The following is a 55,937-nucleotide window of genomic DNA, read 5'->3' on the forward strand; positions in this document are numbered from 1 at the left end:
TGTCAAACAGGCCTTCATTGCCCAGGCCCGCCCATCGCTGGATGTCATACAAAGGCACGTGTTCATGCTCACGTAGCCTCGCATTCTGCGCCTGTAGCTGGTCGAGCCACTCACACACTTTCTGCTCAGGCTTGAGACCGGCAATGACCGGGAGCGTATTGATGAACAAGCCCAGTTGCTGTTCGACATTTTTCAGATCGGCTGGGCGTCCGGATACGGTTGCACCAAAGGTCACACAGTCGTTTCCGGTGTAGCGGTGTAACAGGAGTAGCCATGCAGCCTGTGCCAGCGTATTGAACGTGACACGTTGCTGACGGGCAAAATCATGTAATGCCTGGGTCTTCAGAGCGTCCAGGCTATCAAGATGCTCGCCATAGCCTGTCAAGGGTTGCAGGTTATCTTGCGAAACGGCCTGAGCCAGCCGGGTCGGCGACTTCAGGCGACTGGATTGTTCGCGCCAGAACACTTCACCTTGCTCACTGTCCTGACATTGCAACCAGTCGATATAGTCGCGATAACGACTGGCTGGACGAGGAACGGTTTCACCGGCGTAAACCTGCAACACCTCACCGAGCAGCTGCGAGTTGCTCCACCCATCCATCAGAATGTGATGACTGGTGTAGATCAAATGATGGCTGTCTTCGCCGGTCTGGATCAGTGTCAAACGCAACAGCGGGTCCTGCAGCAAATCGAAGCCTTTCTGACGATCCGCCTGCGCATGATGTTCCAATTCGTGCTGCACGTTTTCATGTGCACGCCAGTCCAGCAGGATGTAAGGCACTTGGACCCGCTTGCGGATGACCTGTAAAGGCCGCTCAAGCAATGAAACAAAATTCGCTCGCAACACTTCATGTCGATCAACGGCAACCTGCCAGGCCTGCTGGAATCGAGCGACATCCAGCCCTTGTATGTCGACGCGAAACTGATTGATATAGTCGCCGTCTTCGTGCGCATAGAGGCTGTGAAAAAGCATGCCTTGTTGCATCGGCGACAGCGGGTAAATGTCCTCTATCTCTGACGCCGGAACAGGCAGGCTATCCAAAAGTGCCTGGTCAAGGCCCGACAACGGTACGTCAGAGGGCGTCATGCCCGAGACCTGTTCGTCGGTGCAATGCTTGATCAACTGCTGAAGTTCTTCAGTCAGCTCATCCGCCAGACGTTGAATGGTGGCCTGATTAAACATCTCCCGACTGAAACTCCAGCCCAGGCTAAGTTGAGAGTCGTACACCTGGCCATTGATAGAGAGCCAGTTTCCCAAAGGCGCCTCTTGGCTCGTGGGTAGACCTGAACGCTCTACGGCGGGTATCAATCGGGCGCGGGACGTTTCAGCACCTGGCGTCTGCCCGGAAAAACCGCCATCGAACTGTCCCAGGTAATTGAACGTAATCCGTGGTTCTACCAGCGTTGCCAATGCCTGGCATGCCGCTTGATCCCCCAGGTAACGCAGCGCGCCAAATCCGACGCCCTTGAAGGGCACCGCGCGTAGTTGCTCTTTGATTTGCTTGATTGAATGATCCAGTCGAGGCGACGTACTCAACTTCACCGGAAACATCGTGGTCAACCATCCGACCGTACGCGTCAGATCGATATCATCAAACAATGATTCACGGCCATGCCCTTCCAGCTGGATCAATACATCGTCACATTGTGTCCAGCGGGCAATGACGCGAGCCAATGCCGTTAGCAACAGATCGTTGACTTGCGTGCGATAGGCGGCCGGCGCCTGCTGCAATAACTGGCGTGTTTGAATTTGATCAAGGTGCGTATACACCGTCGAGATATAGGTGCCCTGCAAAGAACCTTGCGGGTTATCGCACGGCAACTCCGTGTGGACGCCCTTGTACTGGTCTTGCCAATACGCAAGTTCAGCCTGCACCGCTTCGCTTCGTGCATACTGCTGCAAATGCCTGGCCCAAGCCTGTGTCGAACTGGTCTTGGCCGGCAGGCTGATCACATGACCCGCGTGCTGCTGGTCGTAGGCCGTTTGCAAATCTTCCAGCAAGATCCTCCATGACACGCCATCCACCGCAAGGTGATGAATCGCCAATAACAACCGCTGACTGCCATCGGGAAAGGTGGCCAGTACGGCGCGCAACAATTTCCCTCTTTGCAAATCCAGGCTGCGCTGGGCCTTTGTGCACAAAGCGTCGAGCGATGATTCGTCTTGCACTGGCGACTGCCAGAGAATCGCTACCGATTGCTCGGCAGGATCACCGTACTGCGCAACCCAGCCTGCGCCTTCATCACCAGAAAAGCCCAGGCGTAGTGCATCATGATGCGCAACCAGAACCTGCAAGGCCCTCTCCAGAACATCACCGTCAAGGTTATGCATCGGCTTGAGCAGGACTGACTGATTCCAATGATGACGCTCTGGAATCTGCTGATTGAAAAAGTGCTGGTGAATAGGTAGCAGCACCACTTCGCCACTGGCCAGTCCCTGCTCAATCTGCAACCCACTCGACTCGCCCCGTTTCGCCACCGAAGCCAGCCCTTGAACGGTCTGATACTGAAACAGATCCTTCGGTGTAAAACGGATACCTGCCTGCCGGGCAAGGCTTACGACCTGCATGGAAATGATCGAGTCGCCGCCCAGCTCAAAGAAATTATCGGTCAGGCCTACTTTTTCCAGCTTCAACACCTGCATCCAGATCGTTGCGATTTGCTGCTCAAGTTCTGTTTGCGGCTCCACATACACCTGTTGCTGCTGGCTGGCATCAGGCTTGGGCAAGGCCTTGCGGTCCAGCTTACCGTTTGGGCTCAGTGGCAGCTTGTCCAGAACCAGCAGGTGCGAGGGCACCATATAATCCGGCAGCGTAGTTTTCAGATATTCGCGCAGGCTGGCTCGAAGCGCGTTCAGTTTTTCTGGATCACTGGTCGTCTCAGCCACTACCAGATAGGCCGCCAACTGTTTGCCACCCGGCCCTTCGACATCAATGACCACCGCTTCGCGGATCGCCGCATGCTCTTGAAGCCTGGCTTCTATTTCGCCCAACTCGATACGCAGGCCGCGGATCTTCACCTGATGGTCAGTGCGGCCCAGATAATCGATCACTCCGTCAGCGCGATAGCTCGCCAGGTCACCGGTGCGGTACAACCGGCCACCGCCCTGTTCGCGACCGTCGAACGGATCCGGTACAAAACGCTCCGCCGTCAGCGCAGCGCGTCGATGATAACCACGCGCCAGCCCTACACCGCCCAGGTACAGCTCACCTACGCAGCCTTGCGTCGCTGGCAGCAGGCTCGGCACAAGAATGTGAGTCTTGAGGTTGTCGATCGGCCGGCCGATCGGTACACCAGCGCCTTCCTCTGGACCGCAGCGCCAATGGGTCACATCAATAGCCGCTTCGGTAGGGCCATAGAGGTTGAACACCCCGGCCTGAGGCAATCGCTGCAGCGATTTGCGCGCCAATTCGCCAGACAGTGCCTCGCCGCTGCACACAATACGCCTGATACTCAGACAGCTCTCGACGTCTTCGCTGGCCATGAATACCTGCAGCATCGACGGCACGAAGTGCAGCGTCGTGACGCAGTAGCGGTTAATTGTTTCGATCAGACGCAGAGGATCACGATGCTCGCCAGGCTGAGCAATCGCCAGCCGGGCCCCCGTCAGCAGCGGCCAGAAAAATTCCCATACCGAGACGTCGAAGCTGAACGGAGTCTTCTGTAGCACCGTATCGGCGTCACTCAGCTCATAGGCTTTCTGCATCCAGGCCAAACGATTGAACAACGCCTTGTGCGAGTTACCTGCGCCTTTGGGCTTGCCGGTAGAGCCTGAGGTGTAGATAACGTACGCCAGGTTCTCCAGCCGCGTGTCATTGAAAGGATTAGCGTCGCTGCAAGTCGCCCATGCTTCAGCCATTCGACTCAGGATCAAAACCCGAACGCCTTGTGGTATCGGCAGTTGCGCCTGCAGATGCTCCTGGGTCAGTAACAACTGGATGCCGCTGTCTTCCAGCATGTAAGCCAGGCGTTCCTGCGGATACTCCGGATCCAGCGGCACATAGGCGCCACCAGCCTTGAGAATCGCCAGCAGTCCCACCACCATCTCCAGGCTGCGCTCCACCGCAATGCCCACCAGCACATCGGGGCCGACACCCAACTCACGCAGCTTGTGCGCCAGGCGATTGGCCTGCTGGTTCAGTTCGGTGTAGCTCAATGACTGCTCGCCAAACAGCAAAGCCGGTGCCTGAGGCGTTTTCTCGACCTGCTGCTCGATCAGTTGATGAATACACAGCTCGCTCGGGTAACTGGCTTCAGTACGGTTCCAGTCATGAACAATCTGCTGATACTCAGCCGTATCCAGCAGTTGCACCTCGACAATCCGCTGCTGGGGTTGACGCACAACACCTTGCAGCAAATTGACCCAGTGCCGTCCCATCCGCTCGATGGTCTGCCGATCAAACAGTTCTGTGGCAAAGGTCAGCGAGGCCCATAACCCGGTCCCGGATTCAAAGGTGTCTAGGCTCAAATCGAACTGGGCCGTGTGGTTGTCGTACTCAAGCGGTTGCAACTCAAGCCCTGGCAGCGCAATGCCCTTGCCTTTGACTTGAGTCTGGTGGTTGTACATCACCTGGAACAGCGGGTTATGGCTCAGGCTACGCTCGGGATGCAGCGCCTCCACCAGTTGCTGGAATGGCAGATCCTGATGCGCCTGGGCATCGAGCACGGTCTTCCTGACCTGCTGCAACAGATCGTTGAAGCTCAGGTGCAGATCGAACTCGGCCTTGAGGACCTGGGTATTGACGAAGAAGCCGATCAGTTGCTCGGTCTCGACCCGCATACGGTTGGCAATCGGTACTCCGACACGAATGTCGTTTTGCCCGGAGTAACGCTGCAGCAGCATCTGAAACGAGGCCAGCAACAGCATGAACAGCGTGACGCCCTGACCTTGAGCCAACTGCTTGAGCGCCTGAACCAGATCGGCGGGCAGCTCGATGCTCAGGTTGTCGCCTGCATGGTTTCTGACCACAGGGCGCGCATGATCGACCGGCAATTCCAGCACCGGTTGCTCGCCTCCCAGCTGGGCCTGCCAGTAAGCCAGTTGTCGCTCCTGCTCACCGGCCTCCATCCAGTGACGCTGCCAGATCGCGTAGTCGGCGTACTGGATCGGCATGTCCGGCAGACTGGCTGCTTGCCCGCGACTGTACCCTACGTACAACTGCACCAGCTCATCGACCATGATCGGCATCGACCAGCCATCGGAGACGATATGGTGCAACGTCAGCACCAGCACATGCTCCTCAGCAGCCCGTTGCAGCAGTTTTACCCGCAGCAGCGGCCCATTGAGCAGATCGAACGGACGCCCCGTCTCTTGCTCGACCCGCGACTGGACAAGCGAATCATCCGCAGACTCAAGCCTTTCAATATCGATACTGAAAGGCAGATCGGGATGAATCACCTGGATCGGCTTTTCACCGTCCATCGCAAAAGTCGTGCGCAACGTCTCATGCCGGGCAATCAGCGCCTGAAAGCTGTGTTGCAGGGCCTCAAGGTCCAGAACCCCCTTGAAACCCAGGGCCGTTGCAATGTTATAGGCCGAGCTTTCAGGCTCCAGTTGCCACAAGAGCCACTGGCGCTGTTGGGCGTAAGAGAGCAAGGGCTGCTCGTCCGGCTCCCGCTTGAAGATGGGAGTGACCCCATACAGATTCACTTTCTGTTTTTTAAGCAAGGCCGCCAGGGCCTTGCGTTGTTTACCAGACAGCGACTTTACGGAGTCGAGTAGCTCTTGCACTGATGTATCTCCTACGAAATCAGCTCGTCAATTTCCTCTGCAGTAAGACGTTTAAGGGCCTCCAGGGATTTAGCCAGTTCATCCTGTAAAGGCGCATCCTGGTTATCTTTTTGCTCGGCGAGCTGGCAGAAATCACTCAATTGCGGGTGATCGAACAGGTCGCGCAGCGCCATCGAGACGCCCAGTTGCTCACGCACACGCAGCATCACCTGGGTGGCCAGCAACGAATGCCCGCCAAGTTCGAAGAAGCTGTCGTTCAGGCCAACCCTCTCCAGCTTGAGCACTTCGGCCCAGATGGCCGCCATCTGCTGTTGCACCTCGCTCTGCGGCGCCACATAGGCTTGCTGCATCTGGCTGATATCGGGCTTGGGCAGGCCCTTGCGGTCCAGCTTGCCGTTAGGCGTCACCGGCAGGCGCTCCAGCAACACGATATGCGCCGGCACCATGTAATCCGGTAAACGAGCCTTGAGCGCAGCTTTCAGGGCTGTGCGCACCGCCTCTTCGTCCGTCACCGCTGTGCCAGCCACCACATAGGCCACCAGTTGCGCACCACCGACACCGTCGATGGCCAGTACCACGGCCTCACGGACCTGCTCGTCCTGCAACAGGCAAGCCTCGATCTCGCCCAGCTCGATACGGAAGCCGCGCACCTTCACCTGATGGTCGATACGGCCCAGATAATCCATCAGGCCATCCGGACGGGCACGGGTCAGGTCACCACTGCGGTAGACGCGCCCACCGTCAACACCGAACGGATCGGGGACGAAGCGCTCGGCCGTCATCGCTGGCCGGCCCAGATAGCCCCGGGCAACACCCGTACCGCCCAGGTACAGCTCACCGGCAATGCCGACCGGCAACAGATCCAGGTCAGCGCCCAGTACATACGCACAGCGCTGCCCGACCAACGTCCCGATCGGCGCATAGGCCGCCCCGCAGTCATCAAAGGCGCGGGCCGTCCACAGCAGCGGTGTCACCACGGTTTCGGTCGGCCCGTAGCCGTTGAAAATGCGTTGTGGACGCAGGGTTTTCCAGACCAGCTCATAAGCGGCCTGAGGCACTGCATCGCCGCCGAAGCAATACACGCGCACAGCAGGCGGGTTACCGGCGGTGGCGGCGTATTCGGCCAATTGTTGCAGGTAGGCCGGCGGCAGCGCAGTAACGCTCACCTCGAACCGGTGCAAGACGTCATAAACCTCTTCCGGGGTCCACATGTCGTCGCCACGCAACAGCAGGCGCGCACCATGGCTCAGCGTGGTCAGCCAGCGCTCATGGGCACCGTCGAACGCCAGCGACATGAACTGCAACTCACAGTCGTTCGGGGTCATTTCATAGCGTTCGCCAATGGCCAGGCAGTGCATGACGATCTGCCCGTGAGCCACCGCCACGCCTTTGGGCTGGCCGGTGGAACCGGAGGTATAGATCACGTAGGCAAGGTTTTCTGCCGACAGGGCGACATCTGGCGCAGTCAGTGGATAGCCTGCCCATTGCTCAGGGCGATCCACCGCCAGGGCTTGCAGACCATCCGCCAGTTGCAGGCGCGCCAGCAAGTCGCTCTGGGTCAGTACCAGTGCGGCCTCACAATCCTTGATCATGTACAGCAAGCGGTCCTGCGGATAAGCCATGTCCAAGGGGACATAAACGCCGCCGGCCTTGAGCACGGCCAGGAAGGTCACGATGATATCGACCGAACGCCCCAGGGCGACTGCAACCCGTACTTCAGGTCCGACACCTGCTTCACGCAGCTTGTGAGCCAGTTGATTGGCACGCTGCACCAGTTCGCGGTAACTGAGCTGCTGTTCGCCGCACATCACCGCCACCGCCTGCGGTGCCTTGTCGGCCTGTTCCTGAATCAGCTGATGAATGCCTTTGCCTTGCGGGTAATGCCTGTCGAGCTGGCTCCAGTCTTCAATGACCTGGCGGCTCTCGCCCTCATCAAGCAAAGGCAGTTGCCCCAGCGGCAGATCCGCATGGCCCAGCACCGCTTGCAGCAAATGGGCAAAGTGGTCGGCAATCTGGCGCACACTCTGGTCGCTGAAGGCCTGCCGGTCATAGCTGTAGTGGATCGACAGGCTGTCATCCAGAACAATGCCCAGGCTCAGCGGGTAGTTGGTCTGTTCATGGTTATGCACACCCGAGAACAGCAAGCCTTGCGGGGTGGCTTGCTGCAAGGCCTCGGCCACCGGGTAGTTCTCGAAGACCAGCAGCGTGTCGAACAAATCCTCGCCACTCCAGCCGGCCCAGCGCTGGATTTCGTACAGCGGCGTGTGCTCCTGCTCGCGCAATTGCAGGTTCTGCGCCTGAAGTTGCTCGACCCAATCGGCCAGGCGTTGATCGGGCCGCGGACTGGCGATAACCGGCAGGGTATTGATGAACAGACCCAGTTGCTGCTCGACACCGACAAGCTCGGTCGGGCGCCCGGCGACGGTGGCGCCGAACGTGACACATTCCTGCCCGGTATAACGCTGCAACAGCAGCAACCAGGCGGCCTGCACCAGAGTATTGGTGGTGACGCGCAGTTGCCGGGCAAAATCACCGAGGTTCTGGGTGAACCGGGCATCGAGCTGGCGGGTGTATTCGCCGCGCCCTGAAGCCTGCTCGCCAGCCCCGGAAGTGACCGCTCGCGCAAGGCGCGTTGGCCCGGCCAGTTCGCTCAGTTGCTGCTTCCAGAACGTTTCACTGACGGCAGGATCCTGCTGTTGCAGCCAGGCAATGTAGTCGCGATAGCCGCCCGCCACCTGCGGCACCGGCTGGTCGGTGTAGCGTTGCAGAACCTCACCGAGCAGTTGGGCGTTACTCCAGCCATCCATCAGGATGTGGTGACTGGTAAAGATCAGATGATGACGTTTGTCACCCACGCGAATCAGCGTCAGGCGCAGCAGCGGATCGTTGAGCAAATCAAAACCTTGCTGCAACTCTTTGCGCGCCAGATCGTCAAGTGACTCTACAAGGCCGCTGCGGGTGCGCCAGTCCTCGGTCACGAACGGCACCTGCATCTGCCGGGCGATGGCTTGCAGAGGTACCGCCAGGCTGGTGATGAAATTGGCGCGCAATACGTCCTGATTGTCGACCGTGGCCTGCCAGGCCTGACGGAATTTCTCGACCTCCAGCCCTTCGACATCCACCCGCATCTGGTTAATGTAATCGCCCGCTTCCTGCTCGTACAGGCTGTGGAACAACATGCCCTGTTGCATCGGCGACAGCGGGTACAGGTCGGCAATCTGTTCGGCGGCCACCGGCAAGCTGTCGAGCTGCGCCTGGGTCAGCGCGGCCAGCGGGAAGTCCGACGGCGTCACGCCGCGATGGCGCGGGTCGCAGCAATGGGCGATCAGTGCCTTGAGTTCTTCGCCATAGGCGTGCGCCAGGTGTTCGATGGTCTGCGCGTCGAACACCTCGCGGCTGTAGGTCCAGTCCAGGCTCAGCTCACCGTCATACACCTGACCATTCAGGCTCAACAGGCTGTCCAGCGGCGCCTCAGGGCTTTGCTCCAGCCCGCCATGTTCTTTGGCCGGGATGAACAGGCTGGTCTCGCTGTCGAAACCGCCGTCGAACTGGCCTAGATAGTTGAAGACGATTTCACCTTGCGGCAACTGGCTCAGGCTGTGGCGAGCCTGGTCATTCCCCAGATAGCGCAGCAACCCGTAGCCGATGCCCTTGTTGGGGATCGCGCGCAGTTGCTCCTTGATCTGCTTGATCGACGCACCCAGCTCAGGCTGCGGGCTCAGTTTCACCGGGTACATGCTGGTGAACCAGCCCACGGTGCGGGTCAGGTCGAGGTCGTCGAACAGGTCTTCGCGGCCATGGCCTTCCAGGCGGATCAGCGCTTGCGCCTGACCGCTCCAGCGGCAGATCACCCGCGCCAGTGCGGTCAGCAGCAAATCGTTGATCTGCGTGCGATAGGCCGCTGGCGCTTGCTGCAACAGCTTCGAGGTCAACTCGCGGTCCAGACGGGTGTTGGCGTAGGCGGCATGCTTGCGCTGGCGCCCGCCCTGCGGATAGTCACAAGGCAAGGCATCGCTACTGCCTTGCAATTGCTCATGCCAGTAGTTCAGTTCGGCTTCGCAGGCCGGGCTGACGGCGTAGTCCTGCAAATGAGTCGCCCAGGCCTTGAACGAGCTGGTCTTGGCCGGCAGCGCCACTTTCTGACCTTCGGCTTGCGCGCGATAGGCCTGTTGCAGGTCTTCGAGCAGCACCCGCCACGACACGCCATCCACCACCAGGTGATGGACGACCAACAGCAGTCGCTGGCTGCCATCTGCCAGTTCGGCCAGCACCGCACGTAGCAGCGGACCTTGTTCCAGATTCAGGCTGCGTTGCGCCGCATTGCCCAGCGCTTCCAGTGCCTGCACATCGGCAACCTGACGGGTCCACAACAGTGAGTCTGACGCGGAGCCCTGATAGTCAGCCTGCCAGGCGTCTTGCTGCTGCTCGAAGCGCAGGCGCAAGGCATCGTGGTGTTGCATCAACACCTGCAAGGCACCGAGCAGATGAGTGGCGTCCAGTGCCTGAACCGGCGCCAGAAGCACCGACTGGTTCCAGTGCTGGCGCTGCGCGATGGGCTCGGCGAAGAACCATTGCTGGATCGGGGTCAGCGGCGAACGGCCGGTCACAGGGCCCTGGTCGATGACCAGCCCTTTGGCACGCCGCGCCACATGGGCCAGAGCTTGTACCGTCTGGTGCTGAAACAGGTCCTTGGGCGTGAACTGGATACCGGCCTGGCGTGCGCGGCTGACCACTTGCAGGGAAATGATCGAATCGCCACCCAGCTCGAAGAAATTGTCGGTCAGGCCGACCTGGGCAAGCTTCAGAACGTCCTGCCAGATCCCGGCGATCTGCTGCTCCAGCGCGCTCTGCGGCGCCACATAGTGCTGCTGCAGGTTGCCTTCCGGTGCCGGCAACGCCTTGCGGTCCAGCTTGCCGTTGGGCGTCAGCGGCAACTGGTCGAGGAAGATCAGGTGCGCTGGCACCATATAGTCCGGCAGGCTGCCCTTGAGCGCGCCACGCAAGGTCTCGCGCAGTGCAGCAGAAGACTCGGCGCTTTCAACCGTCCGGGCGGGCACGACATACGCCACCAGTTGGTGACCGTTCGGCCCCTCGTGCGCCAGTACCACGGCATCGCGTACGACGCTCTGCTCCTGCAAGCGCGCTTCGATTTCACCCAGCTCGATACGGAAACCGCGAATTTTCACCTGATGGTCGACGCGACCGGCGTATTCGATCACACCGTCATCGAAGTAACGCGCCAGATCGCCGCTGCGATACAGACGCCCGCCGCCCTGCTCGTCGAACGGGTCGGGAATGAAGCGTTCGGCCGTCAGGGCCGGGCGGGCGTGGTAGCCGCGGGCAAGCAGGTCGCCACCGATCACCAGCTCACCAATCGCCGCCTGGGTCACGATGTCACCCACCGTGTCCAGCACGTAAATTGAGCGCCCGTTCAGCACATGGCCGATAGGCACCAGGGTCGGCAGCGACTCGTGGCCATCCAGGTACACCTGGCAATCGTGGGCGGTGACCGTGACCGTCGCCTCGGTCGGGCCGTAGGTATTGAGCAGGCGAACAGACTCAAGACCGGCTTTTTTCCACGCGGCAATGCCTTCTGGCGGCATGGCTTCACCGCCGGAATGCACCTGACGAAGCCGGCCATAATCACGACCTTTCTTGCTCTGGAAGTCCTTGGCCAGCATGAACCAGTAGGCCGTGGTCAAGTCGACCACGCTGATGTCCTTGTCGATCAGCACCTGATAGAACGTGTCGCTGTCCCAGACCTCCTTGCCACGAATCACCACTGAAGCACCGCAGATCAGCGCCGGGTACAACTGCTCGACGAACCCGTCGAAGTTGAAGGTCGCAAACTGCAGGATGCGGTCCTGCGGTGTCAGGTTGAAGAAGCCGATCGACACCCAGGCATGCCGCGTCAAGGAGCCATGCTGAATGCCCACACCTTTGGGTCGTCCGGTGGAACCGGAGGTGTACATCACGTAGGCCAGGTTCTGCTGCGCGGTGCGGTTATGCGGATTGGCCTCGCTGTACTCGGCCAGCCAGTGCCCGGAGCTTTCCATTTCCAGGCTTTCAATGCCGTCGGGCACAGGCAACCGGTCCCTGAACTGCGCCTGCGTCAGTAATAGACGGGCACCACTGTTCTCCAGCATGTAAGCCAGGCGATCACGTGGATATTCAGGGTCCAGCGGCACGTAGGCGCCACCGGCCTTGAGAATGCCCAACAGGCCCACGACCATCTCCAGGCCACGCTCAACGGCAACACCGACCGGCACATCCGGGCCTACGCCCAGCTCGATCAAGCGGTGCGCCAGACGGTTGGCCCGGCGATTGAGCTCGCGGTAGCTCAGTTGCTGATCACCGAACAACAACGCGGTGTCATCCGGCGTGCGTTCGACCTGCTCCTCGATCAACTGGTGGATGCCACGCTCGCTTGGGTAAGCGGTCTGCTTGCGGCTCCATTGGTCGACCAATTGACGTTGCCTGTCGTGGCTGTGGATCGACAGTTCACCGACAGGCGTCTCGGCATTGACGATCAGAGCCTGAAGCAATGTGCCGAAGTGGGCGGCCACTTGCGCGACCGCTTGCGCATCGAAGTGCTGGCGATCATAGCTGTAGTGAACAGCCAGCGCGTCCTCCAGGCTGACGGTCAGGGTCAGCGGGTAGTTGGTCTGCTCCTGGCTGGCCGTCGAACTGAACGACAGTCCCGCCGGTGAGCCTTGTTGCAGGGCCTGCGCCACGGGATAGTTTTCGAACACCAGAATGTTATCGAACAGCCCGTCAGTGCCCCAACCGGCCCAACGCTGAACATCGTACAGCGGCGTGTGTTCGTACTCGCGCAACTGCAGGTTCTGCGCCTGGACCTGAGCGATCCAGTCACGTACGGGTTGCTCGGCTCGCGGACTGGCGATGACCGGCAGGGTATTGATGAACAAACCGATCTGATCTTCGACGCCTGCCAGTTCAGCCGGACGCCCGGCGACGGTTGCACCGAAGCACACGCCGGCATGCCCGGTATAGCGTTGCAGCAACAGCAACCAGGCCGATTGCACCAGCGTATTGACCGTCACCTTGTGCTGCTGGGCAAAGGCTTTCAGCTTGCGGGTCGATGCCGCACCAAAGTCCTGATGGTGATCGCCATACCCCGGCTCGCCCAGCATCAGGCTGCGAGTGGCCGGAACCAGTTGCACCGGCCCCTCCAGCTCAGCCAGCCGCGCTTTCCAGAACGTCTCGCTGGCCGTCGCGTCCTGACGCTGCAACCAGGCGATGTAATCGCGATAGCGCCCTGCAGGCAGCGCCACGGGTTGACCGGTGTAGCGTTGCAGCACCTCGCCCAGCAGTCGCGAGTTGCTCCAGCCATCCATCAGGATGTGATGGTTGGTGTAGATCAAGTGATGCCGACGCTCGCCGGTACGCACCACCACCAGACGCAACAGCGGGGCATGGGTCAGTTCGAACCCCTGCTGGCGCTCCTCGGTGGCCAGCCTGTCCAGCTTCGCCTGTAAATCGGCTTGAGCACTCAGGTCATGGCTGGCAAACGGCAGTTGCACCTGCTTGTAGACCACCTGAACCGGATGCTGCAGATCGCCCTGCAAGACAATCGCGCTGCGCAGGCTGTCATGGGCATCGACGGTTTGTTGCCAGGCCTGACGGAATTTCTCGACCTCCAGCCCCTCAACATCGACGCGCATCTGGTTGATGTAGTCGCCCGCTTCCTGCTCGTACAGGCTGTGGAACAACATGCCCTGCTGCATCGGCGACAGCGGGTACAGGTCGGCAATCTGTTCGGCGGCCACCGGCAAGCTGTCGAGCTGCGCCTGGGTCAGCGCGGCCAGCGGGAAATCCGACGGCGTCACGCCGCGATGACGTGGGTCACAGCAATGGGCGACCAGCGACTTGAGCTCTTCGCCGTACGCGTGTGCCAGCTGCTCGATGGTCTGCGCATCGAACACCTCGCGGCTGTAAGTCCAGTCCAGGCTCAGTTCACCGTCATACACCTGACCGTTGAGGCTCAGCAGACTATCCAGTGGCGCCTCAGGGCTTTGCTCCAGCCCACCGTGCTCTTTGGCCGGGATGAACAGGCTGGTCTCGCTGTCGAAACCGCCGTCGAACTGGCCAAGATAGTTGAAGACGATTTCACCTTGCGCCAACTGGCTCAGGCTCTGGCGAGCCTGGTCATTGCCCAGGTAGCGCAGCAACCCGTAGCCGATGCCCTTGTTGGGGATCGCGCGCAGTTGCTCCTTGATCTGCTTGATCGACGCACCCAGCTCAGGCTGCGGGCTCAGTTTCACCGGGTACATGCTGGTAAACCAGCCCACGGTGCGGGTCAGATCGAGGTCGTCGAACAGGTCCTCACGGCCATGGCCTTCCAGGCGAATCAGCGCCTGCGCCTGACCGCTCCAGCGGCAGATCACTCGCGCCAGCGCGGTCAGCAGCAGGTCGTTGATCTGCGTGCGATAGGCCGCTGGTGCTTGCTGCAACAGCTTCGAGGTCAACTCGCGGTCCAGACGGGTATTGGCGTAGGCGGCATGCTTGCGCTGACGCCCGCCCTGCGGATGGTCACAAGGCAAGGCATCGCTGCTGGCTTGCAATTGCTCATGCCAGTAGTTCAGTTCGGCTTCGCACGCCGGGCTGACGGCATAGTCCTGTAAATGAGTCGCCCAAGCCTTGAACGAGCTGGTCTTGGACGGCAGCGCCACTTTCTGACTTTCGGCTTGCGCACGATAGGCCTGTTGCAGGTCTTCGAGCAGTACCCGCCACGACACGCCATCCACCACCAGGTGATGGACAACCAGCAGCAGTCGCTGGCTGCCATCTGCCAGTTCGGCCAGCACTGCGCGCAGCAGCGGACCTTGCTCTAGGTTCAGGCTGGATTGCGCCTCGTTGCCCAGTGCTTCCAGTGCCTGAACATCGGCAACCTGACGGGTCCACAACAGTGAGTCTGACGCGGAGCCCTGATAGTCAGCCTGCCAGGCGTCTTGCTGCTGCTCGAAGCGCAGGCGCAAGGCATCGTGGTGCTGCACCAACACCTGCAAGGCACCGTGCAGATGAGTGGCGTCCAGCGCCTGGACCGGCGCCAGAAGCACCGACTGGTTCCAGTGCTGGCGCTGCGCGATGGGCTCGGCGAAGAACCATTGCTGGATCGGGGTCAGCGGCGAGCGGCCGGTCACCGGGCCCTGGTCGATGAACAGCCCTTCGGCACGCCGTGCGACCTGAGCCAGAGCCTGCACCGTCTGATGCTGGAACAGGTCCTTGGGCGTGAACTGGATACCGGCCTGGCGTGCGCGGCTGACCACTTGCAGGGAAATGATCGAATCGCCACCCAGCTCGAAGAAATTGTCGGTCAGGCCGACCTGGGCAAGCTTCAGAACGTCCTGCCAGATCCCGGCGATCTGCTGCTCCAGCGCGCTCTGCGGCGCCACATAGTGCTGCTGCAGGTTGCCTTCCGGTGCCGGCAGCGCCTTGCGGTCCAGCTTGCCGTTGGGCGTCAGCGGCAACTGGTCGAGGAACATCAGGTGCGCTGGCACCATGTAGTCCGGCAGGCTGTCCTTGAGCACGCCGCGCAAGGTCTCGCGCAGTGCAGCAGAAGACTCGGTGCCTTCAACCGTCCGGGCGGGCACGACATACGCCACCAGTTGGTGACCGTTCGGTCCCTCGTGCGCCAGTACCACGGCATCGCGTACGGCGGCCTGCTCCTGCAAACGCGCTTCGATTTCACCCAGCTCGATACGGAAACCGCGGATCTTCACCTGATGGTCGACGCGACCGGCGTATTCGATCACACCGTCATCGAAATAACGCGCCAGGTCACCGCTGCGGTACAGACGCCCCCCGCCCTGTTCGTCGAACGGGTCGGGAATGAAGCGTTCGGCCGTCAGGGCCGGGCGGGCGTGATAGCCACGGGCAAGGCCCTGGCCACCCATGAACAGTTCGCCATGACTGCCCGGCGCAACCACATTCAGCGCATCCCCCAGCACATAGACCCGCCGCTCGCCTACCGGCCTACCGATAGGGGCATGGCCCGATGTACTTGCATGGGCCTGATCTACCGGCCAGATCAGCGGCGATACGACGGCTTCGGTCGGGCCATAGGCGTTGAACCATTGCCGCGCCTGAAGACCGCCTGTTCCATCAGCCAGACGCAGGTCCCACGCCTCACCCCCCAGAATGCAAGCCCGCACGCTGAGTGCATCATCCTGGGTGATGCTTTCACGTAATTGGCTGGCATAGCCAGGCGGCAGATCGAGAATGGAAACGCCGTGGCGTCGGATCTGCGTAGCCAGTTGCTCCAGTGATCCGCGGGCAAAATCACCCAGCACGACACGGGCGCCTTGAACCAGCGGCATGAAAATCTGTTCGGCCGCCGCATCGAAACTGACGGATGCAAATTGCAGCACGCAATCGTGCTGGCTGATCGAGTATGTCTCGGCCGCTGCCAGACAATGCATGGCCAACGCGCCATGGGCCACGGTCACCCCTTTGGGCAAGCCCGTCGAACCCGAGGTATAGATCACATAAGCCAGGTTTTGCGGATGAACATGGCTGACCGGGTTTGCCTCGCTGTAATCCTCCAGCCATTGCGCGGACTGCTCGACAATCAGCGTCTGCACCAATTCAGCCACCGGCAAGCGCTCAAGCAGGTGCGCTTGCGTCAACAGCAAGCCTGCACCGCTGTCTTGCAGCATGTAAGCAAGACGTTCTTGAGGGTATTCAATGTCCAGAGGCACATAGGCACCACCGGCCTTGAAGACGGCCAACACGCTCACCACCATGTCCGGGCCACGCTCAACCGCAATGCCGACCCGAGTGTCCGGGCCCACGCCCAGCGCTCGCAGCCTGTGCGCCAGACGGTTGGCACGCTGGTTCAAGGCTTGATAACTCAGCACCTGCTCATCACAAACCAGGGCGATGGCGTCTGGCGCCTGGCGGGTCTGGGCTTCGATAAGGTGATGGACGCATTGATCGTTCGGATAACGCTGTTGTGCATGAGCCCAGTCATGGGTGATCTGCCGGTATTGCTCACGATCCAGCAACGGCAGCTCGAAGATGCTTTGCCGAGGGGTGCGGACAAGCGCCTCCAACAGGTTGACCCAATGCCGTGCCAGACGATTGATGCGTGCAGGGGTAAACAAATCGCAGGCGTAGTTGAACGAAGCCATCAAACCATCGGTGCGCTCCATCGTATCCAGCACCAGGTCGAACTGCGCATTGCTCTCGGAGAGATCGACTTCCTCAGCGTGCAGACCCTGCAAGCTGTCGCTGGAGACCTGATCGCCCAAATCGCGCAAATGGTTGTACATCACCTGAAACAGCGGGTTGTACCCCAGCGTACGCTCAGGCTTGAGCGCCTCGACCAACGCATCGAACGGCACATCCTTGTTGGCCTGCGCCTCTAGCGTGGTCTCCTTGACCGACGCCAGCAGCGCATCGAACGTCTGCACCGGATCGACCGCCACCCGGGCAACGATGGTGTTGACGAAAAAGCCGATCAGCCCTTCCAGTTCATGACGATTACGGTTGGTCACCGGAATGCCGATATTGATCTTCTCGCTGCCGCTGTAACGCGACAGCAGGATCGCAAAGGACGACAGAAACACATGGAATAACGTGGCATTGGCGCCTACGGCAAGCGCACGCAACTTATCCGTCAGCTCGGCCGGCAGATGTATGTCGATACGCCCGCCGCGGTAGCTTTGCTCTTGGGGACGCGGGTGATCGGCCGGCAGTTGCAGCACCGAGAAATCATCTTCGAGCTGCGCTTTCCAGAAGGCCAACTGAGTCTGCAATTGCCCGTCGGCCAGACGCTGGCGCTGCCAGGCGGCGTAATCGGCGTATTGCACCGGCAAGGCGTGTCGGCCCAGCGGTTGACCGCTGGCCTGGGCGTTGTAGCTGGCGGCCAGCTCACGGACCATGACGCTCATGGACCAGCCATCGGAGACGATGTGGTGCATCAGCAAGGTCAGCAGATGCTCGTCGTCTGCGGTCTTGAAGACCGTGACGCGAATCAGTGGTCCGCTGGCCAGATCGAAAACGCTGGCGACCTGCTCCTCGATTCGACGAGTGACCGCGTCAGCGCCCTGCCCGCTCAGGTCCTCAGAGTGGATGACAACCGGCGCTGCCGGCAGGATCCGCTGCAATGGCTGACCGTCCTGCTCTTCAAAAATCGTGCGCAGCGACTCATGCCTGGCCACCAGCGCATCGAAAGCCGCCTGCAAGGCCTGCCAATCCAGTGCGCCTTGCAGCCTGACCGCCAGCGGCGTGTTGTAGGCCGTACTTTGCGGATTGAGCTTCCAGAACAGCCACTGCCGGTGCTGTGCATGCGAGACCGCCAGCGGCGTGCTGCGATCGAGCAGCTCGATACCGGCGTCCTCGGAGCGCCCCAAACCTTGAACCGATGCCGCGAAAGATTGCAGATCATGGGTATCAAACAGCGCACGCAACGGGATATCGACGTCCAGTTGCTTCCTGGCCCGCGACACCACCTGAGTGGCCAGCAACGAATGCCCGCCCAGCGCAAAGAAGTTATCGGTCAGCCCCACCTGCTCGACCTGCAGCACCTGTGCCCAGATCTCGGCCAGTTGAATCTGCAACGCCGTGACCGGCGCCACATAGCTGGCCACATTCGCCACCGGTTCAGGCAGCGCTTTTACATCCACCTTGCCGTTGGCCGTGACCGGCAACTGCTCCAGCGCCAGCATATGGGTCGGCTGCATGTGCTCGGGCAGAGTCTGTTTCAGCTCAGCACGAATCGCGTCGACAAACGCCTGTTGCGCGGCGTCACCCGACACAGGCGTTGCCGGTACCAGCCAGGCCGCCAGTTGCGCGCCAGCGTCCTCGCCAATGACCCGCACCACGGCATTGCTGATGGCCGGCAGTTGGCGCAGGCGGCTTTCGATTTCCGCCAGTTCCACGCGGTAACCGCGAATCTTCACCTGGCCGTCCATACGCCCGGCAAACACCAGCTCGCCCTGGGCATTGCGGCGAACCCAGTCGCCGGTGCGGTACATGCGCGACCCCGTGGAGCCGGCAGGATCCGGCACAAAGCGCTCGGCGGTGAGTGCCGCCTGGCCCAGATAGCCCCGCGCCAGGCCAGCGCCTGCAATGAACAGCTCGCCCCGTGCAGAACCTGGCACCGCGAGCAGGCAATCGCTCAATACCTGGGCGCGGATATTGTCCAGCGGGCGGCCCAGCACCGGCTGGCCAGCCATGTCATGGGTCAGGACGCCGACTGTGGTTTCCGTTGGGCCATAGTGGTTGATCACGTGCAGTTTGGGCGCCAGTTGCGCGATGTGCGCCAGCAACTCGGCCGAGCAGCTTTCGCCACCGACGATCAGGCAGTGACGCGGCAAGGCCGTCGCGCCGGCCGCGAGCATGGCCTGCAAGTGCGAAGGCACGATTTTCAAGGCATCGATGGCATGCCGGTGCATGTAGGCGGCGAAGGCATCGGCGTCGAGCACCGCTGGCTTGTCGAGCATGTGCAGGGTCTTGCCGGCGCACAGCGCGCCGTAGAACACGGTATGGCCCAGGTCGGCCGCCGGGGTGGTGACCATTGCCAGGTTCTGGATGTCATCCAGCGGCAAGCGCCGCGACACGCCTTGCACATAGTTCACCAGCGCCGCATGACTGATCGCCACGCCTTTTGGCGTGCCGGTGGTGCCTGAGGTGTAAATCACATAGGCCAGGTTATCCGCGGCAACCGCGACTGCAGGCGCGTCGCTGCAACGCAGCGTTTGATCCAGATGAATCCGCTGCACACCGTCCGGCAGCACGCCGTTCCAGTCAGCCCTGGCCAGTACCAGGCGCACATCGCTGTCGGCGAGCATGAAGTCCAGGCGCTCACGTGGCTGATCAGGCTCCAGCGGCAGATAGGCGGCGCCGGCCTTCAGTACCGCCAGAATGCCCACCAGCATGTCAGTGGAGCGATCAGCGATCACGCCAATCCGTTGATCGGGCTGTACGCCACTTTCGAGTAGCACATGAGCGAATGCATTGGCCCGTTCGGTCAGCGTCAGGTAATCGATCTGCTGCTCGCCGCTGACCGCCGCCACACGCTGTGGATTGGCCTTGGCAGCCTGCTCGATCAGTTGATGAATGCACAGGTCTGCGCCGTCGACGCTGGTTTGTTCAGTGGCTGGCGACAGCTCCGGCAACGACAGCGGCAACTCACCGACGGCATGGCCCGATCTGGCGGCCAGGCCTTCCAGCAGTTGCAGCCAGTGTTGCTGCAAGGTGGCGACGGTCGAGGCCTCGAATACGTCCAGCGCGTAAGTGAAGACCGCCTGCAGCCGGCCGGCGCTTTCGTAGGTGTCCAGCGACAGATCGAAGCGCGCGCTGTGTTTGTCCAGCGCGACTTTTTCCAGCGCCAGCCCGGAGCGGGTGGTGATCTGCCCGGCATCGACCACTGTCGGCTGGTGATTGAACAGCACCTGGAACAACGGATTGCGACCCAGGCTGCGCTGCGGCTCGAACACCTCGACCAGACGCTCGAACGGCAACTCCTGATGCCCCTGCGCGCCCAGCGCTGTCTCCTTGACCCGTTGCAGTAACTCACGCACATCGATCAGCGGATCGATCTCGGTATGCAGCACCTGGGTATTGATAAAGCAGCCAATCAGCCCTTCAACCTCAGCGCGGTTACGGTTGGCCACCGGCACGCCAACGCGAATCGCCTGCTGGCCGCTGTAGCGATGCAGCAGCACCTTGAACGCCGCCAGCAACACCATGAACAGCGTCACGCCCTGCTCGCGGGCCAGACCGCGCAAGCGCTCGGCCAGCGCCGGGTCAACCTGAAACTCGTGACGCGCACCGCGATAGCTCGGCGTCAGTGGACGAACGTGGTCAAGGGGCAATTCCAGTGGCGCATGCTCGTCGCCCAGCTTGGTGCGCCAGTAGTCCAGTTGACGCTCCTGCTCACCGGCTTCCAGCCAGCTGCGCTGCCACAGGGCATAGTCGCAGTACTGGATCGGCAGCGGCTGCAACGCCGCTTCACTGCCGCTGCTGGCGGCGTCGTAGAGGCGGATGAACTCGTCGATCAGGACGTTATAGGACCAGCCGTCGGCAACGATGTGATGCAGGGTCAGCAGCAACACATGCTCCTGCCCGGCCAGCTTCAGCAGTTGCACGCGCAGCAGCGGGCCCTGAGCCAGATCGAAGGGTGCCAGCGCCTCGGCGTCGGCCAATGCGCGAACCTGCTCTTCGCGCTTGTCGGCATCCAGCCCGGTCAGATCGTGGCCGACGATGGTCACCGCAAACGGTTCGACAATCCGCTGGCTGACCTGGCCATCCTGCTCACTGAACACGCTGCGCAAGGTCTCGTGACGTGCGACCAGACCATCGAAGGCGCTGTGCAAGGCGGCCTGATCCAGCTCGCCATTCAGGCGCACGGCCATGGGCAGGTTGTAGGCCGCGCTCTGCGGATCGAGCTGCCACAAGAACCACATCCGCTGCTGGGCGTAAGACAGTCCGTCGCGCTCGTCGCTGGCTACGTCGCTCGGGATTGGAAAAAGAGAAAAATCCACCCCCTGCTGCTGCAAGCCGACGAGGAACAGACGGCGTTTTTCCTGGGGCAGTTCGATAAAGCGGCGGGCGAGTTTCAGAGCGTCTTGGGCATTCATGCAATGCGTCCTTGTCGAATAGGAAGCGGGGCCAGTTGGCCCGATCAATCCCACTAGAACGAAACAGCAAGAGGCTGATTTAGCCCGCCAGCGCAAATGCAAACCGGCCCATCAAGGGCCGGTCGCAAGGGTTTTGCCAAATGCATGAAGGTCAGCCGCGAAGCGCTTCGGAATACCCCTGCGCCATCGCCACGACCACCTTGCGGCTGCCGGTAAACGGCGAGCGCGCATGCGCCGCCAGCATATTGTCGAGCATCAGCACATCGTTTTTGAGCCACGGAAAACTGATGGTGCATTCGTCCAGCACGCCACGAATCTCGTCCAGCAGGCTGTCTTCGATCGGGCTGCCGTCGCCGTAATAGACATTACGCGGCAGGTCTTCCTCGTCGACGATGTCCAGCAAGCTTTCGCGCACTTCCGGCTGCAGGTTGGAGATATGGAACAGGTGCGCCTGGTTGAACCAGACCCATTCCCCGGTCACCGGATGCCGGGCCACGGACTGGCAAATCTGCCGGGTGCGCAGCTCACCGTCGTCTTTCCATTCGCACTGGATATTGTGTCCGCGGCAATAGGCTTCGACGACCGCCGGATCCTCGGTGTTGAACACCTGGTCCCAGTCCACGTCCAGGCCGTTGCCGTAATTGCGCACATACATCAGGCGCTTTTCGATAAAGCGCTCGCGAATCGCGACCGGAATGCGCCGGTAGACTTCGCGACTGTCGGCAATCGGTGTCTCGCCACCGGTTTCAGCCGGGATCACGCTGTAGAACCAGATCTTCATCGGCCATTCCAGGGTGTAGGCCTGTTCGTTGTGCAGCGGAATACTCTGGTGCGCCGGGTATTCGGTGGAGGTGTAGACCCCCTTGGCGACGTTGCTGCGCGGCGTCGAACCGAACTCGTAGTTCAACAGCGGATGGCCAAACGAAGAGGCAAACTCGCGGAACGCTTCATTGCCCGCCACCTCGAAACCGCGAAACAGGATGCCGCCACTTTCGATCAGGTGCCGGTCCACCAGCGGTTTCAACTCGGCAAACGCCTCTTGCAGGCTGATGCCCGGCTCAGGTGCCTGGATCAGCAGCGGCAGGTTGCCCTTGTGCGCTTGCAGCGGCTTGATATCGAAACTCAGCACTTCACTCATGCAATAAACCTCGGGTGCTTGCGAATGCCGGCGGCCGGATTGTCCACGGGCCTGGCACTCGAACAATGATGGGTAGGCGGATCACCAACACACAGGCACTAACAATTTCTGTTTCAAGCTGAACGAGTGCGCAGCCCGGAAAATTAGCCGCCGGTCGACAGACTGCTACTTGGGTAAAGCACGTCGCTACAGGTTCGTCATTCAAGTATCCATCCTTGTAAAAGGCGGCTCCTCCCATGCTTTCCACCCTTTCCAAAAACCTGCGCAGTGCCGTACAAAAAGTCCTTCCGGCGAAAAAGCCCAGCTACCGTCTCTTCGACATTGCGCTCAGAGAACGCATCGACATCAGCCCGTCCCTGACCCGCTTCGTCTTTACCGGGCCTGAAGTGGCGCACATGCAGACCCTCGCCCCGGACCAGCGCGTCAAACTGCTGTTCCCCGGTCCCGATGGCCTGCCGCCGCAACTGCCGCTGGAAGATAACTGGCACCAGACCCTGCGCAACCTCAATCCAACCCAAAAGCCGCCGATGCGCACCTACACCATCCGCGCCTTGCGCACCGAACTGGCCGAGGTCGATGTCGAGTTCGTGCTGCATGGCGAAACCGGGCCGGCTTCACGCTGGGCCACCCACGCCAAGGCGGGTGACCGGCTGCAGATGGTTGCGCCCTATAGTGATTACACAGGCGATCCAGGCGGTTATGAATGGCAACCGCCGGAGGGCATTCGCCATGTGTTGTTGATTGGCGATGAGACGGCGTTGCCGGCAATTGCCGGGATTATCGAGGAGCTGGCCGACCAGCCGCAGCCGCCGCTGGTACAGGCATTCATCGAGGTGCCGCATGCCGGTGACCGGCTGGACATTCGTCAGCCGGCCAATGCCCAGATCAACTGGCTGGTACGCGATGAACAGCAGCTTGAGCATGGCGAAGGCATGCGCAAGGCGGCTCTGGAGCTGGCCACGTTGCCGGAATCAGCGGCACGGGCCAAGGCGCCGCAGAAGATCCACGAAGTGGATATCGACACGCAGATTCTGTGGGATCTGGCCAAGCCATCGGATGCTCAGTTTTATGCCTGGGTCGCAGGGGAATCGGCAGCGGTCATGGCGATTCGGCGGCATCTAGTCGGGGAATTGGGGCTGGATCGACGGGCGCTGACGTTTATGGGCTATTGGCGGTTGGGTCGGGTTCTGGATTGACGCCTTTCGCGGCTAAAGCCGCTCCTACGAGTGCACGCGACCGTAGGAGCTGCTTCAGCAGCGAACAGCCATCACGCACACGCAAGCCGTGAAAACCGGCGCACATCCACCTCAAGGCAATTCCTGAGAATGCGCAGCACCTTGGCTTCCTGCTCGTGAATGAAGAAATGCTTGCCCGGCAGCATTTCCAGCGAGAAGTTGGCGGCGCTTTCGATCTGCCAGGCGATCAACTGCTCTTGCGTGGCCTTGTCTTCCTTGCCGCCCAGCACGTGGACCGGGCAGTTCAGGCGCGGCCGGGTGCGGTACGCGTAGAGGCCGCACAGGCGAAAGTCGGCGCGCAGGACCGGCAAGGTCAGGTCCATCAGTTCCTGGTTGTCGAGCACCTCTTGCGGGGTGCCGTTCAGGTCGCGCAGCTCGGTCTTGAGTTCGTCGTCGGTCTTCGGATCGGCAAAGCCCTTGGCATAGTCGTCGCGCTGCGAGGGCGCGGCGGTGCCGGAGGCGAACAGCGATACCGGTTGCGGGGCGCCGAACTCGCGCAGGGCGTGGGCCATTTCAAAGGCCAGCAGCGCGCCCAGGCTGTGCCCGAACAGGGCGTAGGGACCGTTGATGCGCGGGATGATTTCCTTGACCAGTTGCCGGGCCAGGGCCTGCATGTCGGTCTGCAAGGGCTCGCCGAGGCGTGCGCCGCGGCCGGGCAGCTCGACTGGCTGCACGCTCAGCCACTCGGGCAGCTTGCGCCGCCAGCGGCTATAGACCATGGCGCTGGCGCCAGAATACGGCAGGCAGAAGAGTTGCACGTGTGTCATGGCAAAGACCTCAATGAACGGCCTGGCCTTCCTGTTTCAGGCGCGCCTGCTCTTCCATGTGTTTGCGCAGGCTAAGCGGGCGCATGTCGGTCCAGACTTCTTCGATGTAGGCCAGGCACTCTTTCTTGAAACCGCTCTTGCCAACGGTACGCCAGCCTTTCGGGACTTCCTTGTAGTCGGGCCAGATGGAGTATTGCTCTTCATGGTTGACGACGACCTGGAACAGGATGTCTTCGCGGTCGAATACTGAGGTCATGGTGTGGCTCCGTAGTAAGTCTGAAGGTCGCGAGCGGCGCCGGGCCAGCTCTAAGGATTAAACGAGTGATGCGGAAAAAAATTAAGCCGACGCCACCGCCGCGTGTACGGCCTTGGCAAAAATCCGCGCCACTTCATCGACCTGTTCGCCGGTGATGATCAGCGGCGGCAGAAAACGCACCACGCTGCTGTGGCGGCCGCCCAGTTCCAGGATCAGGCCGCGCTTGAGGCACTCGCGCTGAATGCGCCCGGCCAGCGCGCCGTCGGTCGGTGGGTGGCCCTGGGCATCGGGCTGGCCGTGCGGGTCGACCACTTCGACGCCGAGCATCAGGCCCAGGCCGCGTACGTCGCCCAGGTGCGGGACCTTTTTTTGCAGCTCCAGCAAGTGGGTGCGCAGGCGCTGGCCGACGTCGGCGGCGTGGCTGACCAGGTTGTGTTCTTCGATGTAGCGAATCACCGCCGAGCCTGCGGCCATGGCCATCTGATTGCCGCGGAAGGTGCCGGCGTGCGCGCCCGGCTGCCAGCTGTCGAGCCAGTCCTGATAGACCATCACCGCCAGCGGCAGGCTGCCGCCGATGGCCTTGGACATCACCACCACGTCGGGAACGATGCCGGCGTGCTCGAAGGCGAACAGCTTGCCGGTGCGGCCGAAGCCGGTCTGGATCTCGTCGATGATCAGCGGAATGTGGTGCCGTGCGGTGATCTCGCGCAGGCCGCGCAGCCAGGTGTTGGCCGCCGGAATCACCCCGGCTTCGCCCTGCACCGCTTCGACGATGATCGCCGCCGGCGGCTGCACGCCGCTTTCAGGATCGCTGAGCAGGTTTTCGAGGTAATGCAGGTTGGTCTTCACACCCGCCTCGCCGCCCTGGCCGAACGGGCAGCGGTAGTCGTAGGGGAATGGCATGAATTGCACGCCGGTGCTGAGCAACGCGCCCAGCGGGGTCTTGGCCTTGAGGTTGCCCATCAGGCTCAGCGCGCCCTGGCTCATGCCGTGGTAGCCGCCATGAAAAGCGATGACCGTGCTGCGACCGGTGGCGATGCGCACCAGTTTCAGCGCCGCCTCTACCGCGTCGGTGCCGGTCGGGCCGGTGAACTGGATCTTGGCCTTGGCCGCGAACTCCGGCGGCAGGACGGCGAACAGGTCCTGGACGAAGCGGTCCTTGACCGGCGTGCTCAGGTCCAGGGTGTGCAGCGGCAGTTCATCGTCGAGCACCTGGCGAATCGCATCGGTGACCACCGGGTGGTTATGCCCCAGCGCCACGGTGCCGGCGCCGGCCAGGCAGTCGATGAACACCCGGCCTTCGACATCCTCGACATAGATGCCACGCGCACGCTTGAGCGCCAGCGGAATCCGGCGCGGGTAACTGCGCGCGTTGGACTCCTGCTGTTTTTGCCGGGCCAGGATCGGGTTGTCCTCGAACCGGTAGTCCTTTTCTTCGTCGTGGGCCTTGATCGGGCTTTCGGCAAACGCTGTGCTCATGGTTGCGCTCCTGAATGAAATGAAAAGCCGTGAAAAATCCTGCTGTGTACCTGATACAACGCCATTGCCTGGTCAACAGGGACCCGGTAGGAGCGCGCTTGCCGGAATGCCGGACCACCGCGACTGAGTGCGCTAGCACTCACAAAAATCTATGAAACGCCACAAATTTACGACTGCTAACGCAGCCGGTCGCCGGCAAGCGGGCTCCTACAGGTATGTTTCTCTGTTCACAGCGCCTCCAGACGCGCCATCAGGTCGTCGATGGCGCTGACTTTCTGCTCGGTCAGCGCGGCGCCGTCGAGTTTTTCGATGTGCTGCGCCAGTTCCTGCACCGTGCTGCATTCGAACATCGCCCGCAGCGGGACGCTGCGTTGCAGGGCCTGCTGGACCCGCGAGGCGATCTGGGTGGCCAGCAGCGAGTGGCCGCCCAGGTCGAAGAAGTTGTCGGTGACGCCAACCCGCTCGACGCCGAGCACTTCGCTCCAGATGCGCGCCAGGGTGGTTTCAAGCTCGGAGCCCGGCGCCTGATAGTGCTCGGCGGCGCTGAATTCCAGGGCTGGCAGGGCCTTGCGGTCGAGCTTGCCGTTGGGGTTGAGCGGCAGTTTGTCGAGCACCTGCCAGTGACGCGGCACCATGTACTCGGGCAGGTTCTGCGCCAGGTGCGCCTTGAGCGCATCGAAGTCCGGCGTGGCGTTTTTGCCAACCACATAGCCGACCAGGTATTGGCCGGTGGCGGTGTGTTGCGCGGCTACGGCGGCATCGTGGACATCCGGCCACTGGCGCAGGCGTGCTTCGATTTCGCCCAGCTCGATGCGGTAGCCGCGAATCTTCACCTGATGGTCGACGCGGCCGACGTACTCCAGCACGCCATCGTCGCGGCGTCGGGCCAGGTCGCCGCTGCGGTACAGGCGTTCGCCCGGCGCGCCGAACGGATTGGGCAGGTAGCTGGTGGCGGTGCGCAGCGGGTCGTTGAGGTAGCCGCGACCCACACCGGTGCCGGCGATGAACAGCTCGCCATGCGCCAGGGTGGCGACGGGTTGCAGTTCATCGTCGAGCAGGTACAAGCGGTTGTTGTCGGTCGGTGTGCCGATCGGCAGGTAGCTGCCGGCGGTGGAGGCTTCATCCACCGGGAACAGCGCCACATCGTCGGAGCACTCGGCCGGACCATAAGCGTTGACCAGCGTGACCGTCGGGTAACGCTGCAACCACTGTTGCGCCAGCGCCGGCGGCATGGCTTCGCCGGTCGGCAGCAGCCAGCGCAGGTGATCGAGCGTGGCCGGCGGCTCGGCGAGCAGGCTCTGGATCAGCGACGGCACGCTTTCCAGCACGCTGATGCCGGTGTCCTGCACATGGCGCAGCAAGGCGGCCGGGTCATGGGCGATCAGGTCCGGGACGATCTCGACCCGCGCACCGCACAGCGCGGCAGCGAGGAACTGCCACACCGAGATGTCGAAGCTTTGCGAGGCGGTCTGGGCGATCACCGAGTGTTCGTTCAGGTTGAAATACGGCACCTTGCTCAACTGGTTATTGAGCATGCCCGCCTGATGCACCGCCACGCCCTTGGGCACGCCGGTGGAGCCGGAGGTGTAGATCACGTACGCCAGGTGCTGGCCGCTGACGGCGATGTTGAGTGCCGACTCGTTGCCTGCGCTGTCCTGAATCGCGTCCCAGACCAGCAGCTGTGGCCGGCCGCTGGCGCAGCCCAGTTCTTCAAGCAGCTCTTCGGCTTGCTGGCGGCAGGCGGCGCTGCACACCAGCACCTGCGCGGCGCTGGTGTCGACGATTTGTGCCAGGCGCTGTTGCGGGTGCGCCGGGTCCAGCGGCAGGTAACCGGCGCCGGCCTTGAGGGTGCCGACCATCATGCCCAGCAGCGGCAAGCTGCGTTCAGCGAGAAGCGCCACTGGCTGGTCGGGCTGCACCCCGGCCGCCAGCAACGCATGACCCAGACGATTGGCGCGACGGTCAAGCTCGGCATAACTCCACTGCTCGCCCATACAGGCGGCGGCGATGCGTTCGGGGTGCGCGGCCACGCGGGCTTCGAACAGCGGCACATAACCCTGTTGCAGCGGGTAGTCGCGGTCGCTGCGGTTGCAGTCTTCGATCAGGAAACGACGCTCGTCATCGGCCACCAGCGCCAAAGCGGAGAAGTCCTGTTCAAAGCCGTCGGCAAGGGCCAGCAGCAAGCGCTGGAAGTCGCCGAGCAGGCGTTCGACGGTCGGGGCGTCGAAGAAGCGCTGGTCGTAGGACAGGTGCAGGCCCAAGTCGTCACCGGGGTAACAGACCACGGTCAACGGGTAGTTGGTGTGCGTGCGCCCGGAACCGGAGCGCGCATTCAGGCCTTCGGCGCCTTGCAGCACGGTGGCGTCGACCGGGGCGTTTTCGAACACGAACAGGCTGTCGAACAGCGGCTGGCCCTTGGGCAGTTCGCTGCATTCCTGAATGCTCACCAGCGGCAGGTGCTCGTGCTCGCGCAGCTCCAGGTTGCGCTCGAACAGTTGCTGCAACCACTGGCGCACGCTCAGGCGCTCGCCGGCCGCCGGCATCGGCACGCGCAGCGGGATGCTGTTGATGAACAGGCCGACGCAGTTCTGCATCTGCGGCAGGCTCGCCGGGCGACCGGCCACGGTGACGCCGAACAGCACGTCGCGCTCGCCGCTGTAGCGACGCAGCACCAGCGACCAGGCGGCCTGGGCAAAGGTGTTGACGGTCAACTGGTGCGCTTGCGCCAGCTCTTTCAGGCGCAGGCCTTGTTCCGGCAGCAGGCGGCTGTAGGCGTCGCCGACAATCATGCCGCCGTTGTCGTGCAGGATCGGCCGGTCGCTGGGGATCAGCGTCGGGCGTTCGAAGCCGCTCAGCGCCTGGCGCCAGTAAATGCTCGATTGCTCCAGGCCCTGTTGATGCAGCCACGAAATGAACTCGCGGTAGCGCGGCGGCGCGCTCAGGTTGGCCTCGCGGCCTTCGCCGAGGGCCTGATAGAAGGCAAAGAAATCGCCCATCATGATCGAGCGGCACCAGGCATCGATGAGGATGTGGTGGTTGCTCATGATGAACCAATGGCGGTCGGCGGCCAGACGAATCAGGCGCAGGCGCAGCGGCGGTGTTTCCAGCAGGTTGAAACCGGCCAGGCGTTCGGTTTCGAGCAGGCTTTGCAGGCGCGCTTCATGGCCGTCGGCGGGCAGCGCGCTCCAGTCGAGGAACTCGACGCCGTCACCGTCGCCGCGATGAATGATCTGCAGCATCTGCTCGCCGGTGTTCCAGGCAAACGAGGCGCGCAGCGCTTCATGGCGAGCGACGACCTGGCGCCAGGCACGCTCGAAGCACGGTACATCGAGCACGCTGTCGATGCTGTAGCGGTCCTGCATGAAATAGATGCCGGTGCCGGCTTCCAGCAAGGTGTGCAGCAGCATGCCTTCCTGCATCGGCGTCAACGGAAAGATGTCGTCGATGGCGTTGAACGGCAGCGGCAAGGCATCCAGCTGCGGCTGGCTCAGGTGCGCCAGCGGGAAGTCCGACGGCGTGATGCCACCGGCCTCGGGCGTCACACAATGGGCGATCAGCGCGTGAAGTTCGGCCTGGTAGCTGGCCGCCAGACGCTCGATGGTTTCGGGGCGGAACAGCTTGTCGCTGAAGGTCCAGCGCAGGGTCAGCTCGCCGCCGTACACCTGACCGTCGACGCTCAGCCAGTTCGGCAGCGCGGCATCGGGCGCATGTTGTGCACCGCCCGCCTCGTCCAGCGGACGCAGCAGCGCATCGTCGGCAAAGCCCTGGTCGAACTGGCCCAGGTAGTTGAAGGTGATTCGCGCTTCAGGCAAGGCGGCCATGGCGCGACGGCTGTGTGTGTCGGCCAGATAGCGCAGTACGCCGTATCCCAGGCCCTTGTGCGGCACGCCGCGCAGGTGTTCCTTGATCGCCTTGAGGCTGGCGCCGGGATCACTGGCGGGCGTCAGGCGCAGCGGGTAGGCACTGGTGAACCAGCCCACGCTGCGGCTCAGGTCGATGTCGTCGAACAGCTCTTCGCGGCCATGGCCTTCAAGCTGCACCAGGGCCGAATCCTGCCCGGTCCAGGCGCACAGGGTGCGCGCCAGTGCGGTGAGCAACAGGTCGTCGACCCGGGCGCGGTAGGCTTGCGGCGCCTGGTTGAGCAGTTGGCGAGTGCTGTCGGCATCCAGCGTCAGGCTGACCCGGCGCGCATCGCGCTCAAGGTTCGGCTCGCCGCTGAAATCACGCGGCAGCTCACTGTCGCCACCTTGCAACCGGGTCTGCCACCAGCCCAGTTCTTCGCGCAGCGACTCGCTGCCGGCATAGGCTTGCAGACGACCGGCCCAGTCACGCAGCGAGCTGGTCTTGGCCGGCAGGCTGATTGTCTGGCCCTGTTCCAGTTGGCGATAAACCGTTTGCAGGTCTTCGAGCAATACTCGCCAGGACACACCGTCCACCGCCAGGTGATGGATCGCCAGCAGCAGACGCTCGGGGGCGCCGGGCACCAGCACCGCGCGCAGCAGCGGGCCGTGTTGCAGGTCGAGGCTTTGCTGGGCCTGTTCGAATACGGCCAGGCGTTGTTCGGCGTTATCCGCCAGGCGCACCCACAGCAACTCCTGAGTGGCGTCATGCGCCGGGTATTCGGCGTGTGCGTCCGGCGTAAAACGCAGGCGCAAGGCGTCGTGGTGCGCCACCAGTGCTTGCAGGGCCTGTTCCAGCAGCACCGCTTGCAGCGGCTGGGCGCTTTGCAGCAGCAGCGACTGGTTCCAGTGTTGCGGGTTGGCCTGCGGCGTCTCGAAGAACCAGTGCTGAATCGGCGTCAGTGCCGTCTCGCCCAGCACCGGGCCCTGGTCGATGCTCAGGCGCTGGCTCTGTTTCGCGGCGGCGGCCAGGGTGCGCACGCTCTGGTGCAGGAACAGGTCCTTGGCGCTGAAATGCACACCGGCCTGGCGGGCGCGGCTGACCACCTGAATCGACAGGATCGAGTCGCCGCCCAGGGAAAAGAAGTTGTCGTCGATGCCGATGCGCGGCACGCCGAGCACCGATTGCCAGACCTCGGCCAGGCTCTGCTCGACCGGGTTGCGCGGCGCCTGATAGGCGTTCTGTGCGGCAGCCAGGTCCGGCTGTGGCAAGGCGCGGCGGTCGAGTTTGCCGTTGGCGGTCAGCGGGAAGCGCTCCAGCACCATCAGGTGCGCGGGCACCATGTGTTCCGGCAGCGCGACCAGCAATTGGGCTTTCAGCTCGGCGACCAGTGCATCGTTGGCCTGCGCCGACTCGGCCAGCAGATAGCCGACCAGTTGTTTGCCGGACGGACCGTCGAGGGCCAGCACCACCGCTTCGCGGACATCCTCATGGGCCAGCAGGCTGGCTTCGATTTCACCCAGTTCGATGCGGAACCCGCGCACCTTGACCTGTTGGTCGATACGCCCGAGGTATTCCAGCTGGCCGTCGCGGCCCTGGCGCACCAGGTCGCCGGTGCGGTACAGGCGACCGCCTGCGGAATCGAACGGGTCGGCGACAAAGCGCTCGGCGCTCAGGCCGGCGCGGCCCAGATAACCCCGCGCCAAGCCGTAGCCACCGACATACAGCTCGCCGCTGGCACCGCCCGGCACCAGCGCCAGGTCGGCGTCAAGCACATACAGGCTGCGTGCCCCGACCACACGGCCGATCGGCACGCTGCCCAGCCCTTCCGGCAACTCATCAGGCGCGGCGCAGGCGGTCGGCATGACCACGGTTTCGGTCGGGCCGTAGGCGTTGAATACGGTCTGCGGGCTGAAGGTGTCGCGCAGGGTGTGCAGGTGTTCCGGGGTCAGCGCTTCGCCGCCGGTGATGATCAGGCGCACCGGCAGTTGCTCGTCATGGCTGCGCAGCCACTGCGCCAGTTGCCCGCCGTAGCTGGGGGTAAAGCCGAGCACGTTGATGTTATGGGTGCGGATCAGGCCGCAGATCGACTCGGCGTCCCACTGGCCCTGTTCGCGCAGCACCACTTCGGCGCCGAACAGCAGCGGCACCAGCAAGCGCTCGGTGGCGGCATCGAAGTTGATCGAATAGAAATGCAGTTCGCAGTCGGCAGGGTTGGTGCCGAACAGTTCGCCCACGGCCTGGCAGTGCATGGCCAGCGGACCTTGTTCCACGGCCACGCCTTTGGGCAGGCCGGTGGAGCCTGAGGTGTAGATCAGATAGGCCAGATGCTCGGGCAGGCTGCGCTCGGCAGGGTCGCTGCTCGGGTAAGCCGCCAGCGCCGGCAGGTCCTGTTCCAGGCTCCAGGCATAGACCGTGTCCGGCAGCGGCGCGAGTTGTTCGAACAGGATATCGTGGCCCAGCAGCACGCTGAGATGGCTGTCTTCGATCATGTAGCGCAGGCGTTGTTGCGGGTATTCCGGATCCAGCGGCACATAGGCGCCACCGGCCTTGAGCACCGCCAGCAGGCCGACCACCATGTCCAGCGAACGGCGCAGGGCCAGGCCCACGCGTACTTCGGGGCCGACGCCCAGTTCGATCAGTTGATGCGCCAGGCGGTTGGCCCGCGCATTGAGTTCGGCGTAGGTCAGCGACTCGCCGGCGCAGGTCAGCGCACGGCCATACGGCGTGGCCTGGACCTGACGCTGGAACAGCGCGGCCACGCTGAGCGGGGTTTCTTCGTTCAGCGCAGGACCACGGCCGCTGTCGAGCAACGCCTGGCGCTCAGGTGCGCTCAGCAACGGCAGTTCGCTCAGGCGCGTGTCCGGTGCGTCGAGCATGCCGCGCAGCAGTTGCTGCCAGTGGCCGGCCATGGCTTCGATGCGCTCGGCGTCGAACAGGTCGGTGCTGTAGGTCAGGCAGCAACGCAGTTGCGCGTCGAAGTCGGTGACCTCCAGGTTGAGGTCGAACTTGGTGGCGCGGGCATCGTTGACCAGATAGTCGACCTGCACGCCGCCGGCCAGTGCGCGCTGCTGCTGGAATTCCCAGCGCTGCACGTTGCACATCACCTGGAACAGCGGGTTGAAGGCGGCGCTGCGTTGCGGGTGCAGGGCCTCGACCAGATGGTCGAACGGAATGTCCTGGTGCGACTGGCCGTCGATGGCCACCTGGCGCACCTGATCGAGCAGTTCGCTGACGCGCATCTGGCCATGCGGCTGGATGCGCAGCACCTGGGTGTTGAGGAAGGCGCCGATCAGCCCTTCGCTTTCCGGACGAATGCGGTTGGCCAGCGGCACGCCGATGCGCAGGTCGTCCTGGCCGCCGTAGCGGTACAGCAACACGCTCAGCGCAGCGGTCATGGTCATGAACAGGGTCAGGCCGCGCTCGCTGTTGAAGCGGCTGACCTGACGCGCCAGGTTTTCATCCAGATCAAAACGATGCAGCTCGCCGCGAGCGCTTTGTACGGCCGGGCGTGGCCGGTCGGTGGGCAGGGTCAGCAGCGGCTGCTCGCCGCCCAGTTGCGCCAGCCAGTAATCGCGCTGGCGCTGCATCTCACCGGCTTCGAGCCACTGGCGATGCCAGGCGCTGTAGTCCAGGTACTGCACCGGCAACGGCGCCAGCGGCGACTCGCGGCCCTCGACAAAGGCGCCATACAGCGCCGACAGTTCGCGGGCGAAGATGTCCATCGCCCAGCCTTCGGTGACGATGTGGTGCAGGGTGATCAGCAGGTGATAATCCTGCTCGGCGCTTTGCACCAGGCAGACGCGCAGCAACGGACCACGCTCAAGGTCGAACGGCGCGTGCGCCTGTTCATCGGCCAGACGCTCGATGCTCGCCTGACGCTCGGCTTCAGGCTGCGCGCTGATGTCCAGCTGTTGCAGGTGCACATCGGACTGTTCGGCGACCCGCTGCCACGGTTTGCCGTTGTCGCTCGGAAACGTGGTGCGCAGGCTTTCATGGCGCTGAATCAGCGCCTGCAAGGCGCGTTCGAAGGCCGGCACCTCCAGCGCACCGCGCAAGCGTGCCATGCCGCCGACGTTGTACGCAGGGCTGTCCGGGTCAAGCTGCCAGAGGAACCACATGCGCTGCTGCGAATACGACAGCGGCACGCGCTGGTTGCGATCGATCAGGGCGATAACGCCCTGGTTATCGACCTGACCGCTGGCCTGCGCACGCGCCACCCAGGCGGCGAATGCCAGCAGGGTGCGCGACTCGAACAGGCTGCGCAGCGGCAGCTCGACGCCGAATGCCTGCCGCGCACGCGAGACGATGCGCGTGGCCAGCAACGAATGCCCGCCCAGCTCGAAGAAATCGTCGTCCAGGCCGACCTGCGCCAGCTCAAGCATTTCGCTCCAGATCGCCGCCAGGCCGCGCTCCAGATCGTTGCGCGGCGCACGGTACTCACGCTGCGCCGCCTCCGGCTGTGGCAAGGCGCGACGGTCGAGTTTGCCGCTGGGTGTCAGCGGCAGTTCCGCCAGGCGCAACACATGCGCCGGGATCATCGGCTCGGGCAAGGCGGCGCGCAGGGCGGCACGAATGCGCTCGCTCAGTTCCACCGGCGACTCGTTGCCGTCGGCCACCAGATAGGCGAGCAACTGCCCGCCGCCGGCGCCTTCGCCAAGAATCACCACCGCCTGGCGTACGCCGGGCTGGGCGAGGATTTCGCTGCGGATTTCATCCAGCTCGATGCGCACGCCACGCAGCTTGACCTGCTCGTCCAGGCGGCCGAGGTAGTCCAGCGCGCCGTCGCCACGCCAGCGCGCCAGGTCGCCGCTGCGGTACACACGCTGACCGTCTTCGGCCGGCAAAAAGCGGCTGGCGGTCAGTGCCGGCTGGCCCAGATAGCCGCGCGCCAGGGCGTTGCCGCCCAGCAGCAGTTCGCCCCGCGCACCGACCGGCGCCAGTTGCCAGTCGGCCTCACGAATTTCAGTGATTACATTGCTCAATGGCCGGCCGATCGGCACCCGCGCGCCGGGCTCACCGACGCACGGCCAATGGGTGACGTTGATCGCGCTTTCGGTCGGGCCGTAGCGGTTGTGCAAGGCGACCTGCGGCAGGCGCTGCTGAATGCGCCGGCACAGCTCGGCCGGCAGCGCCTCGCCACCGGAGAACAGGTGACGCAGGCTGCTGCACTGTTCGACCTGTTGCTCGTCGATGAACAGTTGCAGCAACGGCGGCACGAAGTGCAGCAGGGTCACGCCGTGTTCGCTGACCAGCTCGACCAGGCGACGCGGGTCGCGGTGCTCGCCGTTGGCGGCCAGCACCAGCTGGCTGCCGGAGATCAGCGGCAGGAAGCATTCCCACAGCGAAACGTCGAAGCTCAACGGCGCCTTTTGCAGCAGCACATCGCGTGGGCCGACCGCGTATTCGCGCTGCATCCAGCCCAGTCGCTCGACCAGCGCACCGTAGCTGTTGCCGACCGCCTTGGGCAGGCCGGTGGAGCCGGAGGTGTAGATCACATAGGCGAGGTTGTGCGGGTGCACGTCGATGGCCGGCGCGCTGTCGGCGCCCGGACCGTTGGCAACAGCGTCCAGCGCCAGGGTGGCGATGCGTGCCGGCACGTCGAACGTGTCGAGTACTTGTTGCTGGCCCAGCAACAGGGCAATGCCGCTGTCGGCGAGCATGAACTGCAAGCGCTCACGCGGGTAATCCGGGTCCAGCGGCACGTAAGCACCGCCGGCCTTGACGATGGCGACGACCGCGACCATCAGCTCCAGCGAACGCTCGGCCAGCACACCGACGCGCACTTCCGGGCCGACACCGTGCGCTTGCAGGCGCAGCGCCAGATGGTTGGCCTGGCGCTCGAGTTCGGCGTAGCTCAGCGACTGACCGGCAAAGATCAGCGCGGTCTGCGCCGGTGTGCTGGCGGCTTGCAGCGACAGGCGCTGCGCCAGTTGCCAGCCCGGCTGTGGCTGCGGGTTGCTGCCCCAGCTGTGCAGTTGCCGGGATTCTTGCTCACCCAGCAACGGCAGATCGCCGAGTGGTTGATCAGGGTGCGCGCAAACCTGCTCCAGCAGGCTGACGAAGTGCCCGGCAAAACGCTGGATGGTTGCTGCTTCAAACAGCTCGACGGCGTAGTCGAACGACAGGCGAATGCGCCCTTGCGGGTCCTCTTCGCTGTGCAATTGCAGGTCGCACTTGGCCTCGCGGCTGTGCCATGGCAGTTCTTCGGCAAGCAGGCCGGGCAAGCGCTTGAGTGCATCGGTATTGCGTTGCAGGTGGTTGAACATCACCTCGAAACCGGCCGCATCGCCCAGGGCGGCGCTAACCTGTTCGTAGTCGATGGCCTGATGCGCCTGCGCGGCCTGCACGCGGGCGCTGACCGCCGTCAGCAGGCTATGGAAATCCTGGCGTGAATCCAGCGCCGAACGCAGCACCTGGGTGTTGATGAAGAAGCCGATCAGGCCCTGGGTTTCGAGCAACGGGCGGTTGGCATTCGGCACGCCGACGCGGATATCGTTCTGACCGGTGTAGCGTTGCAACAGGGTCTGGAAGGCGGCGAGCAACAGGCTGAAGGTACTGACCTGACGGCTGCGCGCCAATGCATGCACACGTTCGCCCAATGCTTTGTCCAGGCGCAGGCTCAGGCGCTCGGCGGCCGACGGCGTGGCGCTGCGCGGGCGGTCCAGCGGCAAGGCCAACGGCTCGCGCTCACCCTCCAGCGCCTCGCGCCAGTAATCGAGCTGACGCTGTTGTTCAGCGGCATCGACGCTGTCGCGCTGCCAGGCGGCATAGTCGGCGTACTGAACGCCCAATGGTTCCAGCGCCAGGTTCTGGCCCTGGCTGTAGGCACCATACAGGCGGGCGAACTCATCCAGCAGAATGCCCAGCGACCAACCGTCGGCGACGATGTGGTGCAGGGTCACCAGCAGCAGGTGATCGTCCTCATCGAGGCTGACCAGCTTGATGCGCAGCAACGGGCCGTTTTCCAGATCGAAGCGGCTGTGTGCTTCGGCCTCCTGGATTGTGCGGGCACGGGCTTCACGCTCGGACGCCGGAAATTCGCTGAGGTCTTCGCGCAGCAGCGACCCGTCAGCGTGGCCAAAAATGCGTTGCAGGCCAATACCGTCCTGCTGCAAGAAGCGCGTGCGCAGGGCTTCGTGGCGTTCGATCAGGGTGCTGAAGGCGCGCTGCACCGCCGGCACGTCCAGTTCACCGCGCAGGCGCAGGCCGCCGGGAATGTTGTAGGCGACGCTGTCCGGTTGCAGTTGCCAGAGGAACCACAGGCGATTCTGCGCCGCCGATTGCGCCAGCGCGCCGTCGCGAGGCAAGCGCGCGATGCCGGTCGATTGCCCGGTATGGCCTTCGACGGCGGCGATGAACTGCGCCAGGGTCGGCGCCTCGTAGAGGGTGCGCAGTTGCACGTCCAGGCCCAGCTCGTCGCGCAGTTCGGCGACCATCTGGATCGCCTGGATCGAGTTGCCGCCCTGGCCGAAGAAGCTGGCGTCGGCGCTCAGGGTTTCGACCTTGAGGGCCTCGCACCAGGCGCGCTGGATGCGCTGCGCGATTGTCTGGGTTGTAGCGACCGACTGTGCGGCAGCCTCTGGCTCGCCCTGACGCCACAGGGTTACCGCTTGCAAGGTGCCGTCCTTGAGCTGCGCGGCGCAGGCCGAGCGTTGCAGTTTGCCGCTGGAGGTCTTGGGCAGGCTGCCCGGTTCCAGCAACGCGACCAGCGCCGGGGTTTCACGGTGTGCTTCAGCCACCGCCAGGCGAATCTGCTCGATCAGTTGCTCGGGCGCTTGCTGGCTTTGCGCACGGCGCCCGACTTCGGCGGCGATGCCAAACGACTCGACGCCGTCATGCTGCACCGGAAACACCGACACCCGGCCCTTGCGCACGGCCTCGATCTGGCTTTCGACGGTGCGCTCGATGTCCTGTGGATAAAGATTCTGGCCACGCACGATCAGCATGTCCTTGATCCGCCCGCTGACATACAACTGGCCGTCCTGCATGAAACCCAGGTCGCCGGTGCGCAGCCAGTGGCCGCCGTCATGTGCGAAGAAAGCCTTGGCGGTCGCCTCGGGATTGCGCCAGTAGCCACGGGCAATGCTCGGGCCGCCGCTGCAAATCTCGCCGACCCGGCCTTCGCCCAGTGCAGCACCGGTGTCGACGTCAAGAATCAGCACCGGGTGTTCCGGCTGCGGCCAGCCGCAACTGGCCAGCGTGCTGCCTTGCCCAGGCACGGCGCGATGGGCGCCCAGCGCCTCGGCGTCCAGTTGCAGGCTGTCGATGCCCTGCCCCGGACGGCTGCCGGTGACGAACAGCGTGGCCTCGGCCAGGCCGTAGCTGGCCAGGTAATTTCTGGCCTCGAAGCCACAGGCGGCAAAGCGCCCGGCAAAGTCGTGCAGGCTGTCCTGACGGATCGGCTCGGCGCCGGAAAACGCCACGCGCCAGTGGCGCAGATCGAGCCCGACCAGCTTGCTGTCGTTGATGCGCTCGAAGCACAGGCGATAGGCGAAATCCGGACCGCCGCTGATGGTGCCGCGAAAGCGGCTGATCGCGTCCAGCCAGCGCAACGGGCGCTCAAGGAAATACTGCGGCGACATCAGCACCACGCCGACGCCGCTGTAGATGCCTTGCAACAAACCGCCGATCAGGCCCATGTCGTGGTACAGCGGCAGCCAGCTGACGATCACGTCCTGCGCGTCGATGGCGTAGCCCTGGCGGATCAGGAACGAGTTGGCTTCCAGGTTGGCATTGCTGACCTGCACGCCCTTGGGCGTCGAGGTGGAGCCTGAGGTGTACTGCAAGAACGCGATGTCTTCGGCCAGCGGCGCATGGGTGGTCCATGGGCTTTGTATCTCGGCGTTCAGCTCATCGACCGCCAGCAACTGCGGAATGCGCGCGCCATGCTGCGCCTCGGTGTCACGCAATGCCGGCAGCAATTGCGCGGCGGTGAGGATCACGCTCGGCTGGGCATCGGCGACGATCGACAGCAGGCGTTCCAGGTGCTGCGAGCGGGTCGATTCCGGCGGGTAGGCCGGCACGGCAATGACGCCGGCGTACAGGCAGGCAAAGAACGCCGCCACGTAGTCAGGGCCGCTGGGCAGCAGCAACAGCGCGCGATCACCGGGCGTAAAGCGCCGGGCCAGTTCGCTGGCGATCACTTGCGCCCGGGCGTCGAGCTCGCGGTAGGTGAGTACCAGGCCCTCTTCGCTCTGGCCATCGAGAAAACGCAAGGCCGGTTCATCGCCACGTGTCGCGGCGTGGCGCATCAATGCGTGAGCCAGAGATATCGGGCGCTCGAAGAAGTTTGCCATCGCTGTACCAGTCCTCAATCCATGCGTGGGGCACGGCGCGCTGCACCAGACTCTGTGACTGGGAGACGACCGTGTTTACATGGAGTTGAAGACGGGTATCGAGGAGAAAAAATTAGTTACTTTTAGCGCTATGAACGCACCAGAACGGCGCACGGCGGTGCTGTAGTAGCACACAAATAGCACTTAGCTTAGATCCTAAAAAATAATGATTATCATTTGACACCTTGCAGCACCAGCACTACCTTGTCACCGCCGCAGGGAAATCGACCTCTTTATAACTTTCGTCGCATAGGCAAAATCATGCAGGAATATGGATCCGTAAAGCCAGCTCAAGAGACTTCTGCACCGTCGCTTCTGGAAGCCTTACTGGATAACCGTAATACCCTGATCAAGACCGCTGCCCGGATTACGGGCTGCCACAGTCGCGCTGAAGATGTGGTGCAGGATGCATTTCTGAGATTGGCCAACACCCCCAAGGTGACGCTGCCACTCAGGGCACAGATCAGTTACGTATTTCGCATTGTCCGCAACCTCGCCATTGACCACTACCGCAAGCAGGCGATGGAACAGAAGTACTCCGGTAGTGAGGAGGAAGGTTTGAACGTTGCCGTTCAAGGGTCTACTCCAGAGAGCCAGAACCTCGATCATGAGACCTTGATGATCGTCGACGCAGCCCTCAACGAACTGCCTAAACGCACCCGCTACGCCTTTGAAAGCTACCGTTTGCACGGGGTTCCACAGAAGGACATCGCCAAGGAACTCGGTGTATCGCCGACCCTGGTCAACTTCATGATCCGTGACGCGATGGTGCACTGCCGCAAGGTCTTGGGCGAGCGCGTGCAGTAAGGCAGCTTCACCCCCTTCAAACTGCATGAACAGGCGGTTCGACCGTCTTTTCATGGTTGTCGGCTTCAAACGTTCACGCAGATCCGCACCGTTAGCATGGCCGCCTTATATGGCGAAAACATGTGATTTTTGCGGATATCCGGCGACAGATTAATCGCTGTTTAATGACACACACGTTCACCGCGCCCATTGCGGGTCGGTGGTGAAGGCGATGGTCAGCCAGCGGTTCGGCCCTTCCCCGCCGATGGCCTCTCCCACCCCATTGCGCACCGCGTCCCAGTCGGCCAGGGTCCAGGCGGGCCAGTCTTCCGGCACGATGAAATACAGCTCGATCTGCCGGGCGCGGCCGACCTTGGCGACATAGGCCTGCCAATCCTTGAACCCATACTGCGCAACGACCTTGGCGGCGACGTCATCGACGTGTTGTTTCAGTGCTGGCGGGGTCACCATCAGCACGTCCGAAAACGCCTGGCGAATGGTCAGCACCGGGATGGGGATGATGATCAGGCAAATGATCGCCAGCACCGCAGGGTCGATATACGGGCCGAGCCAGGCCCAGGCGGTGTTTTCCAGCAGCGCGCCGACGATGAAGGCAATCAGCAACGCCAGCGAGATGCTGCCGGACATGATCCAGGCCTTGGCATCCAGCGCAACGAAGTCTGAGCGGATGCGTTTATTGGCGCGAAATTCCAGCACCGCCAGGCTGAAGCAGATCAAGCTGGTGAGCGCCGCATAGACAATCGCAAAGCCGAATTCCAGGTGCCGCCCGCCACTGAGCAGGCTGCCGATGGCGTTGATCAATGCATACAGCGACACCCCGCACAGCAGCGTGCCGTTGATCGCCAGCACCATCGGTTCCAGGTGCCAGAAGCCCATGTTGAAGCGTTCGGCCAGGCGCCGGCTGGCATCGCCTTCGGTGGTGTGGCGGCGAATCAGGGTGGCGACGATCAGCGCCAGCACGCTCATGCTGGCATCGGCCAGCGAATAGACGCCGTCGAAGACAATCGAGAACGAACCCGACAGCAGGCCGAAGACGATGCCGAAGCCGGCCACCAGTACGGTGATGATGATCGACAGGCGCAGCAGGCCTTGCTCGGTGTTCATGTCTCAGGCTCCCGCCTCCAGGTTGTGGGGTGCGCGCAAGTGCGCGCGTTGCAGGGTTTGCCCGGCGAAGTAATCCGGGGTCAGCCAACGAAAGATGCCCATCAGCACCACGCCCAGCAGCAGGATCACCACGGCAATGATGAACACCAGCCCCACGCCGCCGATGTGCGAACCGCTGCCGAAATCCGGCGAGGCGCTGTCGACGGCGGTCTGCGCAAAGATCACCGCCAGCGCGCTGCCGCCGAGCAGCGGGCACACGCCGCGCAGCAACAGGTGGCGAACGCTGTCGAACAGGCTGTGGCGGAAATACCAGACGCAGGCAAACGCGGTCAGCGAGTAGTAGAAGCAGATCATCATGCCCAGCGCGGTGATGGTGTCGGCCAGCACGTTTTCACTGAGCAGGCGCATGCTGACGTAAAAGATCGCCGCCGCCGCACCGGCGCACAAGGTCGCAAAACGAGGCGCCAGCGAGCGCGGGCAGATGCTCGCAAAGCGCTTGGGCAGCGCTTGGTAATAGCCCATGGCGAACAGCGTGCGCGCCGGTGAAATGAACGTCGATTGCAACGACGCCGCGGTGCTGGCCAGCACCGCAATCGACATCAGGATCGCCAGCGGCCCCATCACGGGGCCTGCCAGGTGGGCGAAGACGTTTTCCTGAATGGTCGGGTTGCCCAGCCCCAGGCCCTGGTCGGCGACGCCGGCAAAGCGCAGGGTGGCGATGGCGGTGACCAGGTACAGACCGAGGATCACCAGCACCGTCAGCGCAGCGGCGCGACCCGGCACCGCGTGGCTGCTGACCGACTCTTCACTGACCGTCAGGCACACGTCCCAGCCCCAGAAAATGAAGATCGACAGCGACAGCCCGGCGGCGAACGAAGAGAACGAGTCGATGCTCCACGGGTTGAACCAGTTGACATCGAATTCCAGCGCCGGCCCTTGCGGCGCCTCACCGAAGGCGGCGATGCAGAAGCCGAGCAGCACGAACAGTTGCAAGGCGACCAGCACGTACTGCACGCCCATGGTGGTGCCAATGCCGCGACAGCAGATCCACACCGCGATGCCGATGAATACGCAGCAGGTGAGGATGTTGACCCAGACGTTATCGCTTAACGCGATGAGTGCTTCATGCCCGGTCAACTGGCCAAGGAACAGGTAGAAAAAGTCCACCGCCACACCGGCCAGGTTCGACAGGACAATGGTGGTCGCGGCCACCAGTCCCCAGCCGCCGATCCAGCCCATCACCGGCCCGAAGGCCCGCGCCGACCAGGTGAACGAGGTGCCGCTGTCGGGCTCGGCGGCGTTCAGCTCGCGGTAGCCCAGGGCAACCAGCAGCATGGGAATGAAACCCACCAGAAAGATCGCCGGCAAATGCGCACCGACCTCGCGGACGGTCGGGCCAAGCGCGCCGGTCAGGGTATAGACCGGCGCGATGGTCGAGATGCCCAGTACCACACAGGCCAGCAGGCCCAGACTGCCACTGGCCAGACCCTTGGAGCCGGTGCGCGCAGGTGTTTCGCCGTTATGACTCATTCAGTGTCCGCCGTTTTATTGGAATTATGGCTACATGGGACGTGTGCCCGCAGAAGCCTCAGCGCCTCTGCGCGTAGGCCTGGCACGCTTCACGGAAGGCTTCGAACAAGCGCAGCGATTCAGAGTTTTCCAGAAAACGCCATTCGGGGTGCCATTGCACGCCCAGCACGAAGCCTGGCGACTGCTCGGTCGACACCGCCTCGATCAGCCCGTCGGGCGCCAGCGCTTCGGCCCGCAGGCCTGGCGCCAAACGGTCAATGCCCTGGCTGTGCAGGGAATTGACCTGAAACTCGGACGCCAGCCCCAGACGCTCCAGCACGCCGCCCTTTTGCACGGTCACGGCATGCTGCGGCGCGTATTGCTCGGCCAGTGAATCGCTTTGCGGCTCGCGGTGATCCAGATAGCCCGGCAGTTCCTGCACCCGTTGATGCAAGGTGCCGCCCAGGGTCACGTTGAGTTCCTGAAAGCCCCGGCAGATGCACATCACCGGCACGCCCTGATCGATGGCGGCGCGCAGCAGCGGCAAGGTCACGGCATCGCGCCAGGCATCGTGCTGGGTGCCTTCGGCGCTCGGTGCGCCGTGGTAATGGTGCGGCTCGACATTCGATGGGGAGCCGGTGAACAGCACACCGTCGAGGTGTTGCAACAACAGCAGCGGATCGGGCGGCGTGCTCAGCGCTGGAAGCACCAGAGGCATACCGGCAAACGCCGCGGCTTCGACGTACTTGTCGCCCACGGTGTGCGACGCGTATTTGCCCAGCATCTGCCGGCAGGCGGTAACGCCAATCAGGGGAAGACGAGACATGGTGGATCCTCGCAGCAGAAAAACAATTCCCGTAGGAGCGAGCGTAGAGCTCGCGAATGGGCCAGCAGCTTCAACGTATTGATGGTCGGCATTCGCGAGCTAACGCTCGCTCCTACGGGTTCAGGGTCGGGTTTAGTGTTGATTTAAAGGTTGGGTTAAACGCCCAGCCGGTCGCGCAGCTGGTAATACGAGGCGCCCAGCGCGGTGAACGGCACGCGCAGCAGACGGCCGCCCGGGAACGGGTAATGCGGTAATCCGGCGAAGGCGTCGAAGCGTTCGGCCTGGCCGCGCAGGGCTTCGGCGAGCAGCTTGCCGGCCAGGTGCGTGTAGGTCACGCCGTGCCCGCTGCAACCCTGGGAGTAGTAGATGTTGTCGCCCAGCCGGCCGACTTGCGGCAGGCGCGACAGGGTCAGCAGAAAGTTGCCGGTCCAGGTGTAATCGAACTTCACGTTTTTCAGCTGCGGGAACACCTTGAGCAGCTTGGGCCGGATGATCGCTTCGATGTCCGCAGGGTCTCGCGCGCCGTAGACCACGCCGCCGCCGAAGATCAGGCGCTTGTCGGCACTGAGGCGGTAGTAGTCGAGCAGGTAATTGCAGTCTTCGACGCAGTAATCCTGCGGCAACAGGCTGCTGGCCAGCTCATCGCCCAAGGGTTCGGTGGTGATCACCTGAGTGCCACACGGCATCGCCTTGGACGCCAGTTCCGGCACCAGATTGCCCAGGTAGGCGTTGCCGGCCACCACTACAAACTTTGCCCGCACCTGGCCCAGCGGCGTGTGCACCACCGGGTTCGGGCCGCGGTCGATGCGCGTGGCCGGGCTTTGCTCATGAATGCGCCCGCCGAGTCTGACCACCGCGTCGGCTTCGCCCAGCGCCAGGTTCAGCGGGTGAATGTGCCCGCCGCTCATGTCGAGCATGCCGCCGACATAACGGTCGGTATCGACCATCTGCCGAATGCGGCTGACGTCGAGCAGCTCAAGCTGTTTATGGCCGAAGCGTTCCCAGAGTTGCTGTTGCGACTCCAGATGGTTCATCTGCCGGCTGGTGATCGCGGCAAAGATGCCACCGTCCTTGAGGTCGCACTGGATACCATATCTGGCCACGCGCTCACGGATGATGCGCCCGCCTTCGAAGGCCATCTCGCCCAACAGCCGCGCCTGGTGCGGGTCGACGGTTTTTTCGATGACATCGATGTCGCGGCTGTAGCTGTTGACGATCTGCCCGCCGTTGCGCCCCGAGGCGCCGAAGCCGACCTTGGCGGCCTCCAGCACGGTCACGGAAAAGCCATGCTCCAGCAGAAACAGCGCGGTGGACAGCCCGGTGTAACCGGCGCCGATGATGCACACATCGGTCTGGATCGATTCGCTCAGCACCGGGTACTCAGCGTGATAGTTGCGCGAGTCGGCGTAGTAGCTTTGAACGTGTTGTTGCTGCATGGTCGATTCTCCAGGACAGGGCGGCCTGCGCCGCCGGGCCTTACAACTTGATCCAGGTGGCTTTGAGTTCGGTGTACTTGTCGAACGCGTGCAGCGATTTGTCACGGCCATTGCCCGACTGCTTGAAGCCACCGAACGGCGCGGTCATGTCGCCGCCGTCGTACTGATTGACCCACACGCTGCCGGCGCGCAGCGCCTTGGCGGTCAGGTGCGCCTTGGACAGGTCAGCTGTCCAGACACCGGCGGCCAGGCCGTAGACGGTGTCGTTGGCGATGCCGATGGCCTCCTCAACGCTGTCGAAGGCGATCACCGACAGCACCGGCCCGAAGATTTCTTCGCGGGCAATGCGCATGGCGTTGTCGACGCCATCGAACAGGGTCGGCTCGACGTACACGCCGCCGGTGTCGAGCAAGGTGCGCTGGCCACCGCTGAGCAGTTGCGCGCCGTCGGCCAAACCGGCGTCGATGTAGCCGAGCACGGTGTCCAGTTGCGTGGCATCCACCAAAGCGCCCACGCGAGTGTCCGGGTCCAGTGCATAGCCCGGCTGCCAGGCTTTCAGCGCTTCGACCACCATCGGCACAAAGCGTGCCTTGATCGAGCGCTCGACCAGCAAGCGCGAGCCTGCGGTGCACACCTCGCCCTGGTTGAAAGCGATGGCGCTGGCGGCCGCTTTGGCAGCCGCTTCAAGGTCCGGCGCGTCGGCAAACACGATGTTCGGGCTCTTGCCGCCGGCCTCCAGCCAGACGCGCTTGAGGTTCGACTCGCCGGCATAGACCATCAATTGTTTGGCGATGCGTGTAGAGCCGGTGAACACCAGCGTGTCGATGTCCATGTGCAGGCCCAGCGCCTTGCCGGCGGTGTGGCCAAAGCCCGGCAGCACGTTAAGCACTCCGGCCGGAATCCCCGCCTCGACCGCCAGGGCGGCGATGCGGATCGCGGTCAGCGGCGACTTTTCCGAAGGCTTGAGAATCACCGAGTTGCCGGCCGCCAACGCAGGCCCCAGCTTCCAGCAGGCCATCATCAGCGGAAAATTCCACGGCACGATGGCCGCGACCACACCGACGGCCTCGCGGGTGACCAGGCCGAGCTGGTCGTGCGGCGTAGCGGCGACTTCGTCGTACAGCTTGTCGACCGCCTCGGCGCTCCAGCGAATGGCATTGGCCGCACCGGGCACGTCGATCTGCACGGCATCGGCAATCGGCTTGCCCATGTCGAGGGTTTCGAGCAACGCCAGTTCGTGGGCGTTGGCGAGCATCAAGTCGGCAAAGCGGATCAGTGCTTTTTTGCGTGCTGCCGGTGCCTGGCGCGACCACACGCCGCTGTCGAAACGCGCCCGGGCCACGCTGACCGCGCGGTTTACATCATCGATATCGCAACTGGCGACCTGCGCCAGCAAGCGACCGTCGACGGGGCTGATGCAATCGAACGTCGCATCGCACACAGCGGCGACATAATGACCATCGATAAAGGCGCGGCCTTCGATGGACAGGCTCTGGAACAGCTGTTCCCAGTAATCACGTTGCGGGATGTTCATGGTTGTTCTCTTCAAGACCGGACACTGCTATTTCCCTATTACCGGGTAGGAGCGAGCGTAGAGCTCGCGAAAGTGCCGGTGCGACCGATACATAGATCGTATGAAAATCCGTATTCGCGAGCTTGCGCTCGCTCCTAAACGGTATGCAGGTACCAGTTGTATTCGAGGTCGGAGATCGACACTTCGAACTCGGCCATTTCGCTCTCTTTGCAGGCGACAAAGATGTCGATGTACGCGGGGCTGATGTACTGGTTCATGATTTCGCTGTCGTCCAGTTCGCGCAGGGCGTCGCGCAGGTTGTTCGGCAGGCTCTGTTCCAGTTGCTCGTAAGAGTTGCCCTCGATCGGCGCGCAGGGTTCAAGCTTGTGCGTCAGGCCGTGGTGGATGCCGGCCAGGATCGCCGACATCATCAGGTACGGGTTGGCATCGGCACCGGCCACGCGCTGTTCGATGCGGATCGCGCTGTCGTTGCCGGTCGGTACGCGGACCGCGACGGTGCGGTTGTCCAGGCCCCAGCTCGGCGCGTTGGGCACATAGAATTGCGCACCGAAGCGGCGGTACGAGTTGACGTTGGGGCACAGGAACGCCATCGAGGCCGGCATGGTTTCCAGAATGCCGGCGATGGCATGGCGCAGCGGCGCATGAGCTTCAGGGTCGTCGGTGGCAAAGATGTTCTTGCCGGTGGCCTTGTCGAGCAACGAGATATGCACATGCAAACCATTGCCGGCCTGGCCCGGATACGGCTTGGCCATGAAGGTGGTGTCCATTTCATGGTCGTAGGCGATGTTCTTGATCAGGCGCTTGAGCAACACCGCGTAGTCGCAGGCCAGCAGCGCGTCTTCGACGTGGTGCAGGTTGACCTCGAATTGCGCCGGCGCACTTTCCTTGACGATGGCGTCGGCCGGAATGCCCTGCTCCTTGGCGGCTTCAAGAATGTCTTGCAGGCAGTCGGCGTATTCGTCCAGATCGTCGATCAGGTACACCTGGGTCGAATGCGGGCGCTTGCCGGAAATCGGCGAGCGTGGCGGTTGTGGCCGGCCGTTGATGTTCTCCTGATCGATCAGATAGAACTCCAGCTCGAACGCCGCGCAAATGGTCAGGCCCAGGGCGTCGAACCTGGCAACGATCTGGCGCAGCACTTCGCGCGGGTCGGCGAAGAACGGCTGGCCGTCGAGTTCGTGCATGGTCATCAACAGTTGCGCGGTGGGGCGCTTCTGCCAGGGTTCGTAGGCCAGGGTGCCGGGGATCGGGTAGCAGACCCGGTCGGAGTCGCCGATGTCCAGGCCAAGGCCTGTGCTTTCCACCGTCGAGCCATTGATGTCCAGGGCGAACAGTGAGGCCGGCAGGTTGATGCCGCGCTCGTAGACCTTGTGCAGGCTGGGCCGCTCGATGCGCTTGCCGCGCACCACGCCATTCATGTCGGAGATGAGCAGATCGACAAATTGCACTTCGGGGTAGTTACGCAGGAACTCACTGACTTCATCTGACGAGACGATGGCGCGCGGGGATACCGACGACATGATTGAACACCTTTGATGGTTTTTTTGGTGGGGCGTGATTTGACTCTAAATGACAATCGATGCAATAAACATTGGCGCTTTAGCAACCTGAGTTTGCATCCATGCAATATGAGATCAACCATAACGACCTGGCGCTGGTCCTGGCCCTGGTGCGCGGACGCTCGCTGGCGCGGGCATCCGAGCTGCTGCAGGTCGACATCTCCACAGTGTTCCGATCGATCCGGCGGCTGGAAAGTGCGCTGGGCAGCGCATTGTTCGAAAAGAGCCGGCGCGGCTACATTCCCAACGAGGCGGCGCAGGCCATGGCCGAGCAGGCCGAGCGCGCCGAACAGGCGCTGGGCGCGGCACGCATGGCCTTGCGTCAGGGTGAACACGTGGTCAGCGGCACGGTGCGCCTGACCTGTACCGAGGCGGTGCTGCACAGCCTGATGCTGCCGGCGCTGGCCGGATTCATGCCGGCTTATCCGGCACTGAATCTGGAGCTGTCGACCTCGAACAACTTCGCCAACCTGAGCCGCCGCGATGCCGATATCGCCCTGCGCCTGACCGACACGCCACCCGAGCATCTGGTGGGCCGGCATCTGGGCAGCGCGGCCTATGTGATCTGCGGCCACCCGGATTTTCGCCAGGCGCTGCACAGCGATCCGGCGTCGGTGCCGTGGGTCGCCCCGGATGACTCGATGCCCGAGCATGTCTCGGTGATCTGGCGCGAGCGCACCTATCCACAGGTGGTGCCGCGCTATCGCTGCAGCAGCATGGCGGCGGTGGCGCAACTGGTCAGCGCAGGGCTCGGAGTCGCCGCCCTGACCGATTTCACCGCCCGCGACCTGCACGGCGTCGAAGCCCTGAGCGAGCCGCTGGTGGGCTGCAGCACCGAAGTCTGGCTGCTGACCCGCCCCGATTGCCGGGACTTGCGCTCGGTGCAGACGCTGTTCGATGAACTGACCCCGAGATTGCGCGAGACGCTGGAGCAGGTTGCCGATCAGTAGGCGCGGCATTCGGCCAGACATACACGACTAAAGTCGGACACAGGGTGCGTTGACATTATCGGCAGCCGTTGTTAATAATCCGCGCAGTCATACGATAACGCACAACAAAAACAACAACGAGTGAGTCTACCTATGTCGCCTTCATCTACGCGCCCCTGTGCGCGGCATTGTTGTATCTCTTTTCCGACAAATAACGCCAGCGCCACAGGCTCTTCCAAGAGCAACTAACGGCGCGCCTTTTTGTTGGCGCACAACGTGTTTATCACCCTGCTGCCACACGCTGCGCGTGCCTGGCAGATGGACTGTCTCACCCAGAACGGAAGCACAACAATAATGAAAATCCGCCAAACCCTGCCTTTTGCCCTGATCAGCGCCGGTGTCATCGGCAGCTTGCCTGGCACCGGTGTCGCCGCCGGTTTCGTCGACGATGCCAAGGTCACGCTCGGCCTGCGCAACTTCTACATCAACCGTAACTTCGTCGACCCCAATAACGCGCAGAGCAAGGCCGAGGAATGGACCCAGAGTTTTATCCTCGATGCCCGCTCGGGCTTTACCGAGGGCCCGGTCGGTTTTGGCGTGGATGTACTCGGGCGCTGGTCGCTCAAGCTCGATGGCGGTGGCGGCACCTACGGCACTGCCCTGCTGCCACGCCACAGCGACGGGCGACCGGCCGATGACTTTGGCCGGCTGGGCGTGGCCGGCAAGGCCAGGTTCTCCAAGACCGAACTGAAAATCGGTGAGTGGATGCCGGTGCTGCCGATCCTGCGCGCCGACGACGGTCGCTCGCAGCCACAGACCCTGCGCGGCGGCCAGATCACCTCCAAGGAAATCGACGGCCTGACGCTCTACGGCGGCCAGTTCCGCGCCAACAGCCCGCGCAACGACGCGAGCATGGAAGACATGAGTTACGGCGGCGGCCTGTCGGACCGCTTCAACTTTGTCGGCGGCGAATACACCTTCAACCAGAACCGCACGATGTTCGGCCTGTGGAACGCGGTGCTCAAAGACGTTTACCAGCAGCAGTACGTGCAGTTCACCCACAGCCAGCCGATCGGCGACTGGACCCTGGGCGCCAACCTGGGCTATTTCCAGGGCGACGATGACGGCTCACGCCGCGCCGGCCGCCTGGACAACAAGACCTATTCGGGCATGTTCTCGGCCAAGATCGGCGCCAGCACGTTCTATGTCGGCTTGCAGAGAGTCAACGGCGACACCTGGATGCGCGTCAACGGCACCAGCGGCGGCACCCTGGCCAACGACAGTTACAACGCCAGTTTCGACAACGCTGAAGAACGCTCATGGCAAGTGCGCCATGACTTCAACTTCGTGGCGCTGGGCGTGCCCGGCCTGACCCTGATGAACCGCTATATCAGCGGTCATGATGTGCGCAGCGGCGCGGTCACCGATGGCAAGGAATGGGTGCGCGAATCGGAACTGGCGTATGTCATCCAGAGCGGCACCTTCAAGAATCTCAACATCAAGTGGCGTAACTCGACCATCCGTCGAGACTTCAGCACTAACGAATTCGACGAGAACCGGCTGATCTTCAATTACCCACTGTCGATCCTGTAATAAAGCCTGTGCAAAGTTGCTTCACGTACGACGCTGGGCGAATTGACAAACTGCAAAGTGGCTGTCGATAATCGCCCAAGTCATACGACAACATATAACGCACAACAACCATAACAACGAGCAGAGCTGGCCATGACCACAACACCTTTCAATCGCCTGCTGCTCACCGGTGCAGCAGGCGGACTGGGCAAGGTTCTTCGCGAACGCCTCAAAGGCAGCGCAAAGATCCTGCGCCTTTCAGACATCAGCCCGATGGAGCCCGCCGCCGGCCCGCACGAAGAAGTCGTGCAGTGCGACCTGGCCGACAAGGCTGCGGTGCATGAGCTGGTTGCCGGCGTCGATGCCATCGTCCACTTTGGTGGCGTATCGACCGAACACTCCTTTGAAGACATCCTGGGCCCGAACATCTGTGGCGTGTTTCATATCTATGAAGCGGCGCGCAAACACGGCGTCAAACGGGTGATCTTCGCCAGCTCCAACCACACCATCGGCTTCTATAAGCAGGACGAACGCATCGACGCCCGTTCGCTGCGCCGTCCTGACAGCTACTACGGCTTGTCCAAGTGTTACGGCGAAGACATGGCCAGCTTCTATTTCGACCGCTACGGCATCGAGACGGTCAGCCTGCGCATTGGCTCCTCGTTCCCCGAGGTCAACAACCGGCGGATGCTCAGCACCTGGCTGAGCTATGACGACCTGACCCAGTTGATCGAGCGCGGGCTGTTCACCGCCAATGTCGGCCACACCGTGGTCTATGGCGCCTCGGCCAACCCGACCGTCTGGTGGGACAACCGTTACGCCGCGCACCTGGGTTACGCGCCCAAGGATTCCTCCGAACAGTTCAGCGCCGCCGTCGAGGCACAACCGCAGCCAGCCGAAGATGATCCGGCCAGGGTGTATCAAGGCGGCGCCTTCGTGGCTTCCGGGCCTTTCGACTGATCCATCGACCCGTACGCAGGGTCGACACGCAATACCGTAATGGCTGCAAACGCTGCACAACGATGACGACATAATAACAACACGGAGTTTCATCATGACCTTCAAACGCAAGCTACTCCTTGCCGTTCTTCCGCTGGCAATCTCCTTGTCTTCAGCCGCTTCGGCGCTGGAAATCAAGTTCGCCGAGATTCACCCGGCCGGGTACCCGACCGTGGTCGCCGAAGAGAACCTGGGCAAGAAACTGGTCGCTCAGAGCGATGGCAAGATCACCTTCAAGATGTTCGCCGGTGGCGTGCTGGGTTCCGAGAAGGAAGTCGTCGAGCAGGTGCAGATCGGCGCCGTGCAAATGGCCCGCGTCAGCCTCGGCATCGTCGGTCCGGTTGTACCGGATGTGAACGTGTTCAACATGCCGTTCGTGTTCCGCGACCATGAGCACATGCGCAAGATCATCGATGGCGAGATCGGCCAGGAAATCCTCGACAAGATCACCAATTCGGACTTCAACCTGGTAGCCCTGGCGTGGATGGACGGCGGTACCCGCAACATCTACACCAAGAAGCCGGTGCGCAAGATCGAAGACCTCAAGGGCATGAAAATCCGTGTGCAGGGCAACCCGCTGTTCATCGACATGATGAACGCCATGGGCGGCAACGGCATCGCGATGGACACCGGCGAGATCTTCAGCGCCCTGCAGACCGGCGTGATCGACGGCGCAGAAAACAACCCGCCGACCCTGCTGGAGCACAACCACTTCCAGAGCGCCAAGTTCTACACCCTGACCGGCCACCTGATCCTGCCGGAGCCAGTGGTGATCTCCAAGACCACCTGGAACAAGCTCACCCCCGAGCAACAGGCGCTGGTCAAGAAAGTCGCCCGTGAGGCGCAGATGGAAGAGCGCGCACTGTGGGACGCCAAGTCGGCCGCCAGTGAAGAGAAACTCAAGGCCGCTGGCGTCGAGTTCATCACCGTCGACAAGAAGCCCTTCTTCGACGCGACCCAGTCGGTACGCGACAAATACGGCGCGCCGTACGCCGACCTGATGAAACGCATCGCGGCAGTCCAGTAACACCTGTTCCCCTCTCCCGGATGACCTCTGCAGGCGCGGCCCCCACCGCCCTGCAGCCTTGGATGTGCCTATGAAAACGTTCTTTCTACGCATGAACGATGTGTTGTACAGCGCCTGCATCTGGATTGCGGGCCTGTCGATCCTGACCATGACGCTGATCATTCCGTGGGGCATTTTTGCCCGCTATGTGCTGGGCACCGGCTCCAGCTGGCCGGAGCCGGTCGCGATCCTGCTGATGATGGTGTTCTGTTTTATCGGTGCGGCGGCCAGTTACCGGGCCGGCGCGCACATGGCCGTGTCGATGATCACCGACCGCCTGCTTGAACCGCAGCGCAAGGCCATCGCCGTGTTCGTACAGTTTCTGATGATCGCGGTATGCGTGTACATGACCTGGTACGGCGTGCGGCTGTGCATCACCACCTGGAACCAGTTTCTGGCGTCCTTGCCGGGTGTGCGGGTCGGCATGACCTATGCGCCCATCCCGATCGGCGGTTTGCTGACCCTGAGTTTTGTCCTGGAAAAACTCATGCTGGGCGATCAGAGCCACCGCCGCGTGGTGCGCCTGGACCATATCGAAGAAAACGAAGGAGCTGCATAAATGGATGCCTTGATTCTTCTGGGCAGTTTCATGCTGCTCATCTTCCTCGGTATGCCGGTGGCCTATGCGCTGGGTCTGTCGGCGCTGATCGGCGCCTGGTGGATCGATATTCCCTTGCAGGCGATGCTGATCCAGGTCGCCAGCGGCGTGAACAAGTTCTCGTTGCTGGCGATTCCGTTCTTCGTGCTGGCCGGGGCAATCATGGCCGAAGGCGGCATGTCGCGGCGGCTGGTGGCGTTTGCCGGCGTGCTGGTGGGTTTTGTCCGCGGCGGGCTGTCGCTGGTCAACATCATGGCCTCGACCTTTTTCGGCGCGATTTCCGGCTCCTCGGTGGCTGACACGGCCTCGGTCGGCTCGGTGCTGATTCCGGAAATGGAGCGCAAAGGCTACCCGCGCGACTTCTCCACCGCCGTGACCGTCAGCGGCTCGGTGCAGGCGCTGCTGACCCCGCCCAGCCACAACTCGGTGCTTTATTCGCTGGCCGCCGGCGGTACGGTGTCCATTGCGTCGCTGTTCATGGCCGGCGTCATGCCGGGGCTGTTGATGAGCGCGGTGTTGATGGGCCTGTGCCTGATTTTTGCCCGCAAGCGCAACTACCCCAAAGGCGAAGTGATCCCGCTGCGCCAGGCGCTGAAAATCGCCGCCGATGCGCTCTGGGGCCTGATGGCCATGGTCATCATCCTCGGCGGCATTCTGTCCGGGGTGTTCACCGCGACCGAGTCGGCAGCAATTGCGGTGGTGTGGTCGTTCTTCGTGACCATGTTCATCTACCGCGACTACAAGTGGCGTGACCTGCCCAAGCTGATGCACCGCACGGTACGGACCATCTCCATCGTGATGATCCTGATCGGCTTCGCCGCCAGTTTCGGCTACGTGATGACCCTGATGCAGATCCCGGCAAAGATCACCACGGCGTTCCTGACCCTGTCGGATAACCGCTATGTGATCCTGATGTGCATCAACGTGATGTTGCTGCTGCTGGGTGCGGTGATGGACATGGCGCCGCTGATCCTGATCCTGACCCCGATCCTGCTGCCGGTGATCTCCGGTATCGGCGTGGACCCGGTGCATTTCGGCATGATCATGCTGGTCAACCTGGGGATCGGACTGATCACACCGCCGGTGGGCGCGGTGCTGTTTGTCGGCTCCGCGATCGGCAAGGTGAGTATCGAGTCGACGGTCAAGGCGCTGCTGCCGTTCTACGGGGCGCTGTTCCTGGTGCTGATGGCGGTGACCTACATTCCGGCCATTTCCCTGTGGCTGCCTAGCGTAGTCCTGTAACGTTCAGCGGCAACCTCAACAGGCGGGCCGGAATGGCCCGCCTTTTCTTTGCAAATGGATTTTGTGCCCATGGCTGCTCCCTCCGCTTCTCCCCTTCCCTTGCCACGGCATATCGCCGTGGCCATCCTGGCGCTGCTGGCCTGCTGCTTTGCCGGCAACCACATTGCGGCGCGCTTTGCCTTCGATGACAACACCGGTGTGCTGCTGGCGATTCTGTGCCGCTCCGGAATTACCCTGCTGGCACTGGCCGGCCTGCTGCTGTGGCAGCGTCAATCGTTGAGCCTGCCGGCGGGCGCCTGGCGCTGGCAATTGCTGCTGGGCTTGCTGATCGCCACGCAAAGCCTGTGCCTGTACTCGGCGGTGGCGCGCATTCCGGTGGCGCTGGCATTGCTGGTGGGCAACACCTTTCCGATCATTCTGGCGCTGCTGGCGTGGGCATTCGGCGGACCGCGCCCGACCCGGCGCACCGCCTTGCTGATGGGCATGATCCTGGTCGGCCTGGTGCTGGCACTGGATGTGCCGGCGCGGCTGGCCGCCAGCGGCGAGTCCAACCCGCACTGGACGCTCGGCGTCAGCCTGGCCTTTTGTGCCGCCTGTGTATTTGCCTGTGCGTTGTGGATCACCGACCACAAACTGGCGGCGGTACGCGGCCCGGTGCGCAGTTTGCTGACCTTGCTGGTGGTGTTCGTCAGCATGCTGGCCGCAGGCGCCAGCGGGGTGATGCCGTCGGGCCTGTCGCTGCCGGGCAGCAGCACCGGCTGGGTGGCGCTGGCCAGCCTGGTGGTGCTGTATGGCATGGCCTTCACCTTGTTGTTCGTCTGCGTACCGCGCTTGAACATGGCGCAGAACGCCCCGGTGATGAACATCGAACCGATCGCCACCCTGATCCTCGGCTGGGCCCTGTTGAACCAGAGCCTGAGCGGGATGCAACTGCTGGGTGGCGCGGTGGTGGTGGGTGCGATCGTGTTGCTGACCTACCGCAAAGGCTGAGCGCCCTCTCGCCATGAACCTATGACCCTTGATCTGCACCCCAAAAGTTGGACACCCATCTGACTTCTTGGGGTGTTTTTTCATGGGCAAGTACTCTACGCAGTTCAAAATCACAGCGGTCAAGGACTACATCGATGGCACCGAGGGATTTCGCAAGGTCGCCAAGCGACATGCCATCGATGTCAGCCTGCTTCGACGCTGGCTCGCCACCTATCAGGCGCTAGGCGCTGCTGGACTTCGTTCTCGAGGGCACCATTACAGCGCGGCATTCAAGCTCTCGGTCATCGAGTGTCGGCATGAACAGCAGCTCTCCCTACGAGCAGTCGCAGCCCGATTCGGCCTTGGTCATTCCACCTGTGTGGGCATTTGGGAAC

The 55,937-nt window shown here is 62.7% G+C and carries 22 protein-coding genes and 1 pseudogene (1 of these 23 only partly in view); 10 read left to right on the plus strand and 13 right to left on the minus strand.

What is annotated here, in order from left to right:
* The 3 genes and pseudogenes from ACYAS9_RS02900 to ACYAS9_RS02910 form a co-directional block, all read right to left on the minus strand.
* Positions 1 to 5,632: pseudogene (locus ACYAS9_RS02900) on the minus strand (amino acid adenylation domain-containing protein); its annotated part reaches 2,144 nt to the left of the window's first position; the annotation flags it as partial.
* A gap of 110 nt (positions 5,633 to 5,742) precedes the next feature.
* Positions 5,743 to 21,339, minus strand: coding sequence for a non-ribosomal peptide synthase/polyketide synthase (locus ACYAS9_RS02905; RefSeq protein ID WP_463566795.1), 15,597 nt, complete (start codon positions 21,337 to 21,339; stop codon positions 5,743 to 5,745).
* Between the two features lie 151 nt (positions 21,340 to 21,490).
* Positions 21,491 to 22,477 (minus strand): TauD/TfdA family dioxygenase, encoded by a 987-nt coding sequence (locus ACYAS9_RS02910; protein WP_463566796.1) that lies wholly within the window; start codon positions 22,475 to 22,477, stop codon positions 21,491 to 21,493.
* 236 nt (positions 22,478 to 22,713) lie between these two features.
* On the opposite strand from ACYAS9_RS02910, the gene ACYAS9_RS02915 reads away from it, so the two are divergent.
* Complete coding sequence (locus ACYAS9_RS02915; protein ID WP_463566797.1) at positions 22,714 to 23,673, plus strand: siderophore-interacting protein; 960 nt, start codon at positions 22,714 to 22,716, stop codon at positions 23,671 to 23,673.
* Between the two features lie 71 nt (positions 23,674 to 23,744).
* Here the strand turns inward: ACYAS9_RS02915 and ACYAS9_RS02920 are convergent, their stop codons facing one another.
* The 4 genes from ACYAS9_RS02920 to ACYAS9_RS02935 all read right to left on the minus strand — a co-directional run bounded on the left by ACYAS9_RS02920 (position 23,745) and on the right by ACYAS9_RS02935 (position 39,353).
* Entirely contained in the window at positions 23,745 to 24,479 is a 735-nt protein-coding gene (locus ACYAS9_RS02920) for a thioesterase II family protein (protein WP_463566798.1), read from the minus strand.
* A gap of 10 nt (positions 24,480 to 24,489) precedes the next feature.
* The gene (locus tag ACYAS9_RS02925) at positions 24,490 to 24,735 is read right to left on the minus strand and encodes an MbtH family protein (RefSeq protein WP_459748815.1); all 246 of its coding nucleotides are present in this window, start codon (positions 24,733 to 24,735) and stop codon (positions 24,490 to 24,492) included.
* Positions 24,736 to 24,816: 81 nt separating this feature from the next.
* The gene (locus ACYAS9_RS02930) at positions 24,817 to 26,214 is read right to left on the minus strand and encodes a diaminobutyrate--2-oxoglutarate transaminase (protein WP_463566799.1); all 1,398 of its coding nucleotides are present in this window, start codon (positions 26,212 to 26,214) and stop codon (positions 24,817 to 24,819) included.
* A 227-nt stretch (positions 26,215 to 26,441) separates the two neighbouring features.
* Positions 26,442 to 39,353: a non-ribosomal peptide synthase/polyketide synthase gene (locus tag ACYAS9_RS02935; RefSeq protein ID WP_463566800.1), complete on the minus strand. Its 12,912-nt coding sequence runs from the start codon at positions 39,351 to 39,353 to the stop codon at positions 26,442 to 26,444.
* A gap of 300 nt (positions 39,354 to 39,653) precedes the next feature.
* Between ACYAS9_RS02935 and ACYAS9_RS02940 the strand changes: the two genes are divergently transcribed.
* Positions 39,654 to 40,199: an RNA polymerase factor sigma-70 gene (locus tag ACYAS9_RS02940; protein ID WP_463566801.1), complete on the plus strand. Its 546-nt coding sequence runs from the start codon at positions 39,654 to 39,656 to the stop codon at positions 40,197 to 40,199.
* A 177-nt stretch (positions 40,200 to 40,376) separates the two neighbouring features.
* Here the strand turns inward: ACYAS9_RS02940 and ACYAS9_RS02945 are convergent, their stop codons facing one another.
* From ACYAS9_RS02945 to ACYAS9_RS02970, 6 genes are all read right to left on the minus strand, one after another.
* Positions 40,377 to 41,303 (minus strand): cation diffusion facilitator family transporter, encoded by a 927-nt coding sequence (locus ACYAS9_RS02945; RefSeq protein WP_463566802.1) that lies wholly within the window; start codon positions 41,301 to 41,303, stop codon positions 40,377 to 40,379.
* Between the two features lie 3 nt (positions 41,304 to 41,306).
* Positions 41,307 to 42,833, minus strand: a complete 1,527-nt coding sequence (locus ACYAS9_RS02950) for an APC family permease (protein WP_463566803.1) — start codon at positions 42,831 to 42,833, stop codon at positions 41,307 to 41,309.
* Between the two features lie 58 nt (positions 42,834 to 42,891).
* Complete coding sequence (locus tag ACYAS9_RS02955) at positions 42,892 to 43,638, minus strand: gamma-glutamyl-gamma-aminobutyrate hydrolase family protein (RefSeq protein ID WP_463566804.1); 747 nt, start codon at positions 43,636 to 43,638, stop codon at positions 42,892 to 42,894.
* Between the two features lie 155 nt (positions 43,639 to 43,793).
* Positions 43,794 to 45,074: an NAD(P)/FAD-dependent oxidoreductase gene (locus ACYAS9_RS02960; protein ID WP_463566805.1), complete on the minus strand. Its 1,281-nt coding sequence runs from the start codon at positions 45,072 to 45,074 to the stop codon at positions 43,794 to 43,796.
* A gap of 40 nt (positions 45,075 to 45,114) precedes the next feature.
* Entirely contained in the window at positions 45,115 to 46,608 is a 1,494-nt protein-coding gene (locus ACYAS9_RS02965) for an aldehyde dehydrogenase (RefSeq protein ID WP_463566806.1), read from the minus strand.
* 134 nt (positions 46,609 to 46,742) lie between these two features.
* Positions 46,743 to 48,128, minus strand: a complete 1,386-nt coding sequence (locus ACYAS9_RS02970) for a glutamine synthetase family protein (protein ID WP_463566807.1) — start codon at positions 48,126 to 48,128, stop codon at positions 46,743 to 46,745.
* A gap of 101 nt (positions 48,129 to 48,229) precedes the next feature.
* Here ACYAS9_RS02970 and ACYAS9_RS02975 point away from each other — a divergent pair, with 101 nt between their 5' ends.
* The 8 genes from ACYAS9_RS02975 to ACYAS9_RS03010 form a co-directional block, all read left to right on the plus strand.
* Positions 48,230 to 49,117 carry a LysR family transcriptional regulator gene (locus tag ACYAS9_RS02975; protein WP_463566808.1) on the plus strand — a complete coding sequence of 296 codons (888 nt, stop codon included), beginning with the start codon at positions 48,230 to 48,232 and terminating at the stop codon, positions 49,115 to 49,117.
* A gap of 333 nt (positions 49,118 to 49,450) precedes the next feature.
* On the plus strand, positions 49,451 to 50,689 hold the full coding sequence (locus ACYAS9_RS02980) for an OprD family porin (protein ID WP_463566809.1): 1,239 nt from the start codon (positions 49,451 to 49,453) through the stop codon (positions 50,687 to 50,689).
* A gap of 132 nt (positions 50,690 to 50,821) precedes the next feature.
* The gene (locus ACYAS9_RS02985; protein WP_463566810.1) at positions 50,822 to 51,628 is read left to right on the plus strand and encodes an NAD-dependent epimerase/dehydratase family protein; all 807 of its coding nucleotides are present in this window, start codon (positions 50,822 to 50,824) and stop codon (positions 51,626 to 51,628) included.
* A gap of 94 nt (positions 51,629 to 51,722) precedes the next feature.
* Positions 51,723 to 52,694: a TRAP transporter substrate-binding protein gene (locus tag ACYAS9_RS02990; protein WP_463566811.1), complete on the plus strand. Its 972-nt coding sequence runs from the start codon at positions 51,723 to 51,725 to the stop codon at positions 52,692 to 52,694.
* Positions 52,695 to 52,764: 70 nt separating this feature from the next.
* A complete protein-coding gene (locus ACYAS9_RS02995; RefSeq protein ID WP_463566812.1) occupies positions 52,765 to 53,292 on the plus strand; it encodes a TRAP transporter small permease in 528 nt (175 codons plus the stop codon).
* The gene (locus ACYAS9_RS03000) at positions 53,293 to 54,573 is read left to right on the plus strand and encodes a TRAP transporter large permease (RefSeq protein ID WP_463566813.1); all 1,281 of its coding nucleotides are present in this window, start codon (positions 53,293 to 53,295) and stop codon (positions 54,571 to 54,573) included.
* 69 nt (positions 54,574 to 54,642) lie between these two features.
* Positions 54,643 to 55,563: an EamA family transporter gene (locus tag ACYAS9_RS03005; RefSeq protein WP_463566814.1), complete on the plus strand. Its 921-nt coding sequence runs from the start codon at positions 54,643 to 54,645 to the stop codon at positions 55,561 to 55,563.
* Positions 55,564 to 55,645: 82 nt separating this feature from the next.
* Positions 55,646 to 55,937: transposase (locus tag ACYAS9_RS03010; RefSeq protein ID WP_463566815.1), on the plus strand; the 292-nt coding region annotated here is incomplete at its 3' end.

This window comes from Pseudomonas sp. HP_08 (assembly GCF_055284095.1).

Coding starts and splice junctions, on each gene's coding strand:
- ACYAS9_RS02985 (WP_463566810.1), top strand. CDS start 50,822: ATGACCACAACACCTTTCAATCGCCTGCTGCTCACCGGTGCAGCAGGC.
- ACYAS9_RS02995 (WP_463566812.1), top strand. CDS start 52,765: ATGAAAACGTTCTTTCTACGCATGAACGATGTGTTGTACAGCGCCTGC.
- ACYAS9_RS02915 (WP_463566797.1), top strand. CDS start 22,714: ATGCTTTCCACCCTTTCCAAAAACCTGCGCAGTGCCGTACAAAAAGTC.
- ACYAS9_RS02960 (WP_463566805.1), bottom strand. CDS start 45,074: ATGCAGCAACAACACGTTCAAAGCTACTACGCCGACTCGCGCAACTAT.
- ACYAS9_RS03005 (WP_463566814.1), top strand. CDS start 54,643: ATGGCTGCTCCCTCCGCTTCTCCCCTTCCCTTGCCACGGCATATCGCC.
- ACYAS9_RS02930 (WP_463566799.1), bottom strand. CDS start 26,214: ATGAGCACAGCGTTTGCCGAAAGCCCGATCAAGGCCCACGACGAAGAA.
- ACYAS9_RS02970 (WP_463566807.1), bottom strand. CDS start 48,128: ATGTCGTCGGTATCCCCGCGCGCCATCGTCTCGTCAGATGAAGTCAGT.
- ACYAS9_RS02975 (WP_463566808.1), top strand. CDS start 48,230: ATGCAATATGAGATCAACCATAACGACCTGGCGCTGGTCCTGGCCCTG.
- ACYAS9_RS02925 (WP_459748815.1), bottom strand. CDS start 24,735: ATGACCTCAGTATTCGACCGCGAAGACATCCTGTTCCAGGTCGTCGTC.
- ACYAS9_RS02935 (WP_463566800.1), bottom strand. CDS start 39,353: ATGGCAAACTTCTTCGAGCGCCCGATATCTCTGGCTCACGCATTGATG.
- ACYAS9_RS02910 (WP_463566796.1), bottom strand. CDS start 22,477: ATGAGTGAAGTGCTGAGTTTCGATATCAAGCCGCTGCAAGCGCACAAG.
- ACYAS9_RS02905 (WP_463566795.1), bottom strand. CDS start 21,339: ATGAATGCCCAAGACGCTCTGAAACTCGCCCGCCGCTTTATCGAACTG.
- ACYAS9_RS02940 (WP_463566801.1), top strand. CDS start 39,654: ATGCAGGAATATGGATCCGTAAAGCCAGCTCAAGAGACTTCTGCACCG.
- ACYAS9_RS02980 (WP_463566809.1), top strand. CDS start 49,451: ATGAAAATCCGCCAAACCCTGCCTTTTGCCCTGATCAGCGCCGGTGTC.
- ACYAS9_RS02945 (WP_463566802.1), bottom strand. CDS start 41,303: ATGAACACCGAGCAAGGCCTGCTGCGCCTGTCGATCATCATCACCGTA.
- ACYAS9_RS02965 (WP_463566806.1), bottom strand. CDS start 46,608: ATGAACATCCCGCAACGTGATTACTGGGAACAGCTGTTCCAGAGCCTG.
- ACYAS9_RS03000 (WP_463566813.1), top strand. CDS start 53,293: ATGGATGCCTTGATTCTTCTGGGCAGTTTCATGCTGCTCATCTTCCTC.
- ACYAS9_RS02955 (WP_463566804.1), bottom strand. CDS start 43,638: ATGTCTCGTCTTCCCCTGATTGGCGTTACCGCCTGCCGGCAGATGCTG.
- ACYAS9_RS02950 (WP_463566803.1), bottom strand. CDS start 42,833: ATGAGTCATAACGGCGAAACACCTGCGCGCACCGGCTCCAAGGGTCTG.
- ACYAS9_RS02920 (WP_463566798.1), bottom strand. CDS start 24,479: ATGACACACGTGCAACTCTTCTGCCTGCCGTATTCTGGCGCCAGCGCC.
- ACYAS9_RS02990 (WP_463566811.1), top strand. CDS start 51,723: ATGACCTTCAAACGCAAGCTACTCCTTGCCGTTCTTCCGCTGGCAATC.